Origin of the sequence: Enterobacter sp. 2VL, from assembly GCF_005503595.1 — a bacterium.
Lineage (GTDB): Bacteria > Pseudomonadota > Gammaproteobacteria > Enterobacterales > Enterobacteriaceae > Enterobacter > Enterobacter cancerogenus.
The window spans coordinates 1-57671 of record NZ_SCNE01000005.1 but is presented as its reverse complement, the minus strand read 5'-3'; the positions used below and the strand labels follow the sequence as shown (position 1 = coordinate 57671).

The following is a 57671-nucleotide window of genomic DNA, read 5'->3' as shown; positions in this document are numbered from 1 at the left end:
ATATGAAAGACTTCGAACCAGAGCAGGTTGCCCGTCAAATTCCTCAGCTACGCGCGATGCTGGCAATGCGTAATTTATTACGCGACCTTAAATCCAATCTCCTTGATAACGCCACTTTCAGAAAAGAACTAGAGAAAATTCTTAAAGACCCGGCGCTGTCCCAGGAATTACGCGATGAAATGAGCGCGCTTGCCCCGAAATAAGCTGCGTGCACGTTTTTTAATGGATTAAATGAGAGAATGCTGATGTCTGTTAATACTGAAACAAGCCCGGCACAGGGGCAAACCAAGGTTCTTGAGAAAGATGGCGTTTACGCCTCTCTGTTTGAAAAAATCAATCTGACCCCGGCGTCCAGCCTGGGTGATATCAACACCTTTCTGGATGATGCCGCGCTGTCTGACGCCCCGGCGGGTGAACGTCTTACCGCGGCGATGCAAGTCTTTATGGACTGCATTCGTAAATCGGGTCAGCAGGTTGAAAAGCTCGACAAGACGCTGATTGACCATCACATCGCTGAACTGGACTATCAGATCAGCCGCCAGCTGGATGCGGTGATGCACCATGAGGAGTTCCAGAAGGTGGAATCCCTGTGGCGCGGCCTGCAGCAACTGGTGGACAACACGGATTATCGCCAGAACGTGAAAACCGAAATCCTGGACGTCTCCAAAGACGATCTCCGTCAGGACTTCGAAGACGCGCCGGAGCTGGTCCAGAGCGGCCTGTACTGGCATACCTACACCGCTGAGTATGACACCCCGGGCGGCGAGCCGATCGGTTCGGTGATCTCCTCTTACGAGTTTGATGCCAGCCCGCAGGACATCGCGCTGCTGCGCAACATCTCCAAAGTCTCCGCCGCGGCACACATGCCGTTCATCGGCTCCGTCGGCCCGACATTCTTCCTGAAGGACTCCATGGAAGAGGTGGCTGCGATTAAGGATATCGGCAACTACTTCGACCGCGCCGAATACATCAAGTGGAAATCCTTCCGCGACACCGACGATTCCCGCTACATCGGGCTGGTGATGCCGCGCGTGCTGGGCCGCCTGCCGTACGGTCCGGACACCGTGCCGGTACGCAGCTTCAACTACGTTGAGCAGGTGAAGGGCCCGGATCACGAGAAATACCTGTGGACCAGCGCGTCGTTCTCCTTCGCCTCCAATATGGTGAAGAGCTTCATCAATAACGGCTGGTGCGTGCAGATCCGTGGCCCGCAGGCGGGCGGCGCGGTGAAAGATCTGCCTATCCACCTGTATGATCTCGGCACCGGCAACCAGGTGAAAATCCCGTCAGAGGTGATGATCCCGGAAACCCGCGAGTTCGAATTCGCCAACCTCGGCTTTATCCCGCTGTCTTACTACAAGAACCGCGATTACGCCTGCTTCTTCTCGGCGAACTCCGCCCAGAAACCGGCGCTGTACGACACCGCCGATGCGACCGCCAACAGCCGCATCAACGCGCGTCTGCCGTACATCTTCCTGCTGTCGCGCATTGCCCACTACCTGAAGCTGATCCAGCGTGAAAACATCGGCACCACCAAGGATCGCCGCCTGCTTGAGCTGGAGTTAAACACCTGGGTGCGCGGTCTGGTGACCGAAATGACCGATCCGGGCGACGAGCTGCAGGCGTCACACCCGCTGCGCGATGCGAAGGTGGTGGTGGAAGACATCGAGGACAACCCGGGCTTCTTCCGCGTGCGTCTGTACGCTGTGCCGCACTTCCAGGTGGAAGGGATGGACGTGAACCTGTCTCTGGTCAGCCAGATGCCGAAAGCGAAAGCGTAAGGCGGTAGCAGGGATGAAAATTTATCGTCCGTTATGGAGTGACGGGGCGTTTCTGGCCCCGCAACAGTTCCAGCAGCAGGCCCGCTGGGATGCGCACGTTGCTGATAACGTCGCGCGAATGGCGCTGGCGCATCCCTGGGGTGTGCTGTGCGCTGAGTTTGACGACAGCGCACTGTCGCTCTCCCGCCTCAATGCCACGCGCCTGGCGGTACGTTTTGCCGACGGAACGCTGGTGGACACGGATCTGGCGGATAACCTGCCGCCGGTATGTGATGTGTCCGCAGTGGGGCAAGAGAGTGTGGAGGTGCTGCTGTGCCTGCCACTGCTCAGCGCGAACGGCGGTAATCTGGATGACGGGCGCGACAGCGCCCGTCCTCGTCGCTGGATGTCTGAGCGGGTGACGGTTCAGGAGCTTGCCGGTCATGAACGTAGCGATCTGGCGGTACTGCGTCATGCGCTGACGCTGCGGCTGTCCACCCAGGAAAACAGCGCGTACCTGACCTGCCCGGTGGCGAGGCTTACCCGCAATACGCAGGGGCAGTGGGTCCGGGATGCCGAATTTATCCCACCGCTACTGTCGCTGGAGGCCAGCCCCGTACTGACGGGGGAACTCAGGGATCTCCTGCACCGCCTGTCAGCAAGACGTAAGCGTCTGATGTCGATGCGACGTGAAAGCAATGAGCGGATGGCGGATTTCGCCGTGGCGGACGTTTCCCTGTTCTGGCTGCTTAATGCCCTGAACAGCGCCGAGCCCGTGTTGACAGAGCTGCACCAGACGCCGACACGTCACCCTGAACTGCTGTATCGGGAGCTGGCACGGCTTGCCGGCAGCCTGTTGACGTTTTCTCTCGAACACCACGCCGACGATATACCTCCTTACCGGCACGACACGCCGGAGCGAGTATTTCCGCCGCTGTTTACCCTTCTGGACCATCTTCTGGAGGCCAGCCTGCCGTCGCGGGTTATCGCCATTGCGCTGGAACAGGGTGAGGACCAGGAGATCTGGCGCGGAAAACTGCACGATGCGCGGCTGCGCGAAGGCGCGGATTTCTATCTCTCCGTGCGTTCTTCCATGCCAAACCATGAACTGCAGACCCGCTTCCCGCAGCTGTGTAAAGCAGGCAGCCATGACGATGTGTCTGAGGTGGTCAATATCGCCCTGAGCGGCATGGTCATTAAACCGCTGAGCCATGTCCCTGCGGCTATCCCGCTGCGTCTGGAGAACCAGTACTTTGCGCTTGACCTGTCCACCGATGCGGCCCGCGCCATGCTGGAAGCAGGAAACTGCACCTTCTACACGCCGCAATCGCTGGGTGACGTGAAACTTGAACTCTTTGCGGTGCTGCGCTCATGAATACCCCGGATATTGATCTGATTAACCAAACGTTTTATCCAGGCTGGCTGATGGTCAGCCAGTTGCGAAGTGGCCATGAGATACAGGACGGCGAGGCGCTTTACCGCCGCGCCTGCCGGTGGGTGAAGGACGCCCGCGAGTCTCTGACTCAGGCTGGCTTCAGCGAGCTGGGCTGTGACCGGATGTTATATGCCTACTGCGCCCTGCTGGATGAGAGCGTGCTTAACCGTGACAGGCAGGATGATGGCTACCGCCGGTGGCGTAAAGATCCGTTGCAGGCCCGGTTTTTTAGCACCCTGAACGCGGGTGAAGAGTTGTGGGAGCGCATCCGCCTCATCCTGCGGGAACCCGCGCCGGATGTTGCGGTACTGACCTGCCTGTACCGGACGTTACAGCTCGGTTTTGTCGGCGAATACCGCGCGCAAAATGACGAGCGGCGCGAGGACGTGATCCGTGCGCTCAGCGAGCGTGTACCGCCCTTTACCCTGACGCAGGAATCTCCTGTGGTGGTCAAGGCACCAGGGCTGCGCAGTGGACGCAGACTGTACTGGCTGGGCTGGGCGGCAGGCTTTGTGGTACTGGTGGCGTTGTGGTTCACCTTTTCCTCAGTGCTGGCGCAGATGGTGTCACAAATTACAGGGCAGGGATAAGGGATGCGTGAATTATCCCGGGTGGTACTGACGATGCTCGCCACTGTGCTGGCGCTGTGGCTGGTACTGGGTTTCTGGCCGCTTTCCGGCGGGAGCAAGTTTGCCCTCTGCCTGTGTATTTTACTGACGGGCGGCGCGGTGCTGTGGCGACGGTTTCGGCGTGTATCTGCAGTCCGTGACCAGCATGAAGAGAACATTCTGCCGCCTGAGGGGTTTCAGGGGGCAGTGGTATTCGTCTGTGGCGATACCGCATCGCTGTTTTCGCAGGGCATGACGCATCGGGAAACGCGCCAGGGCTGGTATCTGCGGGTAGATAATGCTGAGCAACTGCCGTTGTTGGCCCAGCATCTGGCGAACGCCCGTCCTGACCTGGTGCCCCAGGTTTCTGTACTGCTGGCGGTCGTGCCGGAGCAGCATCATTCAGAAGAGGGGCTGTCGCAGTCTCTGCGCGGATGGCGGCGAAGTATTGCCCAGTGCCGCGCGTGGCTGAATGGCCTGCCGCCGGTCTGGATCGCGGTCTGGGTAACGCCGCCGGAGGGCGAATGCCCCGAAACGGAGGACTGGTTTACCGTGACGCCGGACCTGCCGGGTGTGCGGGTGCGTCAGAGCAGCCATGTTCCGCTTCCGGTTGATGACTGGCAGCGTGAGGCCACCGGTAACGCTTCCCGGCTCTATCATGCGCTCTGGCTGGACAGCGTGCTTGCGCTGACGGAGCGTCATATTAACCCACCGCTGAGTGCCCGACAGGCAGAACTTCCGGCCCTGAAACTCTGCGCCTGCGGTATCAGCCTGACGCCGGTCTCTGCCGTTGCGGATAATCTCTGGCAGCAGCAAATAGGGGAGATCACCACGCTCGCCCCGGACAGTGCTCCCGTGTCGGAGATGCTCTCTCTCCCGGATGTCCTTCTTCCGTATCTGCCGCGCCGCCAGGGTGTCAGTCGCCGGATGCAGGATATACGTCTGGCTGGGGGTATCTTTTTTCTGTTCCTCGCGCTGGCGATGCTGGCTTCCTTTATTAACAACCAGCGACTGGTCCGCAGCGTCGGCGATCACCTTGCCGTCTATCAACGCCTTAGCGGTACGCCGCATGAGCCAAAACTGCAGGCTCAGCAGCGTCTTCGCGCCGACAGCCGCCTGCTTGATGACTGGCTGCGTCGCGGCGAGCCGCTGCGCTACGGTCTGGGGCTGTATCAGGGGATGCGTCTGATCCCGCCAGTGGAGGCAGCTATAAACGACTGGACGCCGCCACCTCCGCCTCGTCCGATCATCAAGCAGATCGTGCAGGGACCGCAGACGATCCGTCTCGACAGCATGTCGCTGTTCGACACCGGCAGGTGGGCGCTCAAATCCGGCTCGACGAAGCTGCTGGTCAACTCGTTGGTGGGCATCAAGGCGAAACCCGGCTGGCTGATTGTGGTGGCGGGCCATACCGACAGCACCGGCGACGACAAGTCTAACCAGGTGCTTTCTCTTAAACGCGCGGAATCGGTGCGCGACTGGATGCGCGACACCGGCGACGTGCCGGAGAGCTGTTTTGCGGTGCAGGGCTATGGCGAAAGCCGTCCTGTCGCAACCAATGACACGCCGGAAGGCCGGGCGCTGAACCGCCGTGTCGAAATCAGCCTGGTGCCGCAGGCGAACGCCTGCAAGTTACCGGGCAACCCCCATGCGTCATCGCAGGATGATGGCGCATTAAAAAATGAAATGGAGAAATAACATGGCAATTCCTGTTTATCTGTGGCTCAAGGACGACGGCGGCGCGGACATCAAAGGGTCCGTGGACGTTAAAGACCGCGAGGGCAGCATCGAAGTGGTGGCGCAGGAGCATAACCTGTACATCCCGACCGACAACAACACCGGCAAGCTGACCGGCACGCGTATCCACACGCCGTTCCTGTTCACCAAGGAAATCGACTCCTCCAGCCCGTACCTGTACAAGGCGGTGACCACCGGCCAGACACTGAAATCGGCTGAATTCAAATGGTACAAAATCAACGACGCGGGCCAGGAAGTGGAGTACTTCAACACAAAACTGGAAAACGTGAAGCTGGTGAAGGTTGCGCCAAAAATGCACGACATCAAGGACCCGGCGTTCGAGAAGCACAACCATCTGGAACAGATTGAGCTGCGCTACGAGAAAATCACCTGGACCTATAAAGACGGCAACATCATTCATTCCGATTCATGGAACGAACGCACGACTGCGTAATTACCCGGGCAGACGGTTTTCCGTCTGCTTTTTTTGCTGAGCGCCTGCCCCGCGGACGTTCAGCAAAGAACACACAATCTGCCTGCCTGACCTGATGCGCTTTGGTAAGTCAACAGCGAGGGGCGGTAGCGTGCCCGGAACTGATAAAGAGAGAATCTCATGGAAAATCCAGCCATCCTGCTACGTCGTCTTAACCCTTATTGCGCCCGTGCAATGGAAGGAGCCGCCTCCCTGTGTCAGACCCGGGCGCATGCGGAAATCCTGCCCGAGCACTGGCTGCTGAAGCTGCTGGAGCAGGGCGAGGGGGACATCACGGTGATTGCCCGCCGCTACGAATGGGACATGGAGGCGATATGGCAGGACCTGCTGGCATTCCTGGATACACGCCCGCGTTCGGTGCGCAGCCGTCCGCAGCTCTCGGACGGTTTACAGACCCTGATGCAGAACGCGTGGCTGCACGCCTCGCTGGCGGGGGAGACGCACATCCGCAGCCAGCACCTGCTGATGGCGATAGTGGAAAAGCCGTCTCTCCTGCGCTGCGACGGCCTGTGGCCGCTGACCACCACCGGGCAGAGCCAGCTTGAGCGCCTGCGCGGGCTGCTGGATACGCAGTCCGACGAGCGGGAAGAGGTGCAGCAGGAAGAAGAATTAACCAAAAGTGATGAGGTTGAGTTCGTGGGCCGTCCGGTGAATGCGGATATAAAAGAAGGGGAACTCAGTCCGGCGCTGCAGAACGCCCTGGACAAGTTCACCCTCGACGTCACCGCCCGCGCGCGCGACGGTAAAATCGACCCGGTGTTCGGCCGCGACAATGAAATCCGTCAGATGGTGGACATCCTCTCAAGACGCCGCAAGAACAACCCGATTCTGGTCGGCGAGCCGGGTGTCGGCAAGACCGCCCTGGTGGAGGGGCTGGCGCTGCGCATTGCCGAAGGCAACGTCCCGGAGAGCCTGAAACCCGTCGCCGTGCGCACCCTCGACCTCGGCCTGTTGCAGGCGGGGGCGGGCGTGAAGGGGGAGTTCGAACAGCGCCTGAAAAACATCATTGAGGCGGTGCAGCAGTCCCCGCTGCCTGTTCTCCTTTTCATTGACGAGGCCCACACCATCATCGGGGCGGGCAACCAGGCGGGCGGTGCGGACGCGGCCAACCTGCTCAAGCCCGCGCTGGCGCGCGGGGAGCTCAGAACCATCGCCGCCACCACCTGGAGCGAGTACAAACAGTACTTCGAGCGCGACACCGCGCTGGAGCGCCGCTTCCAGATGGTCAAAGTCGACGAGCCGGACGACGACACCGCCTGCCTGATGCTCAGGGGCCTGAAATCCCGCTACGCGCAGCACCACGGGGTGCACATCACGGATGAGGCGGTCCGCGCCGCCGTCACCCTCTCAAGACGCTACCTCACGGGCCGCCAGCTGCCGGATAAGGCGGTGGACCTGCTCGACACCGCCTCCGCGCGTATCCGCATGAGCCTCGACACCGTCCCGGAGCCGCTGACCCGGATGAAGGCGCAGCTCACGGCGCTGGATATGGAGAAGCAGGCGCTGCTGGAAGATACCGCCATGGGCAGCACCCTGTCCGGCGAACGTCTGGCGGCGATTGAGCAGGAGGAGAGCCGCATCACCCGCGACCTCGGTGCCCTGGAAGCCCGGTACGGAGAAGAGCTGAACCTCACAAAACAACTCTCGGAATGCCGCCAGGACCTCTCCCGCCACGCGGACATCGCGGACCTGCAGCAGCAGCTCACCGGCGTGCAGAACGGCAGCCCGCTGCTGGGCCTGGACGTGGACGCCCGGACCGTGGCAACGGTGATTGCCGACTGGACCGGGGTCCCGCTCTCCTCGTTAATGAAGGACGAGCAGACGGAGCTGCTGAGCCTGGAGGATAACCTGGCCAGGCGCGTGGTGGGCCAGGACGCGGCGCTAAACGCCATCGCGCAGCGCCTGCGCGCCGCCAAAACCGGCCTTGCGCCGGAGAACGGCCCGCAGGGCGTGTTCCTGCTGACCGGGACCAGCGGCACCGGCAAGACCGAGACCGCGCTGGCGCTGGCCGATGAGCTGTTCGGCGGTGAGAAATCCCTGATAACCATCAACCTCTCCGAGTACCAGGAGCCGCACACCGTCAGCCAGCTCAAGGGCTCCCCGCCGGGCTACGTGGGCTACGGCCAGGGCGGCATTCTTACCGAAGCCGTCAGGAAACGCCCGTACAGCGTGGTGCTGCTTGATGAGGTCGAGAAAGCGCACCGGGATGTGATGAACCTGTTCTACCAGGTGTTTGACCGGGGCTTCATGCGCGACGGCGAGGGGCGTGAAATCGACTTTCGCAACACGGTCATCCTGATGACCTCGAACCTCGGCAGCGACCACCTGATGCAGATGCTGGAGGAACAGCCGGAGGCCAGCGACGGGGACCTGCACGAACTGCTGCGCCCCATCCTGCGCGACCACTTCCAACCCGCGCTGCTGGCGCGCTTCCAGACGGTGATTTACCGCCCGCTGGCGCAGGCCGCCATGCGCACCATCGTCGGAATGAAGCTGAATCAGGTGAGCAAACGCCTGGCGCGCCACTACGGCATGAAGACCACAATTGCCGACGGCCTGCTGGACGCGCTGACCGGTGCTTGCCTGCTGCCGGACACCGGGGCGCGCAACATCGACAGCCTGCTGAACCAGCAGATTTTGCCGGTGCTGAGCCAGCAGCTGCTGACGCACATGGCGGCGGGGCAGAAGCCGCAGCATCTTACCCTCGGCTGGGATGAGGATGAGGGAATAGTCATTGAGTTGCAGCAGGCAGGTGAATAATGACTATCCAAGATACAAAAAAGGACGAAAAAAAAGAGAATAAAGAGGAAGGGACGTTACGGTTAATGACGCCAGGAGAAATCAAACTGGCAAAATCCGTCTTCATGTCCACAATTCCCTATAACAAAGTTTGGATCCACTGCGACAGCTATCTGCCTTTTGGTCTTCAGGATAACCATACGGCAATGTCTCCGAATGGAGAGATCTATTTTCGGCTACCGTTATACCATAAAGATTTTTCCCAATCGGTAGACGATTTCCAGCACCTTTTTATCCATGAGATGAGTCATGTCTGGCAATACGGCCATGGAATGAATGTTATTGCCCGGGGCTTGGGCAGTTGGCTGGTAAGTTACCGATATACCCTGGATGGCAGGCTGTTAAGCGAATATCCCATGGAGCAGCAGGCCCAGATTATTGCCGATCACTTTGTACTGGACAGTTGCGGATATTATTTATGGAACCGCTTGCGTCAAGGAAAAGAACCGGTAATCACCTGCGATGATGATATCCCTGAAGTAATTATCAGAGAAAAATATAAACACTGTCTGAGGGGGTTCCCATGGTAATGAGAAATCGTATTCGCACCTGGTACCGTTGTGCCCTGCTACTGGGAGGTTCATTTCTCCTGATGGGATGCCCAGGCCCAGGAGATAGGATGCAGTTTGATGAAACCGCGAGCGTGTACTCGACCGGGGATGATGTTTGTTTCTCCATTGCTTCTTCAGATGGCTACCGACTTTACGATATCGCGATAAATTTACGAGGGACGCCACCGAAGGGTAAGAAATTCATATTTAATCCAGCGCTTATTATTAGTGACGGCCGTTTATGTATATCCCCCTCTTTTTATCGCTTTGCGGACGATGGGGAGTTCATCGTCGAATATCTTCTGGTATCCACCACTAATAAAGATGACAGGGTCGCCAGAAAGATAGTTGTCGGGGTCGGCATGAAAAACAAGCGTGCATATAACCTGCAACTCACCAACAGGGAGATTGCGCGTCCATATGGTGAATTATCCCCACAATAAAAACAGATCCTGAACTGTCTTTTATTGCGCAAAGTTTATTAATCTGGAATCAGAGCCATGAGTCTAAAAAACACGCTTTCTGAAACTCTCACATCTTCGCTTAACCGTTATCGCCTTGATATCCCGTCCTGCTCGTCACCTCTGGACGTTGAAGAGTTCAGTGGCCGCGAATGTATGAGTGCGTTGTATCTGTACACCATTCGTTTCACCAGTATTGACCACGATATTTCTGCAGAACAGTTACTGAATAAGTCTGCCACTCTCTCAATGGGAACAGGCTCCCTGGCTGCCATGACTGGAATGAAGGTGCTCCATGGCACCGTGACACATTTTCGACGTATCAGTGGCTCTGCAGATCAGTCTACTTACCAGATTCTCGTTGAACCGTTTTTTGCGCTTTTGGGCCGGCAGTTCCGTACTCACCGTTTTTTTGTGAACAAATCCGTCCCGGAAGTGGTGGAGCAGGTATTGCAAGAACACGGCCTGCACGGCTGGGAGTACGAGTTCAATCTAAAACAGAACTACCCGAAGCGTGAGCAGATAAACCAGTATCAGGAGAGCGACCTTACCTTTATTCAGCGTTTGCTGGCCGAGGTGGGGATATTTTACTGGTTCACTCTCCAGGAGGATACGCAGTCGGAAGTAGTACACTTTGCCGACGCACAGCGTGCGCTGATGTTTGGTAAAACGTTGCCAGTAAACAGTCCGTCCGGGATGAGTGACAGCGGCACGGATTCGGTGTGGGGGCTCAACGTCTCACACAACGTGGTGGAAGCAAACGTCACCACGAAAGATTACAACCACCGTGACGCGCAGAGCGTACTCCAGTCCGCCCCTGCCGATATGACGCGGGGCGACGGCGAAGGGATGACCTACGGCGAGGTGTATCACTACCGGCTGCGCCATCTTGAGCGCGGCGATAAAATTGACCCGCAGGCGGAAACCGCCAACTTCTATGCACGTCTTGACCATGAGCGTTTTCTGGCGGAGCAGACGTTGATAACCGCTGCCAGTACCGATTCCACCCTTTCTCCGGCGCAGGTGCTTACCATCACCGACAACCTGCCGCCGACTTTGCCAGAAACGTTGCAGGCACCAGTGTTGATTGTCAGTACACATTTCACCGCCAGCCGAAAAGATGCACTGCGTGTGGATATCATTGCTGTCCCGTACAGCGAAACGCTGTGCTGGCGTCCGCCACTGCTGCCGCGCCCGAAAGTGACCGGCACCATGACGGCGCGCGTCACCAGCGCAAAGGCTAACGACATCTACGCCTGGCAGGATGCGTCCGGCCTGTACCGGGTGAAATTTGATGCCGACCGGGATGACAAGTCGCAGGGCCAGGAGAGTATGCCGGTGCGCCTCGCCAAACCCTACGGCGGTGACGTGTACGGCTTCCACTTCCCGTTAATTCAGGGGACAGAAGTGGCAATAGCGTTTCATGAGGGCGACCCTGACCGGCCGTATATCGCCCATGCCCTGCACGACTCCCGCCACGTCGACCATGTCACGGAGAAGAACAGCACCCGCAACGTGATCCGCACGCCGGCGAACAACAAACTGCGGATGGAAGATAAACGCGGCGAGGAGCATATCAAGCTCAGTACCGAGTACGGCGGCAAGACGCAGCTGAACCTGGGGCATAACGTGGATGCGTCCGGGGCACTGCGGGGGGAAGGTGCCGAGTTGCGGACGGATGATTGGGTGGCTATACGGGGTGGAAAAGGGGTTCTGCTCAGCGCGTACAACCAGTCCAAAGCACAAGGGAAAATGCTGGAGATCTCAGAAATTGAATCCCTGCTGTCTCAGGCAGTTAGTCAGATGGAATCTCTGTCGCAGGCTGCGAAACAGGCAATGTCACAGGTGCTGCATTATGAAAAGCAGCAAAAGCTAATGGAAGATCGGTTGTTGGCATTAAAACAAGCGGTACTGCTTGCTGGGGCACCACAGGGGGTATCTCTTGTCAGTGGCAGCGATTTTCAGATTGCTGGCAGCGAAGATATCTTTATGACTTCTGGTTCAAATACTGAATTAGGGGCTATGAGTAATATCTCGCTGGCGGCAGGGAAAAAGGTTTCACTGTTTGCGCAAGATAACGGAATAGAAGCAATAGCCGCTAAAAAGGATGTTGTTGTACAGGCTCAGAGTGGAAAAATAGAGGCTACGGCGAAGCATTCGATATCCATATCCAGCACTGATTCGGATATTACTTTGACGGCAGCAAAAAATCTGACTCTTAATTGCATTGGTGGTTCATATATTCGCCTTTCGGGGGCAAATATTGAGATAGGTTGTCCTGGTGATATTCGATTTAAGCAGAGCAAGCTGTTGTACAGTGGCCCTGCATCACTTGATCCGGTCATGCCTGATTTACCCGCCCCGGGACCGCAGGCAATTAAATTCATGTTTTTTGATTCCAGCGGCATTGATTTACCTTCATCAATGAAAGTCAAGTTGTTTGATCGAGAAACTGGAACTGAAGTATGGTCATCACCGATTACGGATGGCGAATCCGAACTATTCAAACAGGACAAAAGTCAGAGTTTTTATGCAATTGCGGGTGGTGAACAATGGACATCAGTTATGGTTGATGAAAATAAAACAGAATCTGACGAGCAGGAAGATATTATATGGGAGGATTTCGATGAACATGGTCCGCAATTTGACACAGAAGAAGGAATGGAGTGATTTACATGCAAAAGTATACTGTGCAAAAAGGCGATAGTCTCTGGAAAGTTAGCAAGGTTTTTGGACTTTCTGTCAGTGAACTGGCGACTGTAAATAATCTTAATACCCATGAAGAACAAAGTATTATTTATCCTGGTCAGATATTGATTATACCTGAAAAACATAAACAATATGATACTCGACTGACAATAGAACTAAAAAATCTGCGATGGGGAGTATACCCTAAAGCGCACTTACGACTTACTTTTAACGGAGAGCAACATGAATATCTCACTGATAAGAATGGAGTAGTGCAGGGGGTATTAATCGATGATTGCACTAAAGGTATTAAGGTTGAATTAAATCAATTTGATGGGAAGGGATATTTTACCATTGCATATCACCGTCAATTACCTCAGGGTGAATTTCGTTTCAGAATATCCTCGCGAGAGATGATTTTTCAGGGAAATACCAGGGCTGCGGAAGGAACGTCAGTATCGTCAAAGACAAACGAGAAAACCAGATTAGAAAATAGAACTCCGGGTGACGGCAAAGGGGATAATTATAAAATAAATTCAGCAAGAACTGACAATCTGGATAATGGAAATGAAGACTATGAAAGTAACGGGGCTGGTAAACCGTCCTGCGATGCAGGGACCGTGGGGGGGACAGAGAATAATAAATCTAATGATAATAAAAATCAGAATTCAATTCTGGTGCCACCTGTTGATAACGGAAAAACGTCAGAACAAATAAATACTCGGGTGGAAGGCGGAATTCCGGTTCAGGTAAATCCAACGGGAAATCATGAAAAAGGATTACGTCTTCCTCCAGAAGGTGAACCGTACAGAGCATTAATCCTGGAGGCTTCTGAAAAGTATGGCATGGCGGCCGAAGGGATCGCGGCATTTATCCAGGCTGAATCTGGCTGGAAAGCCAATGCTGACAATGGGATTGCCGTAGGGTTGGGGCAGTTTACAGTCCCTGCTTGGATACAGGGAAGCACTTATAAAAAATCCAAAGTATATCAGTTTAAAGAAAATAAAAGTATAAGCAATGGGGATATATTAAAATTACGATATAAGGCAGAATATTCTATCGATATGATAGGTGCTCAGTATGAACATATAATGAATATGCTGGGTAAGCGATTTACACCTTTACCATCGTTGACAGATGATGAAAAAATAAAATTGATGTATTTTTTCTATTCTGGTGAAGCACGAGCTTGGGATATTATGATGAATGGGAAAGATAATGACAAATATTATCCAAAATTTGATGCCAGCGATGAAAACTATGATTATATATTACGTAGGCAAGGTTTAGATCATCAAACAATTGACACATTATATTCTATTGATAATAAAGGGAAGACAGCCTTTACTGCTTGGATTTTGAATCGAACCGATTGTTTTATTATCCCTGAATTTTATCGTCTTGAGCCTAAAGATAAACTAGGGGATACAATTTCATTAGGAAATATAATAAATAGGTTTAATTCTAAATTTAATCCAGATAATTTTAAATTGCCTGTTAAAACAGAGAGAACGAGCGATAAGTCGGATAAGAAGGCTGAGGAGGAATCGAAAAAAGAGACAATGTGGAGTAATCCTATTCAACCTCATTGCAGGATAAGAACAAAGAGATTTAATCCTGAGGGTCCTCACAAAGCGAGTTTTGGTTTTGTCAGAGATGGTGGTCATCGTGCTCATCAGGGAGTTGATATTGAAGCTGATGCAGAAACACCTGTCTATGCAGTTTGTGATTGTCATCTTGTTTATTATGAATTTCAGAGATCTTATGGGAATACACTTTGTATAGGTGTTGATGTAAATGACTTAACACCAGAGAAACAGAAATTGTGCGTTTATAAAGATAAAAAATTAAAAAAAATTTATTTTTTCTATGCACATCTCACTGACGCAGCAGATTTTATTAATGAATATTTAAAAACAAAGAAAAAAAAGAAACTGTTTATCAAATCTAATACGGTAATAGGCATTTCTGGATATACCGGAAATGCAGGAGATTGCACTCCTCCTATGAATTCCATCAAGAATGGCGGTCATTTACATTTTGAAGTAAGGACCAAACCATCTATTGCTGGGAAAAGTGGGCTCAATTATCGTCTGGATCCTGCTCCATTTATTGATGGTTTTAATTATCCATGAGGTGACTATGTGTAAATTGAACTATATTTTTTGTTTTTTATTTTTAATCCTTAATAGTATATTCTCTAAAATCGTTTTTGCAAACGATAGCCTATTGAAAGGTGCTTTCGAAAATATTGACCCAGTAGTAGTGGAACATGAATTCGAAAGACAGCAATATCGCGTATACAAAGATGAACAAAATAAATTACCTGATAATAAGCGAGATAAATATCTTCTTCAGAACGAATATTGGTTGGTAAATAAAGATGAAAAACTATGGTTTGGATTATTTAATGGAAAGTATTTGTATTTCGCATCTGATAAATATCGACCAGGTTTACCTATGGGAGGATATGCACAAGAAAAAATATTAAGAATAAAAGCAGAAGGAAAAATAATACAGTTTAGATTATATGCCGATGATGATGTATACCCATTAGACTGTGATTCATATCGAGGTCTTATATATAAAGATACAAGAAATTACACAGCTTTTTTAACCAGTTGCGGTTATAAGGAAAATAATCAACATGATGCTAAAACTGCAATGCATGTATATGTTTTTATTTATGATAAGCGCACAACTTCTTTATTTAAAATATTTAGTTCAGTCATGTCTGTAAACCGCTCTTATAGTGAGATTGCGAATCTATTCAATATAAAAGAGAATAATGGAGTCTATATTTATCCTGATCCCGCTAACTACGTTAACAGAAAGTGTGTTTTTGAAGTCAAAGATAATAAAAAAGTATTTCCCTTAAATCCAAAAACATTAAAACCTTGGGACTATAAATTAGTTGAAAAAGCCAAATCGTGTCGATTACAGTGTCAAGATGATCCCGATGATTGCCCTGATGATTGTTCACTTAATTATTGCTCGCCACTTAGTGTGCCGGTTGTTGTGGAACAATTTTCTGCGCCTGTAACGCAATGACTAAGGTGTAGAGTGACATCATGAGAAAAATAATTTGTGTTGGCGATAAAACATCCCATGGTGGTGTGGTACTAACCGGTTCTGGGTTAGTATCAGTTGACGGGAAGTCTGTTGCCAGAAAGTTTGATAAGGTCTCCTGCCCAGTGCATGGAGCAAACTATATTATTGAAGGTGATGAGATGCACTGCGATAATGGAATTTCTATTGCTCTTGAGCAGCATCATTGTGCTTGTGGCGCAATTCTTATTGCAGCAGTCGACAGGTTTTATAAGGGGTAAACAATGCCTGTTGATTTGTCACAATGCCCGCCTGAAAAAAATACCAGAATATCACCACCATCGATGTGGCTGTGGGGGATATTATTTATAATTATTTTTGTTTTCTTCGATTTTTTATCATTAAATTATTTCTCTTCTTATTTATCAGTGAATAAATTTCTTTTTTGGTTTGAATTAGCAGGCATCCCGGTTCTAATATGGGGAAGCACATTGTTTTTTCGTTTATTTATCTGGAATAATTCCATAATGAAAGCAGAACAATGGAATGCAGCCAGAAATAACTATTACAATGAACTGGTAATGAAAGGTCAAAAGGGCCTTGAAGTTTTGAAAGTTATATCGATTACGCCAGATGAAAAGGGTAGAGATTCAAGAGTATTAAGCAATTCATTGCTTCCAATGAGGTATACACCGCAAAAGAAAAAATTTGCCCGCTATCTTGTCTTTCACAGTTCAATTCCATCTTATAATAATAAAAATTATCTAAATAAAAGAGAGTATTACTTATTCTGCGATAAAATCAAGTCTGTGCTGGATGAGTTAAGATTATCGCTGTACCTTATCCCAAAAACTGCAATTGTAACTGTTTTTTGTGTCTTACCCGAACACCTGCGAGAAATATTTAATAATATCTGGATGGATTATATTCAGAATCTACCTATAAAAACTCAGGTAAATTTCTGCGAAGAGTTTTCTTCCGCTCTTGATATTTGGTTGGATGATGAAGATACGTTATTTGATAGTGAGCAGTATCTTCTTCTTTTCAGTTCTGTAATTTTAACGACAGAATTCTATGATAATGATGATTTCGATGGGAAAACGGAGAGTTTCACCTGTTTACTGGGTAAAAAAACTATAACTGGAGCCAAAGTGCTTCCAGCTAATATATTGCGCCGGCCTGAGTCGGACTATAGTGGTATCAGGAAATCATTACTCTGGGGTGACATAATTAAAACAGGCGACCTTTCTGGGGTGTTATTTTCAGGTCTTAACGAGGATGAAAAAAACAAAATCATCAATATGCTAATCGACTATATTTGCATAGAAAGTATTTATGGGTTTATTGATTGTTCATTACTATTTGCAAATAGCCACCCAACGAGTGAACTTTTATTAACTCAATATGCTCTGCAAAATGTCAAACCTGGTAATTATCTGTTAGTTACTAAACCTAATAACAAAATCCTTTCTTGGTCTTTAAATATTGCCAATAATAGCGATGGTGAAGCATGAAAAGACTATTAACCAGATTTTCTGGAGTGTTTTTTTTAATACTGTTCGTCATGTTGTGTCTTGCGTTGTTCATTTTCGTCGGCGCGAATATGGGATGGGATTGGCAGAGTGACAGGAAACGCCTTCTGGTAATTTTTTCTGGTGTAGTTGTGATGCTTTCTCTATGGGTTATACTTAACCGTTCTCTTTCTGGCATGATTACGCAGTTTCGCTTTTTTAACTGGCTTAGAAAGCACCAGGAAAATGAAAATCAAACTTCTGTAACCAATATAGATAATAAAGTTTTTTATCAGGGTGCTATTCCGTCAATAAAAGCATTGCATGGATGGCGTTGGCGCAACAAAACACGCATTTTGCTTGTTACAGGGTATACTGCTCAGATTGAGCAATTGCTCCCCGACCTGACCGTGCAGCGCTGGCAGAAAAATGACAACACACTGTTGCTGTGGGGGGGCGATTTTAATAATGCTCCGGATGGAGTATGGCTTCAGCAATTGCACGGATTTGGTCGTCGTCCCTTGGACGGTGTTGTGTGGATAACAGATCTCAATACTCAGAATAGTACGCAAGGTCAGTCAGTAGCGTTTACATTGTCCTCAGCGGAGCAAATGAGTGGTTTAGTCCGCTACCTGTTGATGGTATTTACCATAACAGGTTGGCGTGTGCCGCTGTATCTCTGGTCATTGCATGAGCATCAGCCAACCGACTTGGAGAGCATATCAGCGACTTGTCTTCTCCCCGCAGAATGTACTTCTTCAATCTGCCAAACTCAGTTGACAAGGTTATTGCCGATGCTGGTGGAGCAGGGTACACAGCGGGTAATGCAGAATATTCATCATAATTTTTTGCTGAAACTGGCAGATTTTCTGACGCAGAATCATACAGGCATCAGTGATTCATTAGCGATATTTTTCTCCCCTCTCCGTCCGTTATCTCTGGCAGGGATTGTGTTCAGTCAGCCTTCCTCTGTTCCTACAAAACGTGTTCACCATGACTGGGTTCAAGATGCACGCTGGGATGCGCTGCTGGATTCCTTGACCAAACTGCCGCCTGGATTGAAGGCGCGAAAAATAGGATTTTCTGGACTGAAGGCATCAGGTATTGCTGTTGCTGCGATGTTGGTGCTGTGGGGCTCAGTAGCAGTTACCTCCTTCTTTATCAATCGTTCTATCATCCATACCTCTCAGGAGCAGGTAGGGCAGGTATCGGCAGAGGAACAGCCGCTGGCGGTCAGATTACACGCACTTTCGGAACTGCAGAAAACCCTTTCCCGCCTTCAGTATCGCGCGGAACACGGTGCGCCGTGGTATGCCCGCGGCGGCCTTAGCCAGAATGATGAACTCCTGGCGGCCTTGCTGCCGCGCTACGGCGAAAATGCGATACCGCTGCTGCGCGATGCGGCGGCTACTCATCTTCAGAAACAGCTGAGCGCCTTCGTGCAGCTTCCGCCGGACAGCCCACTACGCGAGAAGATGACCAAAACCGCTTACGACCAGTTGAAACTGTACCTGATGCTGGCCCGACCGGAGCGAATGGACGCCGCCTGGTTTTCCGGCATGCTGATGCAGGACTGGCCGCAGCGTTCGGGTGTGAAAGACGGCATCTGGCAGGGAAGCGGCACATCGCTGCTTCGGTTCTACGGCGCCAATCTGGTGACCCATCCGCAGTGGCGATTGCATCCTGATGAAGGGCTGATTAGCCAGGCACGGACGCTGCTGATCCGCCAGATGGGGATGCGTAACAGCGAATCCACGCTGTACCAGAAGATGCTCGCGCAGGTGGCAAACCAGTATGCCGACATGCGCCTGTCGGACATGACCGGCGATACGGATGCGTCGCGCCTGTTCACGACCGGTGAAGTGGTGCCGGGGATGTTCACCCGCCAGGCGTGGGAGCAGGCGGTGCAGCCCGCCATTGAAAAGGTCGTCAGGGAGCGTCGCGATGAAATGGACTGGGTACTGAGCGACACTAAACAGCCAGCCACACAGCAGGCCTCCCCGGACGCGCTGAAAGCGCGCCTGACGGAACGCTACTTTGCTGATTTTGGCGGCGTCTGGCTCGACTTCCTCAATAGCCTGCGACTCCAGCCGGCAGCTACGCTGTCGGACGCTATTGACCAGTTGACCCTGATGGCCGATGTGCGTCAGTCGCCGCTGGTAGCCCTGATGAACACCCTAAGCGTACAGGGACGCACCGGGCAGACCGGGGAGGCAATGTCCGATTCGCTGGTCAAATCGGCGAAAAACCTGTTTAACCGCGATGAGCAACCCGCCATCGACCAGCAGGTCGGTGCACATGGCCCGCTCGATGCAACCTTTGGGCCGGTACTGGCGCTGATGGGCAGTCAGACGAAAGGGACGGGCAATGCGGACCTCAGCCTGCAAACCTTCCTGACTCGCGTGACTCAGGTGCGCCTGCGCCTACAGCAGGTGACCAATGCCACCGATCCGCAGGCGATGACCCAGGCGCTGGCTCAGACGGTGTTCCAGGGAAAGGCGGTGGATTTAACCGAAACCCGGGACTACGGCAGCCTGGTGGCGGCGGGACTGGGCCAGGAGTGGAGCGGCTTCGGGCAGACGGTATTCGTTCGCCCCATGGAACAGGCCTGGCAGCAGGTGCTGACCCCGGCAGCGGAAAGCCTCAATGCCCAGTGGCAAAGCGCGGTGGTCGCGGACTGGAACACGGCGTTTGGCGGCAGGTATCCGTTTAAGGATGTCAGCAGCGAGGTATCCCTGCCGCTGCTGGCGAAATACCTCAATGCCGATTCCGGACGCATTACGCAGTTTCTGCAGACCCGGCTAAACGGCGTACTGCATAAAGAGGGAAGTCACTGGGTACCGGACAGCATAAACGCTCAGGGGTTAACCTTTAATCCGGCCTTCATTCGCGCGGTCGATACCCTGAGCCACCTCTCCGATGTGGTGTTTACCAACGGCGAGGCCGGGCTTTCTTTTGAGATCCGCCCCGGCACGGCTGATGGCGTTATGCAAACCACGCTGGTGATTGATAGTCAAAAGCTGAGTTATATGAACCAGATGCCCGCCTGGAAGCGATTCACCTGGCCTGCGGATACGGAAGCCCCGGGTGCGGCCCTGAGCTGGATCAGTACCCAGGCCGGAACGCGGCAGTACGCCGATATGTCCGGCGCATGGGGCTGGATACGGCTCCTGGACAAAGCCACGGTCAGCGCCTACCCGGGAACGGGCAGTAGCTGGAGTCTGAGCTGGCAGGCTCAGGATGGCAGGCCGCTGAACTATACCCTGCGCACCGAAGCGGGAGAAGGGCCGCTGGCTCTGTTGAAATTACGTAATTTTAGCCTGCCGGAGGCCATATTCAGCGTCAGCGCACCTGCAATGGCCTACCCGGCAGAGGACGAAGATAATACAGAGGAGACGTACTGATGGCGACCGTTGAGACATTGATTAGCGCCTGCCAGGCCAATGCAGATGACGTGGCTGCGCGGACGCAACAGCGTCTGTCGCTATGGGAAAACTGGCTGCAACCGGTATCAGCTGAAAATCCAGTCGGGGAAGACCCGGGCTACGATGATGATTTTCAGCAGATGCGGGAGGAGGTAAACAAACTCTCCGGCGCAGACACGGACCTGGTCTGTCAGCTTGCCGAAAAACTGCTGACCACCACAACCAAAGATATTCGCGTGGTCTCTTATTATGCCTGGGCGCGCCTGCATCGCGATGGTGAGGCGGGCCTGGCAGACGGTCTTGAGCTGATGGCAGCATTAGTGCTGCGTTATGGCGTACAACTGCATCCGCAGCGCGAGCGCAGTCGCCTGGGGGCGTTCGAATGGCTTGCCAGCGCCAGAATGCTCGACAGCCTCGCACGTTACCCGGAAGTCAACAATGCCGATACCCTGCGTATTACCGGTGCGCTGTTACTGCTGGAGCAGGCAGGAGAAATCGTTTTACCGGCCGGGCTTTACACCGCGCTGGAAACGCGTCTGCAAAAATCCGGCGGCCCGGAGGCCGTTGTGCCGCAAAACGTTAGCGATACCGGTCATACATCCATGACGGACGCGAACGTGCCCTCGCTGGGTGGAATCGCGTCAGGGCAGGAGCTGCTGGCGCAGGCGCGAGTGCTGGCTGATTACCTGAGAAACCAGCCGGAAGGATGGCTGTCCGCCCACCGTTTAATAAAAAACCTTCGCCACGACACGCTTCACCAGCTACCGGCTCTCCTGGCAGACGGCAGAACCCGCATTGAGCCGCCGAAACCCGACCAGCGGGCGCTTCTGAAACGCCTGTATTTGCAGCAGAGCTGGCGGGAATTGATGGAGGAGGCGGACAGCCTGCTGTCACGCGGGGCCAACCATCTGTGGCTGGATGTGCAGTGGTATCTTCATCAGGCGCTGGTCAAATCAGGCCGTGAACACGAGGCGGCCATTATCCAGGCTGACCTGAAAGGGTTTCTCTCACGTCTGACGGGGCTGGAGACGCTGGCCTTTAACGACGGTACGCCGTTTGCCGACGAAGTAACGCTTAACTGGATCCAACAGCAGGTGCAGGAGAGCACGACAGGCTGGTCTGAGACACACACGCTCGGGGCTTCTCCCGCAGTGGACGATGAGGACATTCTGCAGCTTGAGACAGAAGCCTTAGCCCTTGCCGATAGCGAAGGGACGGAGGCTGCGCTGGCGTGGCTGCAAAATCGCCCTGGCATCACCTCAAGGCGCAACCGCTGGCTGCTGCGTCTGTTGATGGCGAGAGTCGCCGAGCAGACGGGCAAAAATGAGCTGGCGCTGCACCTTTTGGGTGAGCTGGACGACGGGGCAACAACCGTCACGCTCACCCAGTGGGAACCCGGGCTGCTGTTTGAAGTAAAAGCCCGCCGCCTGAAACTGCTGCGCATGAAAGCAGGACGTAGCGAGGCTGATAAGGCACGTCTGAATCCGGAAATGGAGCTGCTGCTGGCTGGGCTGGTTGCAATTGATCCGGTAAAAGCCGCAGTACTGTGTAACTGATTACGCTCTCACCACATTATTTGTTCTATAAGGAAATAGAAACATATGCGTTTCGTAAAAAACGTTTTGTTGTCTTTTGTATTTTTGGCGTCAGGATGTACAGCTCTGCTTTGGAACGGTAATGAAGTCGTTGAACATCGATATGGATATTCAACGGTTATTGAGGACAAGGTAACGGCGGCTTTTCAGTATAAAAACCTTTCAGTCACGGCCTTGCAGGGCACATCTTCAATAAAAGTAGCTATTCCTGAAAATGGGGTTGCCTTTCTGGGAAAAAAGAATGTTTATATTCTTACCTCTGGGGCTAATGATCTTCTGGCGCTAGACAAAATATCGACTCAATACCCTTTAGTCTCGGGCTTCGAAAAAAAAGATGCTTTAAGGCTTGAGCTTAAAAAGCCAGATAATGATGATGCAGTATTAAGTTTCTCCGATGAACTCTTTGTATTCGTCAATCAACACATTAAAACAATTACAGACCACGATGTCGAAACGTTAAAGCAGGCTGGTTTTCAGCGTAAAGGTGAAGATTATGTCAAACGTATATCTTTAGCTGGGGTAATACTTCCTCGTGAGAAAAATAACAGTTTGTTCAACGATATGACGTTACTGGATAAACCCCATAAGGTCGAATTTTATGTCGATAATGATTCTACAGAATTCCATCCTGTTAATTTAGTGACAAATGTCGTTCTCACGCCTTTCGCCGCGGTTGCTGATATCGTTTTTTTCCCAATTAGTATTCGCGTGTTAGGGCTAATTACCAACTCCGCTACTGGACGTTAACGATCTGGAATCTATGGAAGATTTAACCCTGCGTTATTTTGACGCCGAAATGCGCTACCTGCGCGAGGCGGCAAAGGAGTTCGCGCAAACCCACCCGGACCGGGCGGCGATGCTGGATCTTGATAAGGCCGGTACGCCAGACCCGTACGTCGAGCGCCTGTTTGAAGGCTTTGCCTTCTCGATGGGCCGTCTGCGCGAAAAAATTGATGACGACCTGCCGGAGTTGACGGAAGGGTTGGTCAGCATGCTGTGGCCACACTACATGCGCACCATTCCGTCGCTGTCGATTGTGGCGTTCAGCCCGGATGTTGCGGCGATGAAGATGAGTGAAGTCATTCCCGCCGGGCTGGAAATCTCGTCTCGCCCGGTGGGGCAGAAAAATACCGTTTGCCGCTACCGCACCACCCGTGATCTGGTGCTCAACCCGCTGGTGGTGTCAGACGTGGTGATGACCACAGAGCCGGACGGGCGTTCAGCCCTGCGGTTACGCTTCACTTGTAGCGGCCAGGCTGACTGGTCGCAGGTGGATCTGCGCCGACTGCCGTTGTATCTCGGGGAAGAGGTTGTGACGGGCAGCGCCCTGCACCTGTGGCTGACTAAACGCCAGGCCAGTCTGTACCTGCGTTTGCCGGGTCAGACGGATCGCATCGCGCTCGATGGTTACTTCTCGCCAGGCGGCTTTGGCGATGAAGACGGCCTGTGGCCCAAAGCGGGCAGTGCGTTTAGCGGGTATCAGCTGCTGCTGGAGTATTTCACGTTCCGTGAAAAATTTATGTTCGTGCACCTTAACGGCCTGGAAAACATCACGCTGCCGTCGGGGACAGAACATGTTGATATCGAAGTGGTGTTCAGCCAGGTCTGGCAGAGTGATTTGCCGGTGACCCGCGACGCCCTGCGCCTGCACTGCGTGCCGGTGATCAACCTGTTCACGCTTGAGGCCGATCCGCTGACCATCAGCGGGCTGGAAAGCGAGTACCTGCTGCGTCCGAAGCGCCTGCAGGACGGGCACACCGAGATTTACTCCGTTGATAGCGTTACCGGCTCCGGGCGTACCGGGGATGCGCGCTATGTGCCGTTCACCAGCTTCCGTCATCAGGGCGGGATGATGCGCCGCCACGCGCCGGAACGCTATTTCCATACTCGCGTGAAGCGGGGCGTGAACGGCATGCACGATACCTGGCTGATCCTCGGCGGCCAGCAGTGGGAGGCTGACCGGGAAATAGCCCGGGAAACCGTGTCGTTGCGTATCACCGGCACCAACGGCCAACTGCCGCGCCGGGCGCTGCAAAGCACGCTGCTTGACCGCTGTGAACAGGTCTCCGAAACGCCGCTAACCGTGCGCAACCTGTGTAAGCCGACGCTCCCGGCCTACCCTCCTGCGGAAGATCGTTTCCACTGGCGGGTGATGAGCCATCTGGGAACCCGTTTTCTGAATATGATGAGCAGCGCTGATGTGCTGCGTGGCACGCTGTCGCTCTATAACTGGCGGGACGATGAGTTAAACAACCGTCGCCTGGACGCCATTCTGGACGTCAGGCACCACCGTATTCAGCGTTTCGAAGAGGGGTTTCTGCTGCGGGGTCTGGACGTGGAAGTGACGCTCGACAGCAACGGCTTTACGGGTGAAGGCGACATTCACCTGTTTGGTGAAATGCTCAACCGCTTTTTCGCCCTGTACGCCGACATGAACCAGTTTAACCAGCTCACGCTGATTGTTCAGCCTGAAGGGAAGTGTATCCGGTGGAAAGAGAATCACAGTCCGCGCCTGCCCGGATGATGGAAAGGGTACGGCCCCAACTGCCGTACATGAATTTTTACCGCTTCTGCCGGTTGCTTGAGCAGAGTCAGCCGGATGCGCCGGTGCCCGGCAGTGACTGGCAGTTACCTCAGGAGCCTGTCCGTTTCCGCCCGCATCCGGGGATGGGGTTCCCGGCCAGTGAAATCAGGGGGCTGACGGAGCCGGAACCGGAACATACGCATCTGCCGCCATCGGTCAATATCACCTTTATGGGCCTGTACGGGGTCGAATCGCCGCTGCCGACGCACTATATCGACGATATCGCCCAGCGGCGGGAGGGAGCCGAAGCCACACGCGATTTTCTCGATATCTTCAATCATCGGCTGATCGCCCAGTATTACCGTATCTGGCGTAAGTACTCTTATCCGGCGACCTTTGAAGCGGGCGGCACTGACAATACCTCGCAGTATCTGCTTGGGCTGGCGGGGCTGGGGATACCCGGTTGTGCGGACAATACCGCCACGCCGCTGTCGCGCTTTCTGGCGCTGCTGCCAGTCATGTTGCTACCGGGGCGCACGGCGGAGGGGATCGCTGCGCTGGTTCAACTCCTGGCACCGGATACCCGTGCGACGGTGTATCCCCACGACCGTTGCCGCATCGAGCTGAAGCATCCGCTCACCATGAGTACGCAGCGGCCGATTGGCCTGCGGCTTCGCCCTGTCATGGGCACGCACGGGACGGACGTGAATGGTCAGGTGCTGTTGCAATTGACCTCAGATAACCCCGAAGAGGTGCGCGGCTGGCTCCCTGGCGGGGAGCTGCACGGCGATCTGATGGCGCTGCTGCATGTCTATCTGGGATCGCATCTGGACGTGCGGATGCAACTGTGCGTGGCGCGGCATCTGCTGCCGGATGCCCGGCTGGCGTGCAATGACGTCCAGGGGAGCCAGATCGGACGGACGGCGGTACTGCGGCCGCTCAATGCGCAGCAAAACAACAATGACGTTATCACCATTCACCTGGGCCGTTATCAGCGCGTTCAGGAAAATATTCACCGAAGGGAGAGCGATGAAGATGGCGATTACCGCTGGTAACACCACCGCGACGCTGCTGGCAATAACACTCGCCACGGCCTTAACCGGCTGCGGGCTGACGCAAACGGTAAAAGACGGGACGGTCTCAATGACCCGCTCCATTTTTTACAAACAGGTTAAAACCCTGCATCTGGATATTCAGGCGCGCTCGGGGGTAAATAACAACGCGAAAGGGGCGTCGCTGGCGACGGTCGTACGCATTTACCAGCTGAAAGAGCGCAAGGCATTCGACAGCACCGATTATCCGTCGCTGTTTGCCGATGACAGCCAGGCCATTAAAGCTGACCTGGTGGCCGAAAAAGATATCCGTCTTCGTCCTGGAGAATCCGTGACGCTGGACATGCCGCTGGAAGAGGCGGCACAGTTTGTCGCGGTGGCGGGGATGTTTATGTCGCCGGACCAGGCGAACAATACATGGCGCCTGGTCCTCACCCGCGACGACCTCGACCCGGATAAACCTCGCATTATTGAAGCCAGCAATAACCGCCTGACCCTGCAACCGCTTAAGGAGGACTGAAATGCCACGTCCGTCTCTGTATGAAACGCTTTTCGGCAACTTCGCCGGCGGCCTCGACCTGAACAGCGTCAGCGAGGAGAACCAGCTCATCCTTTCAGTGCTGGACAACATGCAGCGCATTCTCAACTGCCGCGCCGGGACGCTGGCACATCTGCCGGACTACGGCCTGCCGGATATGACCAAAATTCTCCAGGGGATGCCCGGCACCGCGCACCAGCTGATCACGACGCTCTCCGCCGTGCTGCTGAAATACGAGCCGCGCCTGAGCAAAATCACCGTAGTGATGCTGGATCAGAGGCAGCCTGGCGAGCTGCGCTACGCCATTGATGCGGAACTAAAGGGCATCGGACTGGTGCGCTACGGTACCGAGTTTATGCCGGAAGGCAGGGTCTTAATCCGCCATCTGAAACAGCAGCAGTACCTTGATGTACGCGCCGCAATCTAGTTTTTTCTCAGGCAAAACGGTTATGACGACACATTCTGAACGCCACCTTAATACCGGCGGCGATCCGCGCACGCTTGCGGATTACGCCGCCCTTCGCGATGAGATGAACAAGCTGACGCATCCGGCGCGCCCGGATGTCAACTGGCAGCTTGCGGAAACGCTCTGCCTCTCGCTGTTTGAGCACAACGGGATTGAGCTGCAGACCACCGCCTGGTATACGCTTGCCCGTACCCATCTGGCCGGTTTGTATGGCATGAATGAAGGTCTGGCGATCCTGGCTACGCTGGTTGCCCGGCAGTGGGGGGAAATCTGGCCGCAGCCCGTCCATGCGCGAATGGAGATCCTCAGCGCGCTGAGCAGGCGGCTACAGCAGGCGATGCGCACCCGGGCGCTAACGTATGCGGATTTGAGCCAGCTCTACCAGGCGGAGGAACATCTGAATACCCTGGGTGAGGTGTTGCAGCGTCTGGAATTGAAACACGCCAGCCAGCTTGATGCCCTGCGCATCCTGATGCATAACACAGCGGCGCGGCTGGAAAACAGCGACAACACCGGCGTGAGTGTGCCCCATGACGCGGCGCTCACGCCTGAAAAAAGCCTCTCCAACCCGGGCGACCAGGTGAAATGGGTATACGTGGTACAGCCCGATCCGTTGCCGAATGTGCAGGTGGTGACCGAAAGCTCGCCCCCGGTTAAACCCTGGAAGCCGTTTGCGGCCGGTATGCTGACCATGCTGGTGGTGGCAGGTGCGGTCGCGTGGGGTTGGCAGGCACTTCATCAGCCTGACCCTGCACAGACGCAGCTCGCTGCCACGCTGGCCCCGTTACCCGCCGCGCTATCCACCGAACAGCTACAGTCCCTGCGACACATGTCGCTATCTCCCGTGTCGGGTATCGACAAAACGCAGCAGCAGCTGGCGCAACTGTTACGGCTGAAACCGGACTGGGCCGTCAGCTATGGCGACAGTCTGGTGCGTCAGGCCCTTACTCTGTGGCCTGAACAAGCGAAACCGCTGGCACAGCAGTGGCAGCAGCAGGTCGCTGCCGCCGCGCTTCCTGCACCGGAGCTGAACGGCTGGCATGAGGGGATGACCCAGCTCCAGCAGTTGGCGAACCGGCTCAACGCGCTGGATGAAAAGCGTGGCAAATACATGACGGTCAGCGAACTCAAGTCGGCAGTGTTTGCGATGACGCAGTCATTTACCCGCGCCATACCGGCAGAAGAACAGCTGCGCCAGCTTTCAGTCCTGCCGCACGATCGGCCCTGGCCAGCGGCACAGCAGAGCCAGACGGAGCAGCAGCTGCAACAGCTTATTACCCGCTATGCGGTACTCAAACAACAAATGGCGCAATAACCTGCGTGCAGTCATGAGTTGCAGACTCCCGTTTACGGCATTACAGAGATAAATTGAAGACGGTCGCTCAGCGCACGGCGCGCGTGATCAGGCATAACAGCATGTGAAAATGAACAGGGACGACAGCGTGTCAGCCAAAGAACGTTTTTTTAAAAAAGTGCAGCAAAATAATGACATCACCCCACCCGGTAAATCGTCTGCGGAGGCTGAGATCAGGCTGTTTTGTGAGCGGATGGACGAGCTGGCGGAGCAAATCAGCGAGTGGTTTGCGGGGTCAAGCATTGAGGTTGTCGTATCGACAAAACATATTCACGACCTCAGTACGATTGGTTACAGTCTGAACTGCGGCATATGCCGGTATCCGGTAACCACTATCCGGATCCAGAACGCAGACCGTAGCGCCAGCATTGTACCGGAACAACTCTGCCGCGGAGCGGAGCGGGGCTGCGTGACAATGCGGATAGAGACGCCTGAAAGTCGCCAGGCGTATCACCTGAGCATGGCACCGGAAACCGGCTGGTTTATCCGGCGTGAGCATCAGGATGCAAAAGCGAATGTCGTCATGACGGAAGATCGCTTTTTCCAGGCGCTCGACAAGCTGGCCTGATCGGGGCCGGAAAGCTGGCGCAGGCAACCTGCTGCGCCAGTTTTCGTTTCAGGCACAGGTTCAGGCATCTGCCTGCCATTTTTCACGTTTTGCCCCTGCACGGCGGGCCGTGGCGGGCAGTATATCGGCATCGGCGACATAACCATCCGGATCGAGGCAGCGGTTATGATTTTTCGCCTCCTGCAGGATCTCCTCATCCCAGTACAGGCGTTTACGTTGATCGCCCTGGGTTGTCAAAATGCATTCCATATTCCCCTCTATCGCGCGGTAGCGCCGCCAGCTGTTCGCCGGAATGGAGATGACCGACCGTTCCGGCGCGATAATACTCACTTCCTTGTCCGCCTCATTCCAGGTGACCTCAAGCTTTCCTTTAAAGACCATGATGACCTGCACGTCAGGACACACATGGCGGCCCGTGACGCAATTGTCCGCGAGCCGCAGCCACTCGACGGAAAAACCGTGCGGGCTAACAATCGCAGGGCAGGAATCCCGGTCCTGGGAAATGCCAAAGCCGATAACGGGCGCGATTTCGCCGCCGTGTCCCGGCAACACCGAGTCCAGCAGTCCCCGTGCCGACCAGCAACGGTCATCGCCTGTCACCGCGCGCTTGCGCATCTCCTCAACGCTGTAATCACGTAGCCCGGCAATATACGCCTTCGACAGCGGCTTAAGCAGCGTGGCGGGGTCAGGCTGCGGCTCGCCGGGTTCCTGCGTAATCAACATATTCTCTTTGCTTAAATACATACCGTACTCACTGGCGGCCGCGAGTACCGACGGATGCCAGATGATCCCGCCCGTGTTGTCGCCGCCCAGCACGGTGAACACCATGCCGCTGGTGTCCTCTTTACTGACGTTCGTAAACCCCCGGAAAATCCAGGTGGGGATGGAGAGGATCGCAGGGGCGCTGAATTCCGCTTCATGTTCACCCTGCGCGCCCCAGCGAAAACGCCATGTCCCTTCATGGATCAGGAACACTTCCGCCGTAAAATGCAGATGCAGGTTATTGGTTACCCCTTTCGGCATGGCCGCCGCGCCTATGTTAAAACCGTGCGGCTCGGGAATATTCACCACCTGCTCGGAGGACTGAGTGACGCCCGGGCCAATAAACGAATAGTTTTGCTTCAGGTGCGAGCCGGGCAGCTTGCAGTCAATAAAAGCAAGGTTGCAGGAGACCATATCATCGGGGGTGATGAGTCGGCTTCTCGCCTGGCTCTGGGTAAGATGGATAGCGTTCATTTTTTTCTCCTTTTAATAGCCGGATGTGCCGGTGGCAGGGATGGCGTTACCGCGCGCAAGGGCGATGGCTTCGCGCGAGGCGCGGCCCAGTTGCATGACGTCGTTTGCCGGGGTAACGAAATGAAACCCCTGGGCAATACGCGCTGCGGCAGCCGCGCCGGAGGTGCAGAAAATCCCGGCGATTTTTTGCTGCTGGCGACAGCGGTCGATCACCCGCTCAACGGCAGCAAGCATCTCCGGGTGTTGGGATTCGGCGCTGGCGTTGCCCGTCAGCGTCAGCGAGAGATCGTTAGGGCCTATAAACACGCCATCCAGCCCGTCGGTGTCGAGAATGGCGTCAAGATTTGCCAGCCCTTCGCGGGTTTCGATCATCGCCAGCGTCAGGATTTCATCGTTGGCGTGCTGCGGATAATCGCTGCCGCCGTAAAGCAGGCCCCGCGCCGGACCAAAGGAACGTACGCCCAGCGGCGGATAACGGCAGGCGGCGACGAAGCGGCGGGCCTCCTCGGCGCTGGAGATCATCGGACAAATCACCCCGTAAGCCCCGGCATCCAGTACGCGCATGATTTGCGCCGGATCGTTATCCGCCACCCGCACCAGCGGCACCGCTGGCGTGGCCGACAGCGCCTGCAGCATCGTCAGCGCGCTGGCAAAATCAATCATGCCGTGCTGGAGATCGACGGTTACGGCATCAAAGCCCTGCTGCCCGACAATTTCCGCACTGTAGCCGGAGGGGATCGCCAGCCAGCCGTTGATGATGGGGGTATTGTCCTGAAAGGCGGTTTTTAGTGTGTTCTTGCGCACGATATGCACTCCGTAATCCACTGGCGCAGCGGCGATGCGACCTCATCCGGGGTCTCGAGCGGAATAAAATGCCCGCCAGATGCCACCGTATGCCAGGTTGCGTTCGCGGCGCTTGCCGCCAGTAAGTGATGATGATGGGGCGTGCAGATCGGATCCTGCGCGCCGTTAAGGAGCACTATCGGGCAGGGGAGATTGCCCAGCGCCGCCCGGTTGTCCTGCCGGTGAATGGCGATTTCCGTTTGCTGAGCAAAGGTCGTTACACCGCACTCGCTTGCCATCTTACAGATAATGTCCTGTAAAGCCCGGTTGTTGAGGCGCGACGGGGCGACGTAACGTTGCCACAGCGCCGGGACCAGCCAGTCAACTATTCCCTGCGCCCGTGCGGTGCGCACCGCGTCCCGCCGTGGTGCGGCGTTTTCCGGCGGATCGGCAAGCGGGTTGGCAGATATCAGCGCCAGCCCGCTAAGCCTTTCCGGTGCGTCGGCGGCCATGTGCAGCGCGACGATTGCCCCCAGCGAAAACCCGGCCAGCAAAAAGCGCGGCGGTAGCGCGCTGAGCAGACGCTGCGATGCCTGCCGCGCCGATTCCGCCCCCGTCAACGTGACGCACAGCACCGCCGTCACGTTTAACCGCTCAATTACCGGCTGCCAGAGCCGGGCGTTGCACAGCGTGCCGCCAAGCAGCACCAGCGGCAGGTCGGTGTTATCCAGCAGAGCGTTTTCCATTGCGTGCCTCACGTTGCCGTCCAGCCGCCGTCAACCATCAGGGCGCTGCCGGTGATCATCGCGGCGGCCTCGGAGGCGAGGAACACCACGGGTCCCATAATGTCTTCCAGTCGGCCTAACCGGCGCAGCTTGATGTTCTCCAGCACGTAGCGGCGAAACGCCGGATCTTCCAGCGCCGATCGCGACAGATCGGTTTCAATGAAAGTCGGGCACAGCGTATTGACCCGGATCCCGGCCTCGCCCAGCTCCAGCGCCATCGTGCGGGTTAACCCTTCAAGCGCAAACTTAGAGGCGCAGTAAACGCTCCGCTCGGGGCCGCCCACGTGTCCCATTTGCGATGAGATATGGATGATTGATCCGGCGCGACCACCCGCCCGCATACGCCGCGCCACGCGCTGGCTGACGAAAAAAGTGGCGCGGAGGTTAAGCGACATCACCGCATCGAAGTCGTCTTCGTTGACCTCAAGAAACGGCTGGTGGCGGGCCAGCCCGGCGCTGTTCACCAGAATGTCGATCTCCGGCAGGGTTGCCAGCACGCGGTCCACCTCCCGGGCGTCGGTGATATCCAGCGTTACCGTCTGAAGAGTGAGCCGATGCCCGGCGGCGAGACCGGCCGCCTGGTCCAGCACCTCGCGGTTGCGGGCGGCAATCCACACCTCTGCGCCCGCCTGCGCGAGGGCGACGGCAGCGGCGAAGCCAATCCCTCGCGAGCCACCTGTCACCAGCGCGCGTTTGCCGTGCAGAGCGAAAGAGGGCGTTTGTACAAGCGTCATGGATTACACCTTTTCCCTGACCGGGGCCGGCATCGCGTAGGGCACCTCCGTCTGGCCATAGCGACGCACGCGAATATTGGCCTGCTCGGCGTGTCCGGCAAATCCTTCAAGCAGCGACAGGCGGGAGCAATAGCTGCCGATTTCGGCCGTGGCTTCGTCGCTGAGGACCTTCTGGAAGGTGCAGGTTTTCATGAACTTGCCGACCCACAGCCCGCCGGTATAGCGCGCGGCTTTTTGCGTTGGCAGCGTGTGGTTGGTGCCGATCACCTTATCGCCGTAGGCGACGTTGGTGCGCGGGCCGAGGAACAGTGCGCCGTAGTTGGTCAGCCTGCTGAGGAACCAGTCGTCCCGGTCGGTCATCACCTGAACATGCTCGGAGGCGATGCGATCGGCCTCGGCCAGCATCTCTTCGTAGCTGTCACAGACGATGATTTCGCCATAATCCTGCCACGACTGGCGGGCGATATCGGCAGTGGGAAGCTTTTCCAGCAACCGCTCCACTTCCTGCAGCGTCTCTTTAGCAAGCGTCAGGGAATTGGTCAGCAGAATGGCAGGGGTGGTGACGCCGTGTTCGGCCTGCCCGAGCAGGTCCGTGGCGCATATTTCTGCGTCTACGGTGTCATCGGCGATGACCAGCGTTTCCGTCGGCCCGGCAAACAGATCGATACCCACCCGGCCAAAGAGCTGGCGCTTGGCCTCCGCAACAAAGGCGTTGCCGGGGCCGACCAGCATATCTACCGGTGCCAGCGAGTCGGTGCCCAATGCCATTGCGCCAATCGCCTGAATGCCGCCCAGGGCATAGATTTCCGTTGCGCCCGCCATCTTTTGTGCCGCGACAATCGCCGGAGCGGGTTCGCCGTTAAACGGCGGGGCACAGCTGATGATCCGCGAGCAGCCCGCCACGCTGGCGGTAATGATGGACATATGGGCAGAGGCCAGCAGTGGATATTTCCCGCCGGGGACATAACACCCCACGGCATTGATCGGAATATTTTTATGGCCGAGGATCACGCCGGGGCGCGTTTCAATTTCGAGATCCCGCAGGCACTCTTTCTGCGCGCGGGCAAAATTCGCCACCTGCTGTTGGGCAAATTCAATATCCTGAATATCCTGGCGGCTTAACTGTTTTATACAGCGGTCGATCTCCGCTGGCGTCAGGCGATAATCCTGACGGTCATAGCGATCGAATTTAATCGATAATTCACGAATGGCTTTATTTCCCCGCTTCTCAATATCCGCCAGGATATGTTCAACTGTTTCTCTGACCTGCTGATTCGCCTGCTGGCGCTCTTCGGTACTTTTACCGCTTTTTAATTTCCACGACACACGCTTCTCCTTACCTTTTTAAGATGTCAGTTGCCCTCCCGGCGAGCCGGGATAAATGAATTACTGCAGAATGTGTTATTGATCCGGCGCGGCGGCGTAAGCCCCGTTTTTTAATAAGCGGGACGCGTGTTGCGCCTTACGGGCATAAACCCAGCGTGCGGACAGCGGCGTGGCAATCGCAGCGACGACCGAGAGCGCGGCAATTAACAGGTAACCGGACGAGATATTAATATGTTGCATCATCACGCCCATCATCACCGGCCCAACAAACATGCCGCAGGAATAGATCGTCTGGAATAATCCCATGCGGGTGGATTGTTCATCGGCGGTGGTATTCACCACGCTGAGCGACATAAATGCCGCAAACGCCATGCCGAAGGAAAAACCTGCCAGCGCCTGGAGCAAATAAATGACATAAAAATTGCTGGTAAAAGGAATGCCAAACGTCGAGATCACCTGTAACACAATGCCGAGCACGGCGGTTTTTACCAGCCCAAGGCGCTGATAAAACACCGAGCTGCACAGGGCAATGGCCAGCCCGTAAAAAAGAAGATGGATATTACCGAGCAGGGCGAGGATCCCCGCCCGGGCGCCCAGTTGTTCGGCGTAGACCGGCGTCAGGGTGTCGCGAGTGGCAAAGGGAACCAGAATCACGATGGTCGCCAGGATGCCAATCAACCAGACGGAACGGTCTGCCAGCTGCTGTCCCGCCCCGGTGATGCAGGCTTTTAGCGTGGGAGCCTGCACCGGATCATGAACGTCCTGAATGCGGGTCGTCAGGATCAGCGCCACCAGGGCCGAGATGCAGGAGACGAAAAAGGCGATGTTGTTGGCGAAGTAGTGGATCAGCACGGCGCCAATACAGTTGCCGAGGAACACGCCGATCGGCCCGGCCAGCGCCAGCAGCGCCACGGCCGCCGGGGCTTCGTTACGGTCGAAATAGCGAATGAACAAGATGTTATACAGCACCCACGTGGCCGCCGTGACGCCGTCAGCCGCTTTAGCCATATATAACGTGACGGCGTTAGGCTCGAACCAGGCGATCGGCCAGGCGATAATGGGCAGCAGTAAACCGATTTGAATAAAAATCCTGCGGCTCTTTACCACGTCGGAGATGATCCCCAACGGGAAACGGATAAGCAGCGTAGCCAGCCCGGACGCCCCCATAATGATGCCCATTATCTGTGGCTCGAAGCCCTGGTTGATCATCATTGGTGCCAGGAAGGCATCGATGCTGTGAATACAGATAAAGAACAGGACGCTGATGATGAAAAAGAGCCGGGCTTCCCGACGGCGTAACAGTGCTCGAAACATGGTTTTGAACCTCTTAAAAGTAATGGGTTACAACCAGCCAAGTACGACGTTTACCGGTTCAATCCTTTGGGCGACTCCTGTTCTCTCCGGTACCTTTGACGGTATGAAAACTCTTTGCATACGTATTCAAGCTTTGAAGTTACGAAAAGGTTTCATGTTTGTAAAGTGATCTCGATCTTGTTGTGAGAATTTTATTTTTTTGTGTTGCATACGCATGCAAAGGTGGTGTAAGTATAAAAAACACCCACCAGCTGAAGCGTCCGGAACAGGTGAAAAAAGGGGCTTTTTCGCGGTCCGTGAACAGAATGAACGTGAGTAAGTCGTTGATAAGGAAAACGGGGTAATGAAACGTAAGACTTTTGCAGCAGTCACATCTCAACAGGTCGCGCAGCTGGCGGGGGTATCGCAATCCGCGGTGTCGCGAACGTTCACGCCCGGGGCCAGCATTTCACCGGCAACACGTGAAAAAGTGCTGAAAGCGGCGCGCGAGCTTGGTTATCGTCCAAACGCGATAGCCCGGTCGCTCAACACGGCCCGCTCGCGCATTATTGGGGTGGTGATCTCTTACTTCGATAACCCCTTTTACTCGCAGGTGCTGGAGGCGCTGGCACAAAAGCTGGATACGCTGAACTATCACCTGCTGCTGTTTGTCGGCGACCGGGAAGGCAACGTCGACCGCATTTTCGACCAGATTATGCAGTACCGCGTGGACGGTATCGTGCTGGCATCGGTCACGTTGTCGCTGGAGTTATCCGAGGAGTGCCTCGCCGCCGGGATCCCGGTGGTGCTGTTTAACCGCAGCGAAGAGAGTGGGATGGCCTCCAGCGTCAACAGCAATAACGAGGCGGCGTCACGGCAGATAGCCGAGTTTCTGCTGGCGGGGGAGCATAAGCGTTTCGCCTACGTTGGCGGCGTGCCTGACTCCCCGGTCAATATCGCCCGTCAGCGCGGGTTTATCTCCACCTTGCACGAGCACGGCATCACCGATGTGCAGGTGGTGAATGGCAATTACGACGTTCAGCACACCACGCAGGCAGCCTATGCTCTGTTTTCGGCACCGCCTGTGCCGGATGCGGTCTTTGTCGCCAACGATCATATGGCCGTGACGGTGATGGATGTGGCGCGCTATGCGTTTGGCTTGCGCATTCCCGAGGAGGTGTCCGTTGTCGGGTACGACGACATCGGCCCCTCAGGCTGGCCCTCCTATGCATTGACCTCAGCATCACAGCCGGTGGGCGAAATGGTGGACGCCACGGTCGAGTTATTAATGAAGCAAATTGAAAGCGAAACCATAGAGCCTGAGCAGATTACGGTGCCCGGTACGCTGGTTATACGCCACTCAGCCCGCCGCCCGCGCAGTGGCGTTATCGAAAAAGATGGCTTATCGCTGTTCCAGACTAAGGAGCTCAAATGACCAGATTGCGGGGCTTCAGCCCACAGTTCGACTCCATCCAGCAGTTTATTTTGACGCTGACACACGTGGTATGGGAGCAAAAAGACATTGGTCAGCTGGCGGATTTTTACGCCACGCCAGTGGTATTTACCACCCCGGAAAAACAGCTGCATGAGCTGTCACAGTTTATGCGCCTCACCCTTGAGGCGATGCACAGTTTTCCGCAGCGCACCGTGCTGACCGAGGACATCCTCTGTAGCCAGAATCCGGGTGACGAGTACTATGCCGCTCAGCGCACCGTCGCGCGGATCCAGCATCAGGGGGAGGGCTTTTTTGGTCCGCCAACTGGCAAAAATGTCTGGGTACGTACGTGGGCCGATCGCATTTGCGTCGACGGAGCCGTGCGTCAGGAGTGGCTGCTGCAGGATCGCGCCGCCATCGTGTCGCAATTGGGGCTGGATATCCGCGAGTTTGCTTTTAACCTGGCGACCATGCGTCAGCAGCTTGGGCTGGAGTCTGTTTCCGCCGAGACGCTGGATGCGCGCTGGGCGGGAGGCCCAGAAGGCGATGATGTGGAAGGTGTACTTGCAGGCGTGGTGGAGCGCTACCTGACGATGTGGGCGGGCGGCAACAGCGGCGTGGTACCCGGTTTATACCACCCGGCGGCAACGCTCTATGCGCCCGGCCATTGCACCTGTACCGGTGAACAGGAGATCGGCGCACAGCTTTCCGGCTACCGCGCCTCGTTTGCCGACAGCGAAACGCAACTGCACCACCTGGTTGTGCGTAAAGATCCCAACGAGCCGGTTCGCATTTCATTGCGCTGGTCGCTGCTGACCTGGCATGACGGATACGGCAAGTTTGGCGCGCCGACGCGTAAACCTGTTTCAGTCACCGGTATTACCCAGCTTGAATTACGCGATGGGTTAATTTTCCGTGAATATTTAGGTATTGATGAATTAGCGATTTGGTCGCAAATATTTAATTAACGGGGCGGCAGCCTCCTTATTTCCGCTGCCAATACTCATCATTTTTAATTCACCCTCACTTACGGGTGCGGGTTCTTATACCCTAAATAATTCGCGTAGCCAACGCATCTGCAACGCGAAGTATGACGGGTATATTTTCTGAAAATAGAGCAGGAGTTTATATGTCTTCCACTGAAGCAACAAATAAAGCACCAGCCGTACCCGAAAAAAGCAGTGTGAAAGCGCTTAAAGAAGAGTCCGTATTACAGGTCGAGCGCCGTGATTTTGTCGATCTGGTGCCGGAGAATCGCCCGCGTGCGCAGTCATTAAGAGGCTTTGACGACTGCTATACCGATATCGTCGATTATATTGTTCGCTGCACCCATAAAATATGGGATGAGCGAGACGTGGGCTTAATTTATTCCCACTATACCCATAACTGCGTGCTTTATAACGCGCTGGGGACGTTATATAACCGCGAACAGGTGGTGCAGGATACATTGCAGCGCCTGGTTGCTTTCCCGGAACGCCGCGGCATGGCAACCCAGGTTATCTGGAACGGAAATGATGTCGACGGTTTTTATACCTCGCATCTGGTCACGGGAAGCGGGCGCCATACCCAGTACAGCCATTTAGGCAAACCGACCAACCGCACATTTGTTACCCGGACCGTGGCGGATTGCATGATCCACGAGAATAAAATTTATCGCGAGTGGGTGGTCAGCGACAACATGTCGTTAATGAAACAGCTTGGCCTGAACACCGATGAAGTCGCCTTTAATATGGCCAAAGAGCAGTTTGATAAAGGCTTCCGCGTGACGGATATCGGCGAAAACGGCCGCATGCTGGGGCAATATCCGCCGGAGATCGCGTGCGATGTTTCTCTTGCGCACAGCGATACGGAAGAGCAGTGCCTGCGCTGGCTGCATGAGATCTACAACCGCCGGATGTTCGGCAAAATCAAAGAGGTGTATGCCCCGAACGTGCAGTGGCACGGCCCGTTGATGAAAGAGCTGTACGGAACGGCGGCGGTGACCCACCAGACGCTGGCGCTGGTGGGTATGATCCCTGACGGCGCGTGGCTGCCGCAGCATATCTGCTCCAACCCTTGTGACGAGGGCGGCGTGAAGGTGGCGGTTCGCTGGATTATCGAAGGGCATCACCTGGGTTACGGCGAGCTGGGTAAACCGACCGGAGAACGACTGTTCGTGATGGGGATGTCGCACTACCACATCCTCAACGGGAAAATTGTTGATGAGTGGGTGGTTTACGATCACCTGGCGCTGCTGGCGCAAATCAAACTTGGCCAGATGGAGGATGCGTAAATGTTGAATGACGTAATCTGGATCAAGCATCCGCAGGGGCAGGATGCACAGGCCGATCGTTCGCTGACGGAGACGGTCAGCGGAATTATTGCGCGGGTAAAAGATGAAGGTGACGCGGCGCTAAGGGCCTATTCACAGCAGTTCGATAAGGTTGTGCCAGCCCAGTTCGAAGTGAGTGAACAGGAGATTGCCGAAGCACTTGCCGGTATGGACGCCCAGACGCGTCGCGACAGTGAATTTGCCATCAGTCAGGTGCGCCGTTTTGCCCAGGCGCAGCTGGCGACCATGCAGCCGCTGGAGGTCGAGACCCTGCCGGGCGTGCACCTGGGGCACCGGATCATCCCGGTGCAGACGGTGGGCTGCTACGTCCCCGGAGGACGCTATCCGATCCTCTCCGCGCCGGTAATGTCGATTGTTCCGGCGACGGTGGCGGGCTGCGAACAGATCATTGCCTGTCTGCCGCCGGGCGCGCATCCGGCGATGATCGCGGTGTGCCATCTGGCGGGCGCGCATCGCATCTTCAAAGTTGGCGGCGCGCAGGCGATTGCGGCCATGGCCTGGGGGACGGACAGCATACCGTCGGTGGATAAAATCGTGGGGCCAGGCAACGCCTTTGTTAACGAGGCGAAACGTCAGGTGTTTGGCAAAGTCGGCATTGATGCCCTCGCCGGGCCGAGCGAGATTTTCACCATAGCGGACGACAGCGCCGACCCGCGTATTCTGGCCGCTGATATGCTGGCCCAGGCAGAGCATGACGTACATACCCGCGTCGGGCTGGCGACGACCAGCCGGGAGATTGCCGAGCGTACGCTGGCTGAGGTTGAGCGCCAGTTGGCCAGCCTGCCCACGGCGGCAACGGCAGGCGAGGCGTGGCGTCGACAGGGGGAGATTGTACTTTGCGAAAACGAAGCGCAACTCATCGCTTTTGCTGACCATATGGCGACGGAACATCTGCAGGTGCATACCCGCGATCCGCACGCCACGGCGGCGAAGATCCGCAACTACGGCTCGCTGTTTATTGGGCAGAACGCCAGCGTGGTGTTCTCCGATAAATGCTGCGGGACCAACCACACGTTGCCAACCATGGCGGCGGCGCGCTATACCGGCGGCTTGTGGGTGGGGGCGTATGTCAAAATCTGCACCCATCAGTGGATTGATGAGCAGGGCATCCCGGCAATTGCGGAACCGGCGATCCGCCAGATCCGCACTGAAGGGATGCAGGGGCACCGGCGGGCGGCGGAGATCCGATTGCGTGCGCAGGACATCGACGCAATCACCTCAGGCATGCGGGATTAAATCAAAGACAGCGCCGGGCGACATGCGCCCGGCTTTTAGCACAGGAATTCTCACGCATGACCATGATGCGCCTGATACCACCGGAGGATTGCCCGGATGAAATCGCCCGACGGCTTGAGGCAATAAAACAGCAACCTGCGCTAAACGCCATCCTCGGCGTTAACCCCGACGTCATGCTACTGGCGGAGCGGTGCCAGCAGCAGCGTCATCGCGGAGAGCGTATCGGGCCTTTGCACGGGGTGCCGTTGATTATCAAGGATAATATTGCCTGCGCGCCGTTGCCTATTACCCTTGGCTGCCGGGCGCTGGCCTCGCTCAGGGCGACCTCAGACGCGCGGGTGATACAGCGTTTGCGCCGGGCCGGCGCCATTATTCTCGCCAGGGCCAATATGTCCGAGTTTGCATTTGACGTGCGGTCCCGAAGCTCGCTGGGCGGCGATGTGGCAAACCCGCTTCTCCCGTCGGTGACCGCCGGCGGTTCCAGCGGAGGATGCGCCGCCGCGGTGGCCGCTGGCATGGCAGATGGTGCGCTGGGAACTGACACCGGCGGCTCCATTCGTATTCCCTGTAGCTATACCGGGCTGGTGGGGCTGCGCCCAGCCTATCGCCGCGCGCAGCTGGACGGTGTGGCACCGCTCTCTCCCAGTAAAGATACCGTTGGGCCCATGGTTCACAGCGTGGAAGATGCGGCCATGTTGCACGCCATCATCCACGGTCTGCCGCCGATTCCGCTGCCGCCACGTTCGCTGAAAGGTGTGCGCTTCGGCGTGATAACCGCGTTGCAGGGAAGCGATGACGTGCAGTTGGCGGTCTGGAACCCGGCGCTGCATGCGTTGAGTCGGGCAGGGGCGACGCTGGTTGAGATAGCATTACCTTTTATGGATGAAGTCAGACAGGCGACGTGCCTGAGCCTGTCTGAATTTCGCGTGGCGATCGATCACTGGCTGACAAAACAGCCTGTTGCACCTGCCGGGCTGAAGCACATTGTCGACTCCGGCGCATTTTTGCCTGAGTTTGCACCCTTTCTCAGGCAGATGCTGACGTATAACACGCTCAAAACCCCGCTCTGGCTGGCGGGGCGGCGTTTTCAGCGCCAGCTGCGCCAGAACCTGTGCCATGTAGCGGAGGAGCTGCGGCTGGATGGATTTGTGTATCCCACGGTACAGCGGTTGCCGGACAGCATGGCGAAAATGCCGCCCGGCTGCGCGCCTGAGTTGTCCGCGATAAGCGGTCTGCCTGCAATAACCTTGCCCTGTGGCGTGAGCCGCAGTGGGCTGCCAGTGGGCATGGAGATTTTATCGGTGCAGGCGGAGGAGACGGGGTTGTTGGCGCTGGCGCGGGGTTGTGAGCGGGCGTTGGGTGGGAAGTGGTGAAAGGGTTAAGGTGCACACATTTCGTAGGGCTTGTGCCGTGCAGTCTTCAGGAGGTCTTCGGATAATTCTGATCATCACCGATCGAGAATTTTGGAAAAACGGACAACATAGTTAACACCGTTAACTATGTTATGTATCATACGCCTTCACATCATTGAAGGTCCTGGACTATGGAACAGTCAGAAATTCGTTCTTTCCGCGCAACATTGCGAGAAATGGTCAGAGAACTGGGTATGCTCAGCCGTAAAGCAAGTGGAACCGAGTTATCCCCTCTCCAGAGTCATATATTGATTGAACTCAGCAATCGTCCTGAGGGGTGTACCGATCTCGCCTCGAAGCTTTGCGTTGAGAAAGCAAGTATGAGCCGCACACTAAAGAATCTTAGTGATGAGGGATACCTGCTTAAAGAAAATGACGCCCAGGATGGCAGAGCCTCTCTGTACAGATTAAGCGACTCCGGAAAGCAACTCCTGTCTAAGCTTGAAGAAAACGCCGACAGGTTTGTTGTGGACGCTCTCGCATCATCATCTGAGGAAGAAATTCAGGTTTTACGTAAATCCTTACTGCACTTTTCAGGTAGTTTGCGTAATGCACGTCGCCAGCGTGAATCAAATATCGTTATCAGGCGTCTGGAGCCACAAGATAACGCCGCAATCGCAGATATTATCCGTAATAGCTTTCGTGAGAATAAAATCGATCATCTTGAGGGCGTAAGTCTCCATGATCCAGAACTCGATTCCTTAAGTGAAGCCTATAAGCATCCCGGTTCCGGATATTGGGTTGCTGAAGCAAATGGAATGATTGTCGGGGGAGCGGGACTCGCGTCACTGGACGGAGAAACTGGCATTTGCGAAATGCAGAAGTTATTTTTCAAAAGCGAAGTACAAGGAATGGGACTGGGCAGACGAATGATCGCTTTTATTCTTTCTCAGGCTTCAGTCATGGGATACCACGCCTGTTATCTTGAAACTCTTAAAGAGCTGAAGCATGCCGTGCGTCTCTACGAAGCTTTTGGATTCAAACATATTGCACGACTTGGCAATACCGGCCATGACAGCTGTGACATATACATGTTGAAAAAAATGTAGCAATCATCTTTTTGTATTTCTTTTTTGTATAAACCAAAGATGAATACCATCTGGTACCTGTTTCCTTAATTTGGTACCAGTACGTGTAGTGACGCCTTAAGGGTATGAACAACATATAACTACAGTCAGATTAACTGCGTTTTACATGGCAATACCGTCGCCAGTGAAGATGAATTTTCATCTCATTTATGGAGAGCGACTATTTAAATTATGGAGCAATTATCAATATGGTGGTCAGCTGTCTACCTTCTCTTAAACGTAAACATGGACTTTATATTGTACTTTTTATGCAGCCCGGACTGGCTACCGGAAGTGAAGTCAATATAAATGAACAAACCATGAATGCCAGAGAAAGTATATATCGCGCGTTACATGAAGGGCAAAATAGCCGTGAAGAAACTCTCGCACGGACAAGAGCGGGTGCAGGCGCAAAACTCGCACAGGTATTAGGGCAGGACGCTTCCGCCCAACGCATCAGCGCCGTAGGGGGAAGCATGGCCTCCGGACTCTTCAGTTCAGCCGTACAGCAAAGTCTTTCTTCTTTTGGTACAGCAAGAGTGAAGCTGAATTTAAGTAGCGCACATCTTGAAGGCAGTGAATTTGATTTTTTACTGCCCCTTTATGAAAACCGCAGCCATCTGTTTTTTTCCCAGACGGGAATAAGACGGATAGACGACAGGACCATGGCGAATCTCGGTATGGGTTATCGATTCTGGCCTTCTGACACCGCCATGTTCGGCGCCAATATGTTTTACGATTACGACGTCAGTCGCCAGCATAAGCGCCTTGGCACAGGTCTTGAGTATGCGCGCGATTTCTTTCGTGTTTCTGCTAATGGCTATTACCGGCTCAGCGACTGGAAACGCTCGCGCGATCTCACGGACTATCACGAACGCGTCGCTAATGGCTTTGATATCCGGACAGAGGCCTGGCTTCCTCGTTTGCCGCAGTTAGGCGGAAAAATCACCTGGGCGCGATATTATGGCGATCGGGTCGGCATTTTTGGCCCGGATGATCTTCAGAAAGATCCTCAGGTACTGACCCTTGGCCTGAATTACACACCTGTACCCCTGGCGGGCATTTCACTGCAAAAAACGGTTAACACGCGTGGCGGGGGCGACGAATTTTCCGTAGGGCTGAACTTCTCCTGGCAGTTTGGCTTGCCGCTCAAAACGCAGCTTGACCCGGACCGCGTTCGTTTTAACCGCACGCTGGCGGGCTCCCGCTATGACCTGGTGGACAGAAACAACGTTATTGTTCTGGAATATAAAAAGGATCGCCTGTTTAACGTGGCTCCGCATCACAAGGTTTCGGGCGTTGAAAGCAGCCAGCTCGCGCTAAACCTGGACATTTCTTCGCGCTATGCCGTGACCGGGATTGGCTGGCAGGGCGAGGCGTTCTTCGCCGCCGGTGGTGATATCACCTATGTAAACGGCGCCTACGTTATGGCTCTGCCCGAATGGCAAACAAACGGAAGTAATCATTACCAGCTGGAAGGACGCGCCATTGATGAAAAAGGCAATCTTTCAGCGCCGTTCCGCGTCGAGGTGGATGTTCTGCCGATGGATGTCAACATCTCGCTTGCGGGCGATCTGAAGGGCGAAGAGGGACAAACGCTGGCGATCGGCCTCAATGTTCGCACTACCGGCGCCATTGGCAAAGTTGACTGGAAGGCGCCTGAATTTCTTGCTGCCGGGGGCAAATTTATCCAGACGCGTGCTGCAAAAGCAGATAGCCTGAGCCTGAACTATAGTGCCGTTCTGCCTCCTTATAAGGCTGGCGGTGAAAACAGTTATCCCATTGAAGTGACGGTGAGTGACAGCGAGGGGAACATTTCTAACACCGCTTCAGCCCGAATCGTGGTTGAGCCTCGCTCTATTGTGCTCACCGTTCCGCCAGAGGTAGCGGGTAATGAGGGGGAGCGTATTGCGCTGCCGCTGACGATTGATGCAAGAACTCCCGTGACCCGGCTCGACTGGGAGGCGCCCGAGTTTATTGCCCGTGGGGGTAAAGTCAGCGTGGAAAAAGAAAAAGTCTGGCTGGCACTGCCTGCGTGGTCGGACGCGGGTTCCAACCAGTATGCCATTACCCTTACCGCAGGTGACGATCAGAATCACCGTTCCGCGCCGGTAACCGCCACTGTTTCAGTAGCTTCAGCGACCGTTAACCTTGTTCTTGATGAAAATCTGACGGGTAAATCAGGTGAGGAACTTGTCGTTACGCCGCAGGCCAGCGCCCAGTCCGGCATCGATCGCATCGAGTGGCAGGGTGAGGCATTTTTCAGCGCTGGCGGGAAAATCACGCAGGACGGCACGAATGCCTGGCGGTTCACCCTGCCTTTATGGAAAAAAGAGGGGACCAACCGTTATTCTGTGCGCGCTGTCGCATGGGATAAGTCTGGCCGTTCGTCGACACCGGTCACCCTGACGTTAGAGGTGCAGCCTGTCAGCATTGCCGTTTCGGCGCCCGGCACGCTGACAGGAACCGAGCAGGAGGCGGTGGATGCCACCCTGAACGTGGTGTCAGAAGGAACTACCGTAAGTGACGTCCAGTTCAGCGCGGAGGATTTCCTTGCCGCAGGCGGTAAAATTACCGGCACACTCCCTGACTATCATTTTGTCATGCCCGCATGGCAGGCAACGGGAAGCAACCACTACAGCATCACGGTTACCGGAAAAGACGCGCACGGCAATATCAGTGAACCGACGAAGATAAATATCGCCGTCAGTCAGGCCCCGTTCGTCATCACCGCGGATACGGCCGTCACGGGCTTTGAGGGCAGTACAACCGAGGTGACGCCAGAGGTTCAGAGTCTGTACGGTGTGGCGAATTACGAGATTGACGCTTCCGCCTTCAAATCCGCCGGCGGCACCATTACGGAGAAAGAGGGAAGCTTTAAGCTGACCCTGCCGGGCTTTGTCGTGGGCGGGGAAAACCGATATCCAGTAACGATACGGGCCGTCGATAAGAGAGGCCGGGTATCCTCACCGCTGGATTTGAACATCGTTGTTACCACCCGGCTTCAGGATGCGAGCGGCCAGTGCTCTGTTGTGGGTGGGGGCGAGGGTTATGCGAACCAGATTGATAAAGAGAGTGTGGATTATCAGGAAGCGACCGATTATACGACGCTTAAGGCGCTGGTTGATGCCGGAACGCCCTATATCTATATTCCGGGCGATGTTGAAATTGAATTACCGGTCACGAAAAATGCACTCTTTATAAAAAGCGGAACGACTATTTTCAGCGACCGCGGTTCTGACGGTAGCGAGGGTGCTCGTCTCAGCATTCCCTATTTGAGCGAACAAAATAATCAGTTCCCGATTATCGTTATGGACAGCAATACGCGAATGTCTGGCATTCGCTATGAGGGACCCTATAAAGGTACGCTGACTAAAAATACCACTATTGGTATCCAGACGGTGGAAGGCAGCCATAATGTTGAGGTGGATAATATGGAGCTCTGGGGATGGCCATGGGCAGCCGTGAGTGTGAAAAAATCGACAAATGTGCGGGTACATCACAGCTATATCCATGACAATATTAAATCTGAACTCGGTTATGGCGTTGTTGTTCAAAACGGTAATGCCACGGCGGAAGTTGCATGCAATCTTTTTAACAGCAACAGACATTCGATTGCCGGAAGCGGCAAGGCTGGAGAAGGATATGCGGCGCATCACAATTTGGTATTAAATGGTGGCGGGCGCGGCGCTTATCATCAGTTTGACATGCATAAATATCAGTCTGAAGGGGCCGGCGCGTTTATGGAGGTCACGCAAAACTGGTTTGACTATGGCCGCTACGGTACCAGCAATCGATCCTCAATTGGCGTGCGTGGTCAGCCATCGAGGGGGCCTATTACCGTGACCGATAACTGGTTCAGTCAGCCCTGGAAAAATGGAACCCAGTATGCAGTAGCGGGAGAATATGGCACCTGGGTTCCCACTGTTGAATCTATACTGGCGACCAATAAATTCAGCGTGAAGTTTAACTATCTAGAAAAGGGTAATAACCAGTGCGTGATTGACTGGCTAAGTTACAGCCAGAGCATTAACTGTTCGGCTGTAAATTAACCGTCAGGCAGTGGCATTCTCATCAGCGCGGGTACAGGTACGTCGCGAATATGGGGGAAAAGACACAGCGCTGAGTTAAAGATAAAACACAGGGGAAAATCCCCTGTGTTTTTTCATCCTGAATGTGGTGACTGGGGAAAACATTTTCCCTCTCAACTCGATGTGTAGTGCTACTCACAGTACATGACTATTCGTGAGGCTGTTACAGCACGCTGTAATTTCCTGCGCCTCACTCAGGCTTCTGAAGCGATAAAAATACAGTGTCTCTGCCGGGTACGTCCGACGTAGTCTGCTTCCTTGAGTTGAGCAGATTCGATTTTCTTGATCGATAGAAATATGTCTTGCCATTGCTGGGTTTTCATCGATTATGGCATCTCAACAACAATAATGCTTAAAGAGGAACCTAACAGGTTCGGATTTAATGAGTTGGCATCAGACTTCGCGGGACAAAATGCAGGCACAAAAAAGCCCGCAGGGCTTGTGCCATGCGGGCTCTTAGGACTTCATCGGATGACTCTGAAAATCACCGATGGAGAATTTTGGGCTGGCGTCCCTGTAACCAGATATCTATTTGATTGAATTTTCTAGATAACTGTTGTTTCTGACTTTATCTTTGGTTCTATAAAGGAACCTTAAATCGTAACGGCATGAACCCCTGAAAATAGTCCGTTGGCAAACTGTATCAAAAAATATCAAACCTCTTGGTTCAACTTCCTGATGTCATCTGAACTCATTTCATTGGTCTTCCTTTAACATGTCGATTACGTTAGCTACATACATTAAGTCTTCCGCCTGTTGGAGATTGTTATGAAAAACTGGTCAGTTGAGCATACGAGAGAGGTGAAGAAGTGGCTGGATATAGATACATATCGAGGATTCGAAGAGCTTCCGCTTATACACCTCTACCATGAATTGCTGGCAAGGACATTGTTCTTCAAACCATATCATGAAGAATTTGAAGCAAAAGCGGTCAGACTTTACATTGAGCGGATTTTCATCGGAAAACCGTTTCTTATTACAGAACAACATCTTGGATACCTCACAAGAGAAGATACCCTTTACCAGCCACCTCACTTCTATCTGACAACAACTGAAAGACTGGCGCAACTCAGTATTGTGGGGCTGCGAAATTCACTTTTCTTCTGGGAGGGAGGGGATGAGTACTCGGTTAACCGTGAACTCCTCGATAGCCCTGTTTCAGAAGCTCTCCCCAAGTTGTTCAGGGATACTGTCATGGTCGAAATCGATCTTGCAAACGGGACAGATGAAGAGATCGCTGAATCACTCAAAGCTGCGCTACCTCAATGGCGTAAAGTACGGGGCATCGAAGCCGATACATCTGATTCGATCAGGTTTGGCTATGGCACCATCAAGAAAATCATCAATTACAGACTCATTCCTATGATTGACATCCTGGTATGGTCAAAATTGCATAAAGTACGTATATCAGAAGACCGCCTTTCCCGCCTGTTGTATACAGATGACGATGATGAGATCAACACTCGCCTGAACCACCAAATCAGGGATACGGACAAACCACTTGCTTTGAAGGCGGCGAGTATACCTTTTATTCGCCAGTTTCATCTGTTCATCAACAAGAACAGCCATTTGAAAAAGATCAGAGTTTCAGAGGTGATGAAAATCTCAGATTCTGACTAAGGCTAACCTCTATTAGCTCTGGCGTTCTCAGCTTCTGTCTCTTTCTTGCTGATTCATTCGTATAGTCATTTCCATCAAAACGACACAAGAGGAAGCGACTATGAATCAGCACAATACCCGCCTTATTCGTTTACCAGAGGTTCTCAATCGAACCGGTTATGGTAAAGCCTGGATCTATCACCTAATCAGCAAAGGATGTTTCCCATCACCAGTAAAAATTGGATCTCGTGCAGTTGCTTTCATTGAAAGTGAAGTGGAAGAGTGGATTCAATTAACTATCGAGAATTCAAGAAAGCATGTTGCTTAAGAGGAATGTTGCTACATCGATCTTTTAACTTTTAATAATGTTAAGGAAATAAATTTAGATACCTTATAAGTTGACTGACTGAGTTTCAAAAAAAACGAGGTTTTGTAAAGTTTCAATCTAAAAAATTACTATATTTAACGTAATTCTTTACCTTTTTTCTGGCAGAGCTTTTGCTATAAGGTTTAGAGATGGTTTTCTTAATATCGGGTATGGATACTGGTAACTAGCCGTACCTGTTTATTTGACGTCAAATAAATTTTTTCAAGCCATTAATATATATACCAAATAAACTAAAGTCATTGTAAAAAATTTGAATTATTTTGAATTGGAATATATTTAATAAGTGAGAGTGATATTAATTTGTAAAGAATGAGGTCAAAATGGGATATAAAGTAAAGAAATTCATCATGAGTAATGGGGAGCGAGGATGCCTGATCCTTGATAAAAATAGTAATTTACCAGCTTACTATCAAAATCTATTTCTTACTACAGACATAAGAAATAGAGGCGCAACCGCCTCAACTATGGAAATAGTTGCAACTAACTTACTAATTTTTAGTAATTTTTTAGATAGTAGGAAAATTAATATAGTTGAGAGAATTGAGCTTAAAAAGTATCTCAGTGTTGCAGAAATAGATGATCTGGTAAGATATGCGAAACAAAGATTCGATAGACAAAGAATTATAAATATAAAATCAGCAAGTAATAATTTTATTGCGAAGAGAACCTTTAGTTATAGAGTACACGTTTTTTCACGCTACCTTAAGTGGTTATGTGGATTAGTTCATTCGTCAAAGGGTATTCATGCAAAGTATGAAGTAGAAGTATTTATTGAAAGTATCAGAGCACATATTCCAAGAAACAGTTCATTGAATATGAATGAAATATCTGAAAAATCGTTAAACGAAGAAGAGATCAATGTGCTTTTCCGTCTATTGGAAATTGGCGGGATTGAAAACCCTTTCCATAAGGAAGTACAGGTCAGGAACAGACTAATATTTACCTTGCTCTTAAATTTAGGTTTAAGGGCTGGAGAGTTGCTCAATCTTAAAATAGATGATTTTGATCTCAGAGACAACACTTTAAGTGTAGTCAGAAGACATGATTCAAAAGAAGATGGAAGATCTTATCAACCATTAGTAAAGACTGGAGAAAGGGTTATTCCGTTATCTGATGAGTTAGCCAGTGAAATTTTTGATTACATAAGCAATAGCAGGGAAAAAATGACAAAAAGGAAAAAGCATAATTTCTTATTGGTGGCTCATTGCACCGGAAAAAACGCAGGAGAACCCTTAAGCATTTCAGCTTATGAGAAGGTGATATCAACACTGAAACGAGCAAGTCCAAAGCTATATAATCTTTCAGGTCATAGGTTAAGGCACTCTTGGAATTATATGTATTCTAAAGGAATAGAAGGCGCTGAATTAGAATATAGTAGAAGGAAAGATTTAAGGAATTATCTAATGGGTTGGTCAAAGGAGTCAATCATGTGTGATAGATACAATTTTAAATATATATCCCAACAAGAGAAGGATGTCGTCCTAAAGGTCTATAAATCAGTAAGTAAAATAATTAGTGGGGTTTAATGTGGAAATCAAATGTATTGAAAGTGAGCAAATTTTTTTTGCTAAGATGAATAGATATAGTTTCAAACTGTCAGATAAGAAATGGCAACTTGATAAAGAAAACTGCGTATACCCTCATAAAGTTGTAGATATAATGCCTACAAAAATGAAACTTAGCTACTTAAAAACATTAGCTTACTATGCGTCTGAATATAGTTCTTTTTATATACAAAATATTAACACTCTATTTTATAAGTGGTTTGGTGCAATAACCATCGATACTATTGATGACAAAGCAATATATCAATTGAATGTTTATTTAGGTTCAGAAAGAAACTACAAACTAAACTTAATTAAGGCTTTCATCATTAAATGGAAAAATCTCAATTACCCTGGGGTAGAAGCGACTGCCATTAGAATGCTGGAGAAAATAAAAATCATTCCAAACCAAACAGGAGATGCAGTTAAAAGACGAGATCCAAATAAAGGACCTTTAACTGAAACGGAATTCAATAACATCATTAACGCCGTTGGAAAATTTTATCATGAGAAGAAAATTCAATGCTTTTTGTATTGTTATATCCTTTTGCTGGCAATAACAGGAAGAAGGCCATTACAATTAATATCTCTAAAAGCTAAAGATCTCATTAAAAATGAGAGAGGGTGCTTTTTGAATGTACCAAAAGTAAAACAAAGAAAATGTTTCAGAAAAGAATTTAACATGGTTATGATAGAACCGTTCTTATATGACAGCTTATCAATGCTAATTAATCAAAATCAGGCGTTTGTTGAAGATAAATTCAGTGTTGGGATTAGTAACTATAGAGGCGAATTACCAATCTTCATGAATTTAGATAAGATTACGGAAACAAAAAGGATTGAGGATTTTTTATATGATTTAACAACAGATTTTTTCCATATGAAAAATTCAGTTATGTCAAAACTATTAAAACACTTTCCGTCAAAATTCGATGTTAGGTCAGAAAGGACTAACAGCTATATAGAACTTAATGCTAGAAGATTCAGATATACGTTAGGAAGTCGACTGGCTAATGAAGGAGCCTCAATTGAGGTGATTGCTAAAGCGTTAGATCATAAATCAGTAAGCTCTTCTATGATATATATAAAAAATAATCCTGACAACGTTTATGACATCGATAAGAGACTAAGTGCGTTTTTTAACCCCTTATCTAATATACTTATGGGCATAGAGATTGAAGAAAACAAGAACTTTTTTATCAAGTATGTTTCAGATGCATTTTTCTTATTGGAAGATACGAAAGAGGATTTGAAATGTTTAACGTGTAAAAAATTCAATCCCTGGAGAGCATTATGAACAATATATTTATTTTTGAACCAAGCAATAAAAACAACCCTCACGATAATGTTATTAAGTTTATCGAGTTTTGTAAGAGTACTATTTCTAATAATAATTTAACAACTTCATGGGAAAGCAATAAATGGAAAGGTTTATATAGGTTTACTAAGTTTAACTCAAAAAACAACCTAAACAGCAGGGAGTGCTTAGATGTTAGCTTTATTAATTTTGCTAAAGCATATATGTTGCATGTGCATTCATTCAATAAATCTAAGACGAAACACTCAACATTATCAATGTTGAAGATTGTCGAATTCGTTTTACTTAAAATCAATATGGAAGCTAATGTAAACTATTGCAACAATTCAATCTTTGATGAATGCATAAGGATAGCCTCTGAAAAGTATTCTAAAGCACATGCATTTGCTATTGGGAAAGAACTTGAGAAATTGAGTTCATTTTTAAATGATAATAGGATGACTAACTCATTTTATTTATTTTGGGTAAATCCAATTAGGTATAGGATTACTCAGTCTTGGACTGGTTATGATTCTTCACTGGAAGGCCATTCTAGATTGCCTGATATCAAATCAGTTATTGCGATTGCTGAGATTTTTTCAAAGCGGGATGAACAATTATCGTCAAGAGATATATTTACTACATCTGTGCTTGCTTTACTTATGTGTGCACCGAGTAGGATATCGGAAATTTTAGCTTTGCCAGCGGATTGTGAAATCACAGAATGTGATAGAAAGGGCATTCAAAGATACGGTTTAAGATTTTTTTCAGCAAAAGGGTATGAAGGCAATATAAAATGGATTCCAACTTTAATGATACCTGTAGCTAAAAAGGCTATTAGCAGATTAAAAGAATTATCAAGTCAAGCGAGGTTATTGGCTGCTGAAATTCAAAAGAATTACTCTAATTCAACGAAGGGAACCCTTAAAGAAAATATACCTCCTGATCTCTTTTGGTATGATAGAGAGAAGAAAATCAAATATTCTAATGCGCTTTGCTTGTTAACTGAAGGACAGTTAAATCAAAATAAAAAGGAAATGTCAGATAAATTATTCAGACCTACAACGAATTTTTTTAAAACTGATATCGTTGATTCTGATTATATAAAAGGGTATTTTAATGTTTTTAAAAGACATGGTTATATAAATGAAGATGGTAGCCCATATTTGCTAAGAACACATCAACTGAGGCATCTTCTCAACACATTTGCTCAAATAAATGGTATGGATGAATTTAGTATTGCTCGCTGGTCTGGACGTAAGCTTATTTCTCAAAATGTTTCTTATGACCACAGATCGCATCTTCAAATGTCTAAAGTAATAAGAGAGCAAAAGTTATCAGTGTGTATTAATAAGCACAGAATAAAGGATATTCCAGTGGTGGATCTTAATGAGTTTGATTCACTTAGTAGTGGTGCATTACTTGTATCAAAATATGGCTACTGCAAGCACTCATATGCGTTTAAGCCGTGTGAACATTATCCGATTGAGAATTCTGGTTTAGATAACGAAACGATTTCAAACATTCACGATAAAATTTTAAAAAGAACACTGTATGATAAAAATGATGGGAACATAAATGCTGATAGATGGTATGAATTCCATAAGAGAATAAAAAAAGGAGAATAAATGGCTAAGCATATAAATGGTTATCATGAGAAGAAGATTGTTGATGTTATTAACACATGGTCTATAGATGAAAAACTAACCTGGGATGCTTTGTGCGACAGGTTAGTAAGGATTATTGGGAAAAGACCATCAAGACAATCCTTAAGTAGTCATGTAAGGATTGCAGAAAGCTTCAGTGTGAAAAAAGCCACTATCAAATCTGGTGAAATACACACTGTAAAACCTGCTAATTTAAAAGTGGCTTCTCAACGAATTAGAAGACTTGAAGCAGAAAATGAAGCTTTGAAGGCATTAAATGAACGCTATTTAGAACAGTTCAAAGTATGGCTTTATAATGCTCACCTTAAACAAATAACGATTGAAGAACTTAATAATCCGTTACCTGCAAAATACCTTTAATAGAATTGATAGGTTTTAGCTATTGACATGGTAAAATATTATGTTATTTATTTTCTTGTCAGGACGACAAAATTTCACTATTGCAAGGATGCATATTATGGATAAAACAAATATTAACTTAATGGAAAGGTATCTACTTCTGCTTGATCGATTCGTTGATAAACTCGCTGAATCAGGTTTCTCGGAGCAACGAATTATAGAACAATCATATCTTTTTTGTGCAGGATTTTATATCAAATACCAAGGTGGTATCGAAAAAATGACCTTCTCCAACAGGGAGGTTGTTTTAACCTTTCTGCTACTTTCATATTATAGTCATATAAATAAACTGGATGATGATTTGATCAATAAAGAGCGTATGAAGCATGTATGCTCTTCATTGATTAACTTTATAGTCAGTAATGGTAGCCGAACAGAGAAAGTCTATGCTAATGAGAAAAGGAAATATGATGCTTCGACCCTAAAAAGATCGTTATCCATCAAAGAGAAGAAAAGAAAATATGGATTGTAATTATTTTAAAAGCCCGTAGTAGGAATCTACGGGCTAACTCTTTGTTGCTTATATTTTTTTATTTTTTTACTAAATCGATAAGATTTCTGATTTCATGATCAAATCTAGCGCTTCTTCTTTTAATCCATTTGATACAAACGAAGCTTCCGATCCTTGATAGGAAATATGTGAGCCACATATACTTGTGCTCATCCCACACATATCCATCTTTAAAGCCCCAAGGCAATGTGAGAAATGAAATAAGTGCAGCAGCACAAAGTAAAATGAAAACAATAGAGAATAGTTTCGAAACAGGCATTGCTCTGTAATACGATGCTGTAGAAGCATTATGGAACAGCATTGTCAGAAAAGCGGGGATGACAACTTTTTTCCTGTTTAAGTTTACTTCATGTGCTCCCGTGTTCTTATTAACGATAAGTGCATCTTTATACACATTATACGAACCATCCTCACTATACTGGCGAAGCTCGTATTTATAAATAGTGTGTGAACTTCTGAAGGGGATACCATAGTCGGAAATCTGCTTCTCATCCCCAGCGTCGGTTTTTACCCAGATCTGATTATTGCTTGGGTTGGAATTAATGATAGTGCCAGAGAAAGTCTTAACAAACGTGTAAGTTTCACCAAACAGATCAAACTTTGAGGCTGTAATCTCTGCTTTCCGGCGATCAGAAAGACCAACATTGACTTCTTCATTGCGGCGTTTCGTGGTGGAGATGCTCATACAAGTTCCTTTGTGTTAGATGTTAAATTCATATTCGATGTATGAAGAAATCAGGGACTACAGATGAGATGGTATCTGCCATTTCAAAACCTGCATGTTAGTTGAATACGTAAATAGGCTAGTTAAATCAGTCTGTTATATTCTTTGGTGTGAAATCACATTTTGACTGGGTTTACAGGAAAGGCAAATCACTTGTACCGATCGATTAAAGATTAATGATAGATGTAGGCTATCAACAAAAGAATATCGATCGGTATAAACGATCAATTTATTGACCTGTATCTATCAAAAAGGCTTGCCAGCCTTACATCGAAAGCGAAGCTCTTCTGGATTGAGGTGCTGATTCAATGAGATTTTTTTGGGGGAGAGGCGTAATCTCTACCATTCTCACGCTAGTGATGGTTTTGTGTTTTTGAGGGCGTTTAAGGGTTGGGATTTTGAGGTTTTTGAAGATGGTAATAATGGTATTGAAATAGGGGATGGTCTCTAACCATCTGAACGTTGAAGCCCTATAGCTTCGCTTGGGCGCTACTTTTAACGTTTCGGTTGCTATCGCTTCTTTGTTAGTTGCAACAGCTTCTGGGAGAAGCGCTTCGACAGAAGCGATAGAGTATTCGTCCTGACCAGCAGCTCGTTTATCGAGGATAAGTGCTTCTATGGGGCGGTTAGCATATTCTGTCATGATTTCAGGAGCATCTGTAGTTATGGCCATATCATGAGTTGCACTAACAGATGTTTCTCTGACAGAGGATTTCAGTTTAAACAGGAAAGCATTATCGCGTTCCGGCTGATAATCGAGTTTGTCCTGTAAAGCCGTCCAGGAATAGCCTTTGCCAAGCTGAGATGCTTTGAAAGCAATCCCGTCGTATTCGAATGAGAAGCCGTTCATGCGTCCAGTAGAAGCGATGTTCGGGATTGCTCTGATGTTTTGTGCGACAAGCTGATGCACAAACTCAGTGGTTGACGGTTTATCGGCAAGGAGTACTTCCAGAGCGTTTTGGATGATGGTTTTCGGGCATAGCTCACCAGTCCTTTTCTCCATCATCAGTTCATTACGGGATTTTTTGAGCTTCGGTTTAGGTGAGGGCGCTGCTGGAGATGCTTTCGATCCTTTGGTTCTTGTCAGATTGTAATCTCTTTCAAGTTGCTGAATTATTCTCGTGCTTGCCAGGTTCTCATTCCTGCCGAGGTAGAGCTTTCCGGCATCAAGAGACACTCTGCTGGCGATGATATGGATGTGCTGGCCATCTTCGTCGTCATGTAGGACGTAGCATCTGAGATGCGTTTCAGAGAAGCCCATACGCTTCATGTAGTCATCAGCGATGATTGCCCATTCTGAATTTGTTAACGCTTCGTTCTTCGGCAAACGAAGCGAATTGTGCCATACCGCTTTAATGACTTCTGGACGAAGCGCTTTAGTCGCATTGAATTCTGCAATCAACTCTCCGACATCGCTTCCATCCATGTTCCCGCCAATCACTATCGGATCTTTTTTATGATGAGAAGCTGGTTTTAATGCGTAAAGCACTACACCAGCGAAGCTCTTACCCCTGCGGATTTTTTGCATTCCCTTCATTGGCAGACCTTTACAGGCCAGCGGTAATTAAATGCAAGCGAAGCTCTGAGACATGACGCTTTACGGCGAAGAGTTCAGTTTGCGTCAGAGAGCTTTCATAGCTCTTGCTATCAAGGTGAGCCACAAGCTTGTTCAGCTTCTGCGAAATCTCACCAAGGGTTTTCCAGGCTTCAATATTGATAGCTGGAACGACAGCAGGAAGTTTATTAAGTAAAGATAAGCGAAGCCACTCGCCTTTACGATGACTGCCACGTTTCTCATTGAGAAGCGTTAGCTCTTCATCATTTAATCTGACACTGACGCAATGAGAACGAAGCTGATTGTGTGAGAGCTTCGCTTCGTTAACGCTTCCATTACGGGAATGTTTACTCACAACGATCTTATTAAAAGTATTATTTTCGACCATATGAACTCCTTTTCATATAAATAAATTAAGCATACTCCTTATGCTTAATTTATTTATATGATAGATGCGAATAATGTCAATGCAGTGTGTTGATTTTGCTTTTAATTTTTTTTAACCGAAGGGCGAAAAAAACAAGGGGAACTCGAAGAAGCAGCGTAGCGCTTCGATGAGTTAGCCCTTGCTCTAAAAATCAGAATATTAATCTATTAACTAATAATTCATATACTATTTCTTTGATGCAGTTATCGTCAGCATCGGGATAACATTCTTTTCGTATAACTTCTATATCTTCCTGCGAAAGTTTATTCAGGATTTCATCTTTTTTGAAATTAGGTTTAGGATCATTTTTAATATTGTTAAAGTTATTATTAAACACTTCGTAAATGATAAAAAAGGCCTTTGCGAATAACATCATTCCTTTATCAAAAGTTGCCAAAGGGACAGCTATGTAAGGCTCTGCCCTACCTAACATAGTTATAATCGCCTCTTTTATTTCAGATGGAAGGTGCAAAGTGTGAAAAATAATATAACAATCCATGTAAACGTTATATGCGATTTTAAGTTTTTTCTTTTGTTCTGCACTATCATACTGCTGTTGTTTTAAAAATGTAGCAGGAGTGTTATTTATGTCTCTTTTGTTTCTGTAAGCATAAAATAATGCAGTGTGAACTAAAAACGGATTGATCAAATGTTGCTTTGAAATGGGACCAAAACTTAGGAAGAGTTCAATGATTTTTCTCAAGTTGGCATCTTTCATTTCATATATTTTTTTTAGAAATTGAATTCCACTATTATGGATATCCTTCGATGGATGATTAAAGGCATCTAAAAAGCTTTTCGTAAATTCATGACGCTGGAATTTATATCCAAAATTAACCAGTCGATCCTTGGTTATATATGAGTAATGTATGTATTTTTTTATTTCATCATCAAATGATGATGAATTTCCTTCCAAAGCGGCATAGTTTGCTGTCATCTCATAGCCATGCAATCTGGCGAATTTGCTTGACCAGAACTTGCATAGAAGGTCTGTGCAGCAATTGCTATCTAATGATATTAACGTTTTCCTGTTGTTAAATTCTTCTCGGTAGTCATCAAAGTTATATATTTTCCTTCTCATAACTTCAATAAGGTATAAATTTTTATTGCGCATTTGAATCCCTTTTTTAACTTATGCTTAAAAATATTTTTAATCATCAAAGAAACTACAATTTTAAATGTGTAGTTATTGTTTGTCTATCGAATAAGTATATCTG

At 51.1% G+C, this 57671-nt stretch carries 47 protein-coding genes (1 of these 47 running past the window's edge); 37 read left to right on the top strand and 10 right to left on the bottom strand.

Going from position 1 to position 57671, the window contains the following annotated elements; genetic code table 11:
- The 23 genes from tssB to FFS28_RS13380 all read left to right on the top strand — a co-directional run.
- Positions 1–203: the final stretch of a type VI secretion system contractile sheath small subunit gene (tssB, locus tag FFS28_RS13490; RefSeq protein WP_137849804.1), read on the top strand. Its footprint begins 289 nt before the window's first position; the window shows 203 of its 492 coding nt (coding positions 290–492); the start codon falls outside the window, past its left edge; the stop codon is at positions 201–203.
- Between the two features lie 42 nt (positions 204–245).
- Positions 246–1781 carry a type VI secretion system contractile sheath large subunit gene (gene tssC / locus FFS28_RS13485; protein ID WP_137849803.1) on the top strand — a complete coding sequence of 512 codons (1536 nt, stop codon included), beginning with the start codon at positions 246–248 and terminating at the stop codon, positions 1779–1781.
- A gap of 13 nt (positions 1782–1794) precedes the next feature.
- Complete coding sequence (gene tssK / locus FFS28_RS13480) at positions 1795–3135, top strand: type VI secretion system baseplate subunit TssK (RefSeq protein WP_137849802.1); 1341 nt, start codon at positions 1795–1797, stop codon at positions 3133–3135.
- A complete protein-coding gene (gene tssL / locus FFS28_RS13475) occupies positions 3132–3785 on the top strand; it encodes a type VI secretion system protein TssL, short form (protein WP_137849801.1) in 654 nt (217 codons plus the stop codon). Before tssK ends, tssL begins: the two co-directional genes overlap by 4 nt.
- Before the next feature lie 3 nt (positions 3786–3788).
- Entirely contained in the window at positions 3789–5501 is a 1713-nt protein-coding gene (locus tag FFS28_RS13470) for an OmpA family protein (RefSeq protein WP_137849800.1), read from the top strand.
- Between the two features lies 1 nt (position 5502).
- Positions 5503–5994, top strand: a complete 492-nt coding sequence (hcp, locus tag FFS28_RS13465) for a type VI secretion system effector Hcp (RefSeq protein ID WP_006178104.1) — start codon at positions 5503–5505, stop codon at positions 5992–5994.
- 159 nt (positions 5995–6153) lie between these two features.
- Positions 6154–8793: a type VI secretion system ATPase TssH gene (tssH, locus tag FFS28_RS13460; protein WP_137849799.1), complete on the top strand. Its 2640-nt coding sequence runs from the start codon at positions 6154–6156 to the stop codon at positions 8791–8793.
- Positions 8793–9362: a type IV secretion protein Rhs gene (locus FFS28_RS13455; RefSeq protein WP_171007411.1), complete on the top strand. Its 570-nt coding sequence runs from the start codon at positions 8793–8795 to the stop codon at positions 9360–9362. Before tssH ends, FFS28_RS13455 begins: the two co-directional genes overlap by 1 nt.
- The gene (locus FFS28_RS13450) at positions 9356–9826 is read left to right on the top strand and encodes a putative T6SS immunity periplasmic lipoprotein (RefSeq protein ID WP_348994650.1); all 471 of its coding nucleotides are present in this window, start codon (positions 9356–9358) and stop codon (positions 9824–9826) included. Before FFS28_RS13455 ends, FFS28_RS13450 begins: the two co-directional genes overlap by 7 nt.
- Before the next feature lie 57 nt (positions 9827–9883).
- Complete coding sequence (locus FFS28_RS13445; RefSeq protein ID WP_137849796.1) at positions 9884–12514, top strand: type VI secretion system Vgr family protein; 2631 nt, start codon at positions 9884–9886, stop codon at positions 12512–12514.
- A 5-nt stretch (positions 12515–12519) separates the two neighbouring features.
- On the top strand, positions 12520–14667 hold the full coding sequence (locus FFS28_RS13440) for a LysM peptidoglycan-binding domain-containing protein (protein WP_137849795.1): 2148 nt from the start codon (positions 12520–12522) through the stop codon (positions 14665–14667).
- A 7-nt stretch (positions 14668–14674) separates the two neighbouring features.
- Positions 14675–15583 carry a hypothetical protein gene (locus FFS28_RS13435; RefSeq protein WP_137849794.1) on the top strand — a complete coding sequence of 303 codons (909 nt, stop codon included), beginning with the start codon at positions 14675–14677 and terminating at the stop codon, positions 15581–15583.
- Between the two features lie 20 nt (positions 15584–15603).
- Complete coding sequence (locus FFS28_RS13430; protein ID WP_137849793.1) at positions 15604–15861, top strand: PAAR domain-containing protein; 258 nt, start codon at positions 15604–15606, stop codon at positions 15859–15861.
- Between the two features lie 3 nt (positions 15862–15864).
- The gene (locus FFS28_RS13425) at positions 15865–17094 is read left to right on the top strand and encodes a KPHS_23130 family T6SS system protein (RefSeq protein ID WP_137849792.1); all 1230 of its coding nucleotides are present in this window, start codon (positions 15865–15867) and stop codon (positions 17092–17094) included.
- Positions 17091–20495: an ImcF-related family protein gene (locus tag FFS28_RS13420; RefSeq protein ID WP_171007410.1), complete on the top strand. Its 3405-nt coding sequence runs from the start codon at positions 17091–17093 to the stop codon at positions 20493–20495. The genes FFS28_RS13425 and FFS28_RS13420 overlap by 4 nt, the downstream gene beginning before the upstream one ends.
- The gene (gene tssA / locus FFS28_RS13415) at positions 20495–22072 is read left to right on the top strand and encodes a type VI secretion system protein TssA (RefSeq protein ID WP_137849790.1); all 1578 of its coding nucleotides are present in this window, start codon (positions 20495–20497) and stop codon (positions 22070–22072) included. The genes FFS28_RS13420 and tssA overlap by 1 nt, the downstream gene beginning before the upstream one ends.
- A 45-nt stretch (positions 22073–22117) precedes the next feature.
- A complete protein-coding gene (locus FFS28_RS13410; RefSeq protein ID WP_137849789.1) occupies positions 22118–22858 on the top strand; it encodes a YidX family protein in 741 nt (246 codons plus the stop codon).
- Between the two features lie 13 nt (positions 22859–22871).
- Positions 22872–24635: a type VI secretion system baseplate subunit TssF gene (gene tssF, locus FFS28_RS13405; protein WP_137849788.1), complete on the top strand. Its 1764-nt coding sequence runs from the start codon at positions 22872–22874 to the stop codon at positions 24633–24635.
- Positions 24635–25690 (top strand): type VI secretion system baseplate subunit TssG, encoded by a 1056-nt coding sequence (tssG, locus tag FFS28_RS13400; protein ID WP_137849926.1) that lies wholly within the window; start codon positions 24635–24637, stop codon positions 25688–25690. The genes tssF and tssG overlap by 1 nt, the downstream gene beginning before the upstream one ends.
- Positions 25671–26207 carry a type VI secretion system lipoprotein TssJ gene (gene tssJ / locus FFS28_RS13395; RefSeq protein WP_171007416.1) on the top strand — a complete coding sequence of 179 codons (537 nt, stop codon included), beginning with the start codon at positions 25671–25673 and terminating at the stop codon, positions 26205–26207. Before tssG ends, tssJ begins: the two co-directional genes overlap by 20 nt.
- Before the next feature lies 1 nt (position 26208).
- A complete protein-coding gene (gene tssE / locus FFS28_RS13390) occupies positions 26209–26652 on the top strand; it encodes a type VI secretion system baseplate subunit TssE (protein WP_006178084.1) in 444 nt (147 codons plus the stop codon).
- Positions 26653–26674: 22 nt separating this feature from the next.
- Positions 26675–28006 (top strand): VasL domain-containing protein, encoded by a 1332-nt coding sequence (locus tag FFS28_RS13385; protein ID WP_137849786.1) that lies wholly within the window; start codon positions 26675–26677, stop codon positions 28004–28006.
- Positions 28007–28115: 109 nt separating this feature from the next.
- Complete coding sequence (locus FFS28_RS13380) at positions 28116–28613, top strand: hypothetical protein (protein ID WP_137849925.1); 498 nt, start codon at positions 28116–28118, stop codon at positions 28611–28613.
- Between the two features lie 60 nt (positions 28614–28673).
- Here the strand turns inward: FFS28_RS13380 and FFS28_RS13375 are convergent, their stop codons facing one another.
- The 6 genes from FFS28_RS13375 to FFS28_RS13350 all read right to left on the bottom strand — a co-directional run bounded on the left by FFS28_RS13375 (position 28674) and on the right by FFS28_RS13350 (position 34791).
- Complete coding sequence (locus FFS28_RS13375; protein ID WP_137849785.1) at positions 28674–29849, bottom strand: cupin domain-containing protein; 1176 nt, start codon at positions 29847–29849, stop codon at positions 28674–28676.
- A gap of 12 nt (positions 29850–29861) precedes the next feature.
- Complete coding sequence (locus FFS28_RS13370) at positions 29862–30653, bottom strand: HpcH/HpaI aldolase family protein (protein WP_006178080.1); 792 nt, start codon at positions 30651–30653, stop codon at positions 29862–29864.
- Positions 30635–31378: an alpha/beta fold hydrolase gene (locus FFS28_RS13365; protein ID WP_137849784.1), complete on the bottom strand. Its 744-nt coding sequence runs from the start codon at positions 31376–31378 to the stop codon at positions 30635–30637. Before FFS28_RS13365 ends, FFS28_RS13370 begins: the two co-directional genes overlap by 19 nt.
- Before the next feature lie 8 nt (positions 31379–31386).
- Positions 31387–32151: an SDR family NAD(P)-dependent oxidoreductase gene (locus FFS28_RS13360; protein WP_137849783.1), complete on the bottom strand. Its 765-nt coding sequence runs from the start codon at positions 32149–32151 to the stop codon at positions 31387–31389.
- A 3-nt stretch (positions 32152–32154) separates the two neighbouring features.
- Complete coding sequence (gene hisD, locus FFS28_RS13355) at positions 32155–33477, bottom strand: histidinol dehydrogenase (RefSeq protein WP_137849782.1); 1323 nt, start codon at positions 33475–33477, stop codon at positions 32155–32157.
- A 75-nt stretch (positions 33478–33552) separates the two neighbouring features.
- The gene (locus FFS28_RS13350) at positions 33553–34791 is read right to left on the bottom strand and encodes an MFS transporter (protein ID WP_137849781.1); all 1239 of its coding nucleotides are present in this window, start codon (positions 34789–34791) and stop codon (positions 33553–33555) included.
- 343 nt (positions 34792–35134) lie between these two features.
- Between FFS28_RS13350 and FFS28_RS13345 the strand changes: the two genes are divergently transcribed.
- From FFS28_RS13345 to FFS28_RS13280, 14 genes are all read left to right on the top strand, one after another.
- Positions 35135–36205, top strand: a complete 1071-nt coding sequence (locus tag FFS28_RS13345; RefSeq protein ID WP_006178073.1) for a LacI family DNA-binding transcriptional regulator — start codon at positions 35135–35137, stop codon at positions 36203–36205.
- Positions 36202–37173 carry a nuclear transport factor 2 family protein gene (locus tag FFS28_RS13340; RefSeq protein WP_058608452.1) on the top strand — a complete coding sequence of 324 codons (972 nt, stop codon included), beginning with the start codon at positions 36202–36204 and terminating at the stop codon, positions 37171–37173. The genes FFS28_RS13345 and FFS28_RS13340 overlap by 4 nt, the downstream gene beginning before the upstream one ends.
- Positions 37174–37334: 161 nt before the next feature.
- Positions 37335–38477 (top strand): nuclear transport factor 2 family protein, encoded by a 1143-nt coding sequence (locus FFS28_RS13335; RefSeq protein ID WP_137849780.1) that lies wholly within the window; start codon positions 37335–37337, stop codon positions 38475–38477.
- The gene (gene hisD, locus FFS28_RS13330; protein WP_137849779.1) at positions 38478–39773 is read left to right on the top strand and encodes a histidinol dehydrogenase; all 1296 of its coding nucleotides are present in this window, start codon (positions 38478–38480) and stop codon (positions 39771–39773) included.
- A 62-nt stretch (positions 39774–39835) separates the two neighbouring features.
- Entirely contained in the window at positions 39836–41146 is a 1311-nt protein-coding gene (locus FFS28_RS13325; protein ID WP_137849924.1) for an amidase family protein, read from the top strand.
- 170 nt (positions 41147–41316) lie between these two features.
- Positions 41317–42234 (top strand): bifunctional helix-turn-helix transcriptional regulator/GNAT family N-acetyltransferase, encoded by a 918-nt coding sequence (locus FFS28_RS13320; protein ID WP_137849778.1) that lies wholly within the window; start codon positions 41317–41319, stop codon positions 42232–42234.
- A 188-nt stretch (positions 42235–42422) separates the two neighbouring features.
- Positions 42423–46304: an inverse autotransporter beta domain-containing protein gene (locus FFS28_RS13315; protein WP_137849777.1), complete on the top strand. Its 3882-nt coding sequence runs from the start codon at positions 42423–42425 to the stop codon at positions 46302–46304.
- Positions 46305–47111: 807 nt separating this feature from the next.
- Complete coding sequence (locus FFS28_RS13310; protein ID WP_137849776.1) at positions 47112–47963, top strand: DUF6387 family protein; 852 nt, start codon at positions 47112–47114, stop codon at positions 47961–47963.
- Positions 47964–48063: 100 nt separating this feature from the next.
- Positions 48064–48270: a helix-turn-helix transcriptional regulator gene (locus tag FFS28_RS13305; RefSeq protein ID WP_010616890.1), complete on the top strand. Its 207-nt coding sequence runs from the start codon at positions 48064–48066 to the stop codon at positions 48268–48270.
- Positions 48271–48650: 380 nt separating this feature from the next.
- Complete coding sequence (locus FFS28_RS13300; RefSeq protein ID WP_137849775.1) at positions 48651–49856, top strand: site-specific integrase; 1206 nt, start codon at positions 48651–48653, stop codon at positions 49854–49856.
- Between the two features lies 1 nt (position 49857).
- The gene (locus FFS28_RS13295) at positions 49858–51171 is read left to right on the top strand and encodes a tyrosine-type recombinase/integrase (protein WP_137849774.1); all 1314 of its coding nucleotides are present in this window, start codon (positions 49858–49860) and stop codon (positions 51169–51171) included.
- Complete coding sequence (locus FFS28_RS13290; RefSeq protein ID WP_137849773.1) at positions 51168–52799, top strand: DNA-binding protein; 1632 nt, start codon at positions 51168–51170, stop codon at positions 52797–52799. The genes FFS28_RS13295 and FFS28_RS13290 overlap by 4 nt, the downstream gene beginning before the upstream one ends.
- A complete protein-coding gene (locus tag FFS28_RS13285; protein ID WP_134900905.1) occupies positions 52800–53198 on the top strand; it encodes a hypothetical protein in 399 nt (132 codons plus the stop codon).
- A 97-nt stretch (positions 53199–53295) separates the two neighbouring features.
- Positions 53296–53709 (top strand): hypothetical protein, encoded by a 414-nt coding sequence (locus FFS28_RS13280; protein WP_137849772.1) that lies wholly within the window; start codon positions 53296–53298, stop codon positions 53707–53709.
- Between the two features lie 58 nt (positions 53710–53767).
- Here FFS28_RS13280 and FFS28_RS13275 read toward each other — a convergent pair whose 3' ends face one another.
- The 4 genes from FFS28_RS13275 to FFS28_RS13260 all read right to left on the bottom strand — a co-directional run bounded on the left by FFS28_RS13275 (position 53768) and on the right by FFS28_RS13260 (position 57568).
- Positions 53768–54433, bottom strand: coding sequence for a hypothetical protein (locus FFS28_RS13275; protein WP_137849771.1), 666 nt, complete (start codon positions 54431–54433; stop codon positions 53768–53770).
- Positions 54434–54737: 304 nt separating this feature from the next.
- Entirely contained in the window at positions 54738–56009 is a 1272-nt protein-coding gene (locus FFS28_RS13270) for a relaxase/mobilization nuclease domain-containing protein (protein WP_137849770.1), read from the bottom strand.
- A 10-nt stretch (positions 56010–56019) separates the two neighbouring features.
- Positions 56020–56415 carry a hypothetical protein gene (locus tag FFS28_RS13265; RefSeq protein WP_137849769.1) on the bottom strand — a complete coding sequence of 132 codons (396 nt, stop codon included), beginning with the start codon at positions 56413–56415 and terminating at the stop codon, positions 56020–56022.
- A 190-nt stretch (positions 56416–56605) separates the two neighbouring features.
- Positions 56606–57568 (bottom strand): hypothetical protein, encoded by a 963-nt coding sequence (locus FFS28_RS13260; protein WP_049288041.1) that lies wholly within the window; start codon positions 57566–57568, stop codon positions 56606–56608.
- Positions 57569–57671 lie beyond the last annotated feature (103 nt).

Bases quoted from the DNA above. Each gene is read 5' to 3' on its own strand.
- FFS28_RS13290 (WP_137849773.1), top strand. From the start codon at position 51,168: ATGAACAATATATTTATTTTTGAACCAAGCAATAAAAACAACCCTCAC.
- FFS28_RS13435 (WP_137849794.1), top strand. From the start codon at position 14,675: ATGTGTAAATTGAACTATATTTTTTGTTTTTTATTTTTAATCCTTAAT.
- FFS28_RS13425 (WP_137849792.1), top strand. From the start codon at position 15,865: ATGCCTGTTGATTTGTCACAATGCCCGCCTGAAAAAAATACCAGAATA.
- FFS28_RS13360 (WP_137849783.1), bottom strand. From the start codon at position 32,151: ATGACGCTTGTACAAACGCCCTCTTTCGCTCTGCACGGCAAACGCGCG.
- tssG (WP_137849926.1), top strand. From the start codon at position 24,635: ATGGAAAGGGTACGGCCCCAACTGCCGTACATGAATTTTTACCGCTTC.
- tssK (WP_137849802.1), top strand. From the start codon at position 1,795: ATGAAAATTTATCGTCCGTTATGGAGTGACGGGGCGTTTCTGGCCCCG.
- FFS28_RS13305 (WP_010616890.1), top strand. From the start codon at position 48,064: ATGAATCAGCACAATACCCGCCTTATTCGTTTACCAGAGGTTCTCAAT.
- FFS28_RS13440 (WP_137849795.1), top strand. From the start codon at position 12,520: ATGCAAAAGTATACTGTGCAAAAAGGCGATAGTCTCTGGAAAGTTAGC.
- FFS28_RS13350 (WP_137849781.1), bottom strand. From the start codon at position 34,791: ATGTTTCGAGCACTGTTACGCCGTCGGGAAGCCCGGCTCTTTTTCATC.
- FFS28_RS13420 (WP_171007410.1), top strand. From the start codon at position 17,091: ATGAAAAGACTATTAACCAGATTTTCTGGAGTGTTTTTTTTAATACTG.
- tssF (WP_137849788.1), top strand. From the start codon at position 22,872: ATGGAAGATTTAACCCTGCGTTATTTTGACGCCGAAATGCGCTACCTG.
- FFS28_RS13270 (WP_137849770.1), bottom strand. From the start codon at position 56,009: ATGAAGGGAATGCAAAAAATCCGCAGGGGTAAGAGCTTCGCTGGTGTA.
- FFS28_RS13380 (WP_137849925.1), top strand. From the start codon at position 28,116: ATGAACAGGGACGACAGCGTGTCAGCCAAAGAACGTTTTTTTAAAAAA.
- FFS28_RS13455 (WP_171007411.1), top strand. From the start codon at position 8,793: ATGACTATCCAAGATACAAAAAAGGACGAAAAAAAAGAGAATAAAGAG.
- FFS28_RS13265 (WP_137849769.1), bottom strand. From the start codon at position 56,415: ATGGTCGAAAATAATACTTTTAATAAGATCGTTGTGAGTAAACATTCC.
- tssL (WP_137849801.1), top strand. From the start codon at position 3,132: ATGAATACCCCGGATATTGATCTGATTAACCAAACGTTTTATCCAGGC.
- FFS28_RS13260 (WP_049288041.1), bottom strand. From the start codon at position 57,568: ATGCGCAATAAAAATTTATACCTTATTGAAGTTATGAGAAGGAAAATA.
- FFS28_RS13340 (WP_058608452.1), top strand. From the start codon at position 36,202: ATGACCAGATTGCGGGGCTTCAGCCCACAGTTCGACTCCATCCAGCAG.
- FFS28_RS13280 (WP_137849772.1), top strand. From the start codon at position 53,296: ATGGATAAAACAAATATTAACTTAATGGAAAGGTATCTACTTCTGCTT.
- FFS28_RS13275 (WP_137849771.1), bottom strand. From the start codon at position 54,433: ATGAGCATCTCCACCACGAAACGCCGCAATGAAGAAGTCAATGTTGGT.
- FFS28_RS13320 (WP_137849778.1), top strand. From the start codon at position 41,317: ATGGAACAGTCAGAAATTCGTTCTTTCCGCGCAACATTGCGAGAAATG.
- FFS28_RS13345 (WP_006178073.1), top strand. From the start codon at position 35,135: ATGAAACGTAAGACTTTTGCAGCAGTCACATCTCAACAGGTCGCGCAG.
- FFS28_RS13335 (WP_137849780.1), top strand. From the start codon at position 37,335: ATGTCTTCCACTGAAGCAACAAATAAAGCACCAGCCGTACCCGAAAAA.
- hcp (WP_006178104.1), top strand. From the start codon at position 5,503: ATGGCAATTCCTGTTTATCTGTGGCTCAAGGACGACGGCGGCGCGGAC.
- tssA (WP_137849790.1), top strand. From the start codon at position 20,495: ATGGCGACCGTTGAGACATTGATTAGCGCCTGCCAGGCCAATGCAGAT.
- tssJ (WP_171007416.1), top strand. From the start codon at position 25,671: ATGGCGATTACCGCTGGTAACACCACCGCGACGCTGCTGGCAATAACA.
- FFS28_RS13310 (WP_137849776.1), top strand. From the start codon at position 47,112: ATGAAAAACTGGTCAGTTGAGCATACGAGAGAGGTGAAGAAGTGGCTG.
- tssH (WP_137849799.1), top strand. From the start codon at position 6,154: ATGGAAAATCCAGCCATCCTGCTACGTCGTCTTAACCCTTATTGCGCC.
- tssE (WP_006178084.1), top strand. From the start codon at position 26,209: ATGCCACGTCCGTCTCTGTATGAAACGCTTTTCGGCAACTTCGCCGGC.
- FFS28_RS13445 (WP_137849796.1), top strand. From the start codon at position 9,884: ATGAGTCTAAAAAACACGCTTTCTGAAACTCTCACATCTTCGCTTAAC.
- FFS28_RS13300 (WP_137849775.1), top strand. From the start codon at position 48,651: ATGGGATATAAAGTAAAGAAATTCATCATGAGTAATGGGGAGCGAGGA.
- FFS28_RS13315 (WP_137849777.1), top strand. From the start codon at position 42,423: ATGGAGAGCGACTATTTAAATTATGGAGCAATTATCAATATGGTGGTC.
- FFS28_RS13285 (WP_134900905.1), top strand. From the start codon at position 52,800: ATGGCTAAGCATATAAATGGTTATCATGAGAAGAAGATTGTTGATGTT.
- FFS28_RS13365 (WP_137849784.1), bottom strand. From the start codon at position 31,378: ATGGAAAACGCTCTGCTGGATAACACCGACCTGCCGCTGGTGCTGCTT.
- FFS28_RS13325 (WP_137849924.1), top strand. From the start codon at position 39,836: ATGATGCGCCTGATACCACCGGAGGATTGCCCGGATGAAATCGCCCGA.
- FFS28_RS13470 (WP_137849800.1), top strand. From the start codon at position 3,789: ATGCGTGAATTATCCCGGGTGGTACTGACGATGCTCGCCACTGTGCTG.
- hisD (WP_137849779.1), top strand. From the start codon at position 38,478: ATGTTGAATGACGTAATCTGGATCAAGCATCCGCAGGGGCAGGATGCA.
- FFS28_RS13450 (WP_348994650.1), top strand. From the start codon at position 9,356: ATGGTAATGAGAAATCGTATTCGCACCTGGTACCGTTGTGCCCTGCTA.
- FFS28_RS13430 (WP_137849793.1), top strand. From the start codon at position 15,604: ATGAGAAAAATAATTTGTGTTGGCGATAAAACATCCCATGGTGGTGTG.
- tssC (WP_137849803.1), top strand. From the start codon at position 246: ATGTCTGTTAATACTGAAACAAGCCCGGCACAGGGGCAAACCAAGGTT.
- FFS28_RS13410 (WP_137849789.1), top strand. From the start codon at position 22,118: ATGCGTTTCGTAAAAAACGTTTTGTTGTCTTTTGTATTTTTGGCGTCA.
- FFS28_RS13375 (WP_137849785.1), bottom strand. From the start codon at position 29,849: ATGAACGCTATCCATCTTACCCAGAGCCAGGCGAGAAGCCGACTCATC.
- FFS28_RS13385 (WP_137849786.1), top strand. From the start codon at position 26,675: ATGACGACACATTCTGAACGCCACCTTAATACCGGCGGCGATCCGCGC.